Source organism: Xanthomonas sp. LMG 12460 (assembly GCF_009192895.1).
GTDB classification, from domain to species: domain Bacteria; phylum Pseudomonadota; class Gammaproteobacteria; order Xanthomonadales; family Xanthomonadaceae; genus Xanthomonas_A; species Xanthomonas_A sontii.
The window spans coordinates 1-57,671 of record NZ_NKUH01000015.1 but is presented as its reverse complement, the minus strand read 5'-3'; the positions used below and the strand labels follow the sequence as shown (position 1 = coordinate 57,671).

44 protein-coding genes (1 of these 44 running past the window's edge) are annotated in these 57,671 nt (G+C 71.1%); 18 read left to right on the top strand and 26 right to left on the bottom strand.

Translation table 11 applies throughout. The features are described from left to right. On the bottom strand, positions 1-23 hold the start of the coding sequence (locus tag CEK66_RS03240; protein WP_148829676.1) for a TetR/AcrR family transcriptional regulator. It extends 586 nt beyond the left edge of the window; the window shows 23 of its 609 coding nt (coding positions 1-23); the start codon lies at positions 21-23; its stop codon lies beyond the left edge, outside the window. A 132-nt stretch (positions 24-155) separates the two neighbouring features. Between CEK66_RS03240 and CEK66_RS03235 the strand changes: the two genes are divergently transcribed. From CEK66_RS03235 to CEK66_RS03210, 4 genes are all read left to right on the top strand, one after another. Beyond that, positions 156-1,319: an isovaleryl-CoA dehydrogenase gene (locus tag CEK66_RS03235; RefSeq protein WP_010341368.1), complete on the top strand. Its 1,164-nt coding sequence runs from the start codon at positions 156-158 to the stop codon at positions 1,317-1,319. Between the two features lie 129 nt (positions 1,320-1,448). Beyond that, entirely contained in the window at positions 1,449-3,059 is a 1,611-nt protein-coding gene (locus tag CEK66_RS03230) for a carboxyl transferase domain-containing protein (RefSeq protein WP_152235935.1), read from the top strand. A gap of 978 nt (positions 3,060-4,037) precedes the next feature. Further along, a complete protein-coding gene (locus CEK66_RS03215) occupies positions 4,038-6,047 on the top strand; it encodes an acetyl/propionyl/methylcrotonyl-CoA carboxylase subunit alpha (protein WP_152235934.1) in 2,010 nt (669 codons plus the stop codon). Positions 6,048-6,129: 82 nt separating this feature from the next. After that, positions 6,130-6,870: a DUF6065 family protein gene (locus CEK66_RS03210; protein ID WP_152235933.1), complete on the top strand. Its 741-nt coding sequence runs from the start codon at positions 6,130-6,132 to the stop codon at positions 6,868-6,870. A 7-nt stretch (positions 6,871-6,877) separates the two neighbouring features. On the opposite strand, the gene CEK66_RS03205 is transcribed toward CEK66_RS03210, so the two are convergent. Together CEK66_RS03205 and CEK66_RS03200 are read right to left on the bottom strand one after the other, a co-directional pair. Then, positions 6,878-7,258, bottom strand: coding sequence for a hypothetical protein (locus CEK66_RS03205; RefSeq protein ID WP_152235932.1), 381 nt, complete (start codon positions 7,256-7,258; stop codon positions 6,878-6,880). Positions 7,259-7,345: 87 nt separating this feature from the next. Further along, the gene (locus CEK66_RS03200; RefSeq protein WP_152235931.1) at positions 7,346-7,894 is read right to left on the bottom strand and encodes an excalibur calcium-binding domain-containing protein; all 549 of its coding nucleotides are present in this window, start codon (positions 7,892-7,894) and stop codon (positions 7,346-7,348) included. Positions 7,895-8,622: 728 nt separating this feature from the next. Here CEK66_RS03200 and CEK66_RS03195 point away from each other — a divergent pair. Then, positions 8,623-9,966 carry a hypothetical protein gene (locus CEK66_RS03195; protein ID WP_152235930.1) on the top strand — a complete coding sequence of 448 codons (1,344 nt, stop codon included), beginning with the start codon at positions 8,623-8,625 and terminating at the stop codon, positions 9,964-9,966. A gap of 119 nt (positions 9,967-10,085) precedes the next feature. Here the strand turns inward: CEK66_RS03195 and CEK66_RS03190 are convergent, their stop codons facing one another. The 3 genes from CEK66_RS03190 to CEK66_RS03180 form a co-directional block, all read right to left on the bottom strand. Further along, complete coding sequence (locus CEK66_RS03190; RefSeq protein WP_152235929.1) at positions 10,086-10,466, bottom strand: VOC family protein; 381 nt, start codon at positions 10,464-10,466, stop codon at positions 10,086-10,088. Positions 10,467-10,580: 114 nt separating this feature from the next. Beyond that, the gene (locus CEK66_RS03185) at positions 10,581-10,991 is read right to left on the bottom strand and encodes a hypothetical protein (protein ID WP_152235928.1); all 411 of its coding nucleotides are present in this window, start codon (positions 10,989-10,991) and stop codon (positions 10,581-10,583) included. 13 nt (positions 10,992-11,004) lie between these two features. Beyond that, positions 11,005-13,701 (bottom strand): bifunctional acetate--CoA ligase family protein/GNAT family N-acetyltransferase, encoded by a 2,697-nt coding sequence (locus CEK66_RS03180; protein ID WP_152235927.1) that lies wholly within the window; start codon positions 13,699-13,701, stop codon positions 11,005-11,007. Positions 13,702-14,182: 481 nt separating this feature from the next. Between CEK66_RS03180 and CEK66_RS03175 the strand changes: the two genes are divergently transcribed. Further along, positions 14,183-16,018 carry a monovalent cation:proton antiporter-2 (CPA2) family protein gene (locus tag CEK66_RS03175; protein ID WP_043093693.1) on the top strand — a complete coding sequence of 612 codons (1,836 nt, stop codon included), beginning with the start codon at positions 14,183-14,185 and terminating at the stop codon, positions 16,016-16,018. Between the two features lie 467 nt (positions 16,019-16,485). Here the strand turns inward: CEK66_RS03175 and zwf are convergent, their stop codons facing one another. Continuing rightward, positions 16,486-18,270, bottom strand: coding sequence for a glucose-6-phosphate dehydrogenase (gene zwf, locus CEK66_RS03170; protein WP_193312557.1), 1,785 nt, complete (start codon positions 18,268-18,270; stop codon positions 16,486-16,488). Beyond that, positions 18,267-20,057 carry a glycoside hydrolase family 15 protein gene (locus tag CEK66_RS03165; protein WP_193312556.1) on the bottom strand — a complete coding sequence of 597 codons (1,791 nt, stop codon included), beginning with the start codon at positions 20,055-20,057 and terminating at the stop codon, positions 18,267-18,269. Before CEK66_RS03165 ends, zwf begins: the two co-directional genes overlap by 4 nt. Before the next feature lie 121 nt (positions 20,058-20,178). Here CEK66_RS03165 and CEK66_RS03160 point away from each other — a divergent pair, with 121 nt between their 5' ends. Then, on the top strand, positions 20,179-20,889 hold the full coding sequence (locus CEK66_RS03160; protein ID WP_017908633.1) for a response regulator transcription factor: 711 nt from the start codon (positions 20,179-20,181) through the stop codon (positions 20,887-20,889). Positions 20,890-20,938: 49 nt separating this feature from the next. On the opposite strand, the gene CEK66_RS03155 is transcribed toward CEK66_RS03160, so the two are convergent. Further along, positions 20,939-22,297, bottom strand: a complete 1,359-nt coding sequence (locus CEK66_RS03155; protein WP_152235925.1) for a HAMP domain-containing sensor histidine kinase — start codon at positions 22,295-22,297, stop codon at positions 20,939-20,941. 213 nt (positions 22,298-22,510) lie between these two features. Here CEK66_RS03155 and CEK66_RS03150 point away from each other — a divergent pair, with 213 nt between their 5' ends. Together CEK66_RS03150 and CEK66_RS03145 are read left to right on the top strand one after the other, a co-directional pair. Further along, a complete protein-coding gene (locus tag CEK66_RS03150) occupies positions 22,511-24,856 on the top strand; it encodes a YadA-like family protein (RefSeq protein ID WP_152235924.1) in 2,346 nt (781 codons plus the stop codon). Between the two features lie 63 nt (positions 24,857-24,919). Then, on the top strand, positions 24,920-26,806 hold the full coding sequence (locus CEK66_RS03145; protein WP_152235923.1) for a S8 family serine peptidase: 1,887 nt from the start codon (positions 24,920-24,922) through the stop codon (positions 26,804-26,806). Positions 26,807-27,107: 301 nt separating this feature from the next. Here CEK66_RS03145 and CEK66_RS03140 read toward each other — a convergent pair whose 3' ends face one another. Further along, positions 27,108-30,425: an ankyrin repeat domain-containing protein gene (locus CEK66_RS03140; protein ID WP_152235922.1), complete on the bottom strand. Its 3,318-nt coding sequence runs from the start codon at positions 30,423-30,425 to the stop codon at positions 27,108-27,110. Beyond that, positions 30,418-30,678, bottom strand: a complete 261-nt coding sequence (locus CEK66_RS03135; protein WP_017909431.1) for a YcgL domain-containing protein — start codon at positions 30,676-30,678, stop codon at positions 30,418-30,420. The genes CEK66_RS03140 and CEK66_RS03135 overlap by 8 nt, the downstream gene beginning before the upstream one ends. A 217-nt stretch (positions 30,679-30,895) precedes the next feature. Here CEK66_RS03135 and CEK66_RS03130 point away from each other — a divergent pair, with 217 nt between their 5' ends. The 5 genes from CEK66_RS03130 (at position 30,896) to CEK66_RS03110 (ending at position 37,206) form a co-directional block, all read left to right on the top strand. Beyond that, positions 30,896-32,095: a beta-ketoacyl-[acyl-carrier-protein] synthase family protein gene (locus CEK66_RS03130; protein WP_152181495.1), complete on the top strand. Its 1,200-nt coding sequence runs from the start codon at positions 30,896-30,898 to the stop codon at positions 32,093-32,095. 8 nt (positions 32,096-32,103) lie between these two features. After that, on the top strand, positions 32,104-32,880 hold the full coding sequence (locus CEK66_RS03125; protein ID WP_152235940.1) for a beta-ketoacyl synthase chain length factor: 777 nt from the start codon (positions 32,104-32,106) through the stop codon (positions 32,878-32,880). Continuing rightward, the gene (locus tag CEK66_RS03120; RefSeq protein ID WP_148827777.1) at positions 32,877-33,698 is read left to right on the top strand and encodes a glycosyltransferase family 2 protein; all 822 of its coding nucleotides are present in this window, start codon (positions 32,877-32,879) and stop codon (positions 33,696-33,698) included. The genes CEK66_RS03125 and CEK66_RS03120 overlap by 4 nt, the downstream gene beginning before the upstream one ends. Continuing rightward, positions 33,695-35,320 (top strand): tryptophan 7-halogenase, encoded by a 1,626-nt coding sequence (locus CEK66_RS03115; RefSeq protein ID WP_152235921.1) that lies wholly within the window; start codon positions 33,695-33,697, stop codon positions 35,318-35,320. Before CEK66_RS03120 ends, CEK66_RS03115 begins: the two co-directional genes overlap by 4 nt. Positions 35,321-35,529: 209 nt before the next feature. Then, positions 35,530-37,206, top strand: coding sequence for a tannase/feruloyl esterase family alpha/beta hydrolase (locus CEK66_RS03110; RefSeq protein WP_152235920.1), 1,677 nt, complete (start codon positions 35,530-35,532; stop codon positions 37,204-37,206). A gap of 61 nt (positions 37,207-37,267) precedes the next feature. Here the strand turns inward: CEK66_RS03110 and fabG are convergent, their stop codons facing one another. The 9 genes from fabG to xanC all read right to left on the bottom strand — a co-directional run bounded on the left by fabG (position 37,268) and on the right by xanC (position 44,731). Continuing rightward, entirely contained in the window at positions 37,268-38,005 is a 738-nt protein-coding gene (gene fabG, locus CEK66_RS03105; RefSeq protein WP_152235919.1) for a 3-oxoacyl-ACP reductase FabG, read from the bottom strand. A gap of 215 nt (positions 38,006-38,220) precedes the next feature. Continuing rightward, positions 38,221-38,652 (bottom strand): phosphotransferase, encoded by a 432-nt coding sequence (locus CEK66_RS03100; protein WP_017909511.1) that lies wholly within the window; start codon positions 38,650-38,652, stop codon positions 38,221-38,223. Positions 38,653-38,656: 4 nt separating this feature from the next. Then, a complete protein-coding gene (locus tag CEK66_RS03095; protein WP_152235918.1) occupies positions 38,657-41,014 on the bottom strand; it encodes an MMPL family transporter in 2,358 nt (785 codons plus the stop codon). A gap of 97 nt (positions 41,015-41,111) precedes the next feature. Beyond that, positions 41,112-41,759, bottom strand: a complete 648-nt coding sequence (locus CEK66_RS03090) for a LolA-related protein (protein WP_039726358.1) — start codon at positions 41,757-41,759, stop codon at positions 41,112-41,114. Then, positions 41,683-42,657 carry an acyltransferase gene (locus tag CEK66_RS03085; protein WP_043093714.1) on the bottom strand — a complete coding sequence of 325 codons (975 nt, stop codon included), beginning with the start codon at positions 42,655-42,657 and terminating at the stop codon, positions 41,683-41,685. Before CEK66_RS03085 ends, CEK66_RS03090 begins: the two co-directional genes overlap by 77 nt. After that, entirely contained in the window at positions 42,654-42,941 is a 288-nt protein-coding gene (locus tag CEK66_RS03080) for a hypothetical protein (RefSeq protein ID WP_017908317.1), read from the bottom strand. Before CEK66_RS03080 ends, CEK66_RS03085 begins: the two co-directional genes overlap by 4 nt. A gap of 9 nt (positions 42,942-42,950) precedes the next feature. Then, on the bottom strand, positions 42,951-43,700 hold the full coding sequence (locus CEK66_RS03075) for a lysophospholipid acyltransferase family protein (protein WP_152235939.1): 750 nt from the start codon (positions 43,698-43,700) through the stop codon (positions 42,951-42,953). Between the two features lie 55 nt (positions 43,701-43,755). After that, positions 43,756-44,487, bottom strand: coding sequence for a hypothetical protein (locus CEK66_RS03070; RefSeq protein WP_043093715.1), 732 nt, complete (start codon positions 44,485-44,487; stop codon positions 43,756-43,758). Next, positions 44,462-44,731 (bottom strand): xanthomonadin biosynthesis acyl carrier protein XanC, encoded by a 270-nt coding sequence (gene xanC, locus CEK66_RS03065; RefSeq protein WP_003470209.1) that lies wholly within the window; start codon positions 44,729-44,731, stop codon positions 44,462-44,464. The genes CEK66_RS03070 and xanC overlap by 26 nt, the downstream gene beginning before the upstream one ends. Positions 44,732-44,862: 131 nt before the next feature. On the opposite strand from xanC, the gene CEK66_RS03060 reads away from it, so the two are divergent. The 3 genes from CEK66_RS03060 to CEK66_RS03050 are packed head-to-tail and all read left to right on the top strand — an operon-like array spanning position 44,863 to position 47,760. Then, the gene (locus CEK66_RS03060) at positions 44,863-46,221 is read left to right on the top strand and encodes an NAD(P)/FAD-dependent oxidoreductase (RefSeq protein WP_152235917.1); all 1,359 of its coding nucleotides are present in this window, start codon (positions 44,863-44,865) and stop codon (positions 46,219-46,221) included. Then, complete coding sequence (locus tag CEK66_RS03055; RefSeq protein ID WP_043093717.1) at positions 46,218-47,234, top strand: pteridine-dependent deoxygenase; 1,017 nt, start codon at positions 46,218-46,220, stop codon at positions 47,232-47,234. Before CEK66_RS03060 ends, CEK66_RS03055 begins: the two co-directional genes overlap by 4 nt. Continuing rightward, entirely contained in the window at positions 47,227-47,760 is a 534-nt protein-coding gene (locus tag CEK66_RS03050) for an AAA family ATPase (RefSeq protein WP_152235916.1), read from the top strand. The genes CEK66_RS03055 and CEK66_RS03050 overlap by 8 nt, the downstream gene beginning before the upstream one ends. A 235-nt stretch (positions 47,761-47,995) precedes the next feature. Here CEK66_RS03050 and CEK66_RS20525 read toward each other — a convergent pair whose 3' ends face one another. The 6 genes from CEK66_RS20525 to CEK66_RS03020 form a co-directional block, all read right to left on the bottom strand. Continuing rightward, entirely contained in the window at positions 47,996-49,492 is a 1,497-nt protein-coding gene (locus CEK66_RS20525) for an XVIPCD domain-containing protein (RefSeq protein WP_226978478.1), read from the bottom strand. A 15-nt stretch (positions 49,493-49,507) separates the two neighbouring features. Then, positions 49,508-50,077, bottom strand: a complete 570-nt coding sequence (locus tag CEK66_RS03040; protein ID WP_152235915.1) for a hypothetical protein — start codon at positions 50,075-50,077, stop codon at positions 49,508-49,510. A 285-nt stretch (positions 50,078-50,362) separates the two neighbouring features. Continuing rightward, on the bottom strand, positions 50,363-51,727 hold the full coding sequence (locus tag CEK66_RS03035; RefSeq protein ID WP_152235914.1) for an AMP-binding protein: 1,365 nt from the start codon (positions 51,725-51,727) through the stop codon (positions 50,363-50,365). A 103-nt stretch (positions 51,728-51,830) separates the two neighbouring features. Next, positions 51,831-52,847, bottom strand: a complete 1,017-nt coding sequence (gene cydB, locus CEK66_RS03030; RefSeq protein WP_152235913.1) for a cytochrome d ubiquinol oxidase subunit II — start codon at positions 52,845-52,847, stop codon at positions 51,831-51,833. Continuing rightward, entirely contained in the window at positions 52,847-54,250 is a 1,404-nt protein-coding gene (locus CEK66_RS03025) for a cytochrome ubiquinol oxidase subunit I (protein WP_017910339.1), read from the bottom strand. Before CEK66_RS03025 ends, cydB begins: the two co-directional genes overlap by 1 nt. A gap of 177 nt (positions 54,251-54,427) precedes the next feature. Beyond that, complete coding sequence (locus CEK66_RS03020) at positions 54,428-54,787, bottom strand: hypothetical protein (RefSeq protein ID WP_043090522.1); 360 nt, start codon at positions 54,785-54,787, stop codon at positions 54,428-54,430. A 267-nt stretch (positions 54,788-55,054) separates the two neighbouring features. Between CEK66_RS03020 and CEK66_RS03015 the strand changes: the two genes are divergently transcribed. Beyond that, positions 55,055-57,439: a S9 family peptidase gene (locus CEK66_RS03015; protein ID WP_152235912.1), complete on the top strand. Its 2,385-nt coding sequence runs from the start codon at positions 55,055-55,057 to the stop codon at positions 57,437-57,439. Positions 57,440-57,671: the final 232 nt, after the last annotated feature.

The following is a 57,671-nucleotide window of genomic DNA, read 5'->3' as shown; positions in this document are numbered from 1 at the left end:
AGGGCGGAGCGTTTGTAGGCCATGGCGTGATTCTAAGTTCAATTAATGAATTTCTGTTCACTTCTTTGCCGTTCCCGGCTACGCTGGGCGCTCTTGCCCGGCGCGGGTCCGATTCTAGGCGCCGCCAGCCACCCGCCATTCCCGGAGTTGCCGCCATGCTGATGCCGTCGTTGAATTTCGAGTTGGGCGAGGAGGTCGACCTGCTGCGCGACAGCGTCGCCGCCTTCGCCGCGCGCGAGATCGCGCCGCTGGCCGAGCAGGCCGACCGCGACAACGCCTTTCCCGCGCCGCTGTGGCGCAAGCTCGGCGAACAAGGGCTGCTCGGCCTCACCGTGGAGGAGGAGTACGGCGGCAGCGCGATGGGCTATCTGGCGCACGTGGTGGCGATGGAGGAGATCTCGCGCGCCTGCGGCGCGATCGGCCTGTCCTACGGCGCGCATTCGAACCTGTGCGTGAACCAGTTGCGCAAGAACGCCAGCCCGGCGCAGAAGGCGCGCTACCTGCCGAAGCTGTGCAGCGGCGAGCACGTCGGCGCGCTGGCGATGAGCGAACCCGGCGCCGGCTCGGACGTGGTGTCGATGAAGCTGCGCGCCGAGGCGCGCGGCGACCGCTACGTGCTCAACGGCAACAAGATGTGGATCACCAACGGCCCCGACGCCGACGTGCTGGTGGTCTACGCCAAGACCGACCCGAGCGGCGGCGCGCGCGGCATCACCGCATTCGTGGTCGAGAAGGGCATGCCCGGCTTCAGCACCGCGCAGAAGCTGGACAAGCTCGGCATGCGCGGCTCCAACACCTGCGAACTGGTGTTCCAGGATTGCGAGGTGCCGGCGGAGAACGTGCTGGGCGAGGTCGGCGGCGGCGTGCGCGTGCTGATGTCCGGCCTGGACTACGAGCGCGTGGTGCTGTCCGGCGGGCCGCTGGGGCTGATGGCCGCGGCGCTGGACGTGGTGCTGCCCTACGTGCACGAGCGCCGCCAGTTCGGCGAGCCGATCGGCAGCTTCCAGCTGATGCAGGGCAAGCTGGCCGACATGTACGTGGGCCTCAACGCCTGCCGTGCCTACGTGTATGCGGTGGCGCGCGCCTGCGACGCCGGCCGCACCACCCGCCAGGACGCCGCCGGCGCGATCCTCTACGCCGCCGAGAAGGCCACCTGGCTGACCGGCCAGGCGATCCAGGTGCTGGGCGGCAACGGCTACATCAACGACTATCCGACCGGGCGCCTGTGGCGCGACGCCAAGCTCTACGAGATCGGCGCGGGCACCTCGGAGATCCGCCGCATGCTGATCGGCCGCGAGTTGTTCGAGCGGACCAAGTGATGCGCTGCGAAAGAGAAATCGGCCGAAAGGCCGTTTCGACATCAGCGCGTCGGGGCTGATCCCGCAAAAGGGGACAAGAGCCCCTCCCACATCGGCCGCCTGCCCTTTCCTTCTTTCCACGGTTCTGCCATGAGCGCGATCCAGACCCAGTTGCAACCCGGCAGCGACGCCTTCGCCGCCAATGCCGCCGCGCTGCGCGCGGTGGTCGACGACCTGCACGCCACCCAGGCGCGCATCGCCCTGGGCGGCAGCGAAGCCGCCCGCGCCAAGCACCAGGCCCGCGGCAAGCTGCTGGTGCGCGAGCGCATCGACGCCCTGCTCGACCCGGGCAGCGCGTTCCTGGAGATCGCGCCGCTGGCCGCACTAGGCCTGTACGACGACGAGGTGCCGTGCGCCGGCGTGGTTGCCGGCATCGGCCGCGTCTCCGGCGTGGAATGCGTGATCGTCGCCAACGACGCCACGGTCAAGGGCGGCACCTACTACCCGATCACGGTGAAGAAACACCTGCGCGCGCAGGAGATCGCCCAGCAGAACCGGTTGCCGTGCATCTACCTGGTCGATTCCGGCGGCGCGTTCCTGCCGCTGCAGGACGAGGTGTTTCCCGACCGCGACCACTTCGGCCGGATCTTCTACAACCAGGCCAACCTGTCGGCGCAGGGCATCGCCCAGATCGCCTGCGTGATGGGCTCGTGCACCGCCGGCGGCGCCTACGTGCCGGCGATGAGCGACGAGACGGTGATCGTGCGCGAACAGGGCACCATCTTCCTCGGCGGCCCGCCGCTGGTGAAGGCCGCCACCGGCGAGGACGTCAGCGCCGAGGACCTCGGCGGTGCCGACGTGCACACGCGCATCTCCGGCGTGGCCGACCACTTCGCCGACAACGACCTGCAGGCGCTGGCGCGGGTGCGCGCGATCGTCGCCCAGCTCAACTGGCGCAAGCCGCCCCCAGCGTTGGCGCTGCGCACGCCGGAGCCGCCGCTGTATCCGGCCGAGGAGCTGTACGGGGTGATCCCGGCCGACCCACGCAAGCCGTTCGACGTGCGCGAGGTGATCGCGCGGGTGGTGGACGGCTCGCGCCTGGACGAATTCAAGGCGCGCTACGGCACCACGTTGGTCACCGGCTTCGCGCACATCCACGGCTATCCGGTGGGCATCGTCGCCAACAACGGCATCCTGTTCTCCGAGTCGGCGCTGAAGGGCGCGCACTTCATCGAACTGTGCGCGCAGCGCGGCATCCCGCTGGTGTTCCTGCAGAACATCACCGGCTTCATGGTCGGCCGCAAGTACGAGCACGGCGGCATCGCCAAGGACGGCGCCAAGCTGGTGATGGCGGTGGCCTGCGCCAAGGTGCCCAAGTTCACGGTGGTGATCGGCGGTTCGTTCGGCGCCGGCAACTACGGCATGTGCGGCCGCGCGTACTCGCCGAACTTCCTGTGGATGTGGCCGAACGCGCGCATCGGGGTGATGGGCGGCGAGCAGGCGGCGAGCGTGCTGGCGACGGTGCGCCGCGACGGCATCGCGGCCAAGGGCGGGCAGTGGTCGGACGCCGAGGAGACGGCGTTCAAGGCGCCGATCCGCGAGCAGTTCGAGCGCCAGGGCCATCCGTACTACGCCAGTGCGCGGTTGTGGGACGACGGGGTGATCGATCCGGCGCAGACGCGGCGGGTATTGGGGCTGGGCTTGTCGGCGGCGTTGAATGCGCCGGCGGAGCCGAGCCGGTTCGGGGTGTTCCGGATGTGAGCGGGCGCATGCGCTCGGGGTGGAAGGCGCGTTCGCGCGGGGATCGGCGGTGGTCACGCAGGTGGTCGCTGGCGATGCCGGCAGCAGTGTGTCCGGCGGTGGACGCCACGACCGGCTCCGCGGACGCGCTCGCTGCGACGGCCTCCGCTTTTGCTGCTGCTCTTGCTCCTGCATTTGCTCTTGCTCTGCCTTTGACTTACCGGGTCCCCTCGGCGCGGCAGCCGCGGCGGGGAAAAACCCGAAGGGCGGCGCACATGGATGTGCGCCGTTCGCGGCAGGGGCAGGATGCCCCTTCCGCGAATCCCCGTCGTGGCTGCGAACCCGGAGCGCGCAGCGCGGAGGGCGCGCTGCGGGGTGTGCTTTCTTTTGGTTACTTTTCTTTGCACAAGCAAAGAAAAGTGACTCGCCGCCAGGCGAAAGCTTTGCTCTCGCACTTGCTGCCAGGGTGGCGGCCGCTGAATCGTAGGAGCGGCTTCAGCCGCGACAGACAGAACAGACTCTCGCTGTCGCGGCTGAAGCCGCTCCTACAGATCTTCTCGTCCGACGAAGAAGCTTCAATCAACAGCAGTAGCGACAGCAAAAGCTTTAAAGGCTTTCGCCCTTGCGGGCGAGTTACTTTTCTTTGCTCGCGCAAAGAAAAGGTAACCAAAAGAAAGCGCGCCCTGCCTTCGCGCCCTCCGCGCTGCGCGCTCCGGGTCCGCGTCCATCACGGGGATCCGCGGAAGGGGCATCCTGCCCCTGCCGCGGACGGCGTACATCCATGTCCGCCGCCCTTCGGGTTTTTCCCCGCGATGGCCGCCGCTTCGGAAGGGAACCCGGTAAATCAAAAGCCAAAGCGACAGCCAAGGCCAGAGCCAAGCAACGGCAACGGCAACGGCAACGGCAACGGCCGGAGCATCCCGCACAACTGCGTGCGTTTCGCGCAACTGCTCGCTCAGCGACCGCAGCACCCCTGACCTCATTTCCAGGCACACGACCATGGCCACCCCCGACCTGCCGACCTTCGACAAGATCCTCATCGCCAATCGCGGCGAGATCGCCTGCCGGGTGATCGCCACCTGCCGCAAGCTCGGCATCGCCACCGTGGCCGTGTATTCCGATGCCGACCGCGACGCCCGCCACGTGCGCCTGGCCGACGAGGCCGTGTACATCGGCGCCGCGCCGGCGCGCGAGAGCTACCTGCGCGGCGAGCGCATCCTCGAGGCCGCGCAACGCAGCGGCGCGCAGGCCATCCATCCCGGGTACGGCTTCCTGTCCGAGAACGCCGAGTTCGCCGAAGCCTGCGCCCCGCGCGGGCTGGTGTTCATCGGACCGCCGCCGGCGGCGATCCGCGCGATGGGCGACAAGAGCGCGGCCAAGGCGCTGATGCAGGCCGCCGGGGTGCCGCTGACGCCCGGCTATCACGGCGAGCAGCAAGAGCCGGACTTCCTGCGCGCCCAGGCCGCGGCCATCGGCTACCCGGTGCTGATCAAGGCCAGCGCCGGTGGCGGCGGCAAGGGCATGCGTCGGGTCGATCGCGATGAGGACTTTGCCGCCGCGCTCGCTGCCTGCCAGCGCGAGGCGCAGGCCGCATTCGGCAATGCGCACGTGCTGGTGGAGAAGTACGTGCTACGGCCGCGGCACATCGAGATCCAGGTGTTCGGCGACACGCACGGCGAACTGGTCTACCTGTTCGAACGCGACTGCTCGGTGCAACGCCGCCACCAGAAGGTGCTGGAGGAAGCCCCCGCGCCAGGCATGGACGCGACGCGACGTGCCGCGATGGGCCAGGCCGCGGTGGAGGCGGCGCGTGCGGTGGGCTACGTCGGCGCCGGCACCGTGGAGTTCATCGTCGCGCCCGATGGCGCGTTCTACTTCATGGAAATGAACACCCGCCTGCAGGTGGAGCATCCGGTCACCGAGTGCATCACCGGCACCGACCTGGTGGAGTGGCAGTTGCGCGTGGCCGCCGGGCAGCCGCTGCCGCAGCGCCAGCACGAACTGGCGATCCACGGCCATGCGCTGGAAGCGCGGCTGTACGCCGAAGACCCGGCGCGCGGGTTCCTGCCCTCGATCGGCACGCTGCAGCATCTGCGCCTGCCCGCCGCCGACACGCATACGCGGGTCGATGCCGGCGTCGAGCAGGGCGATGTGATCGGCCCGCACTACGATCCGATGATCGCCAAGCTGATCGTCTGGGACGTGACCCGCGAGCGCGCACTGCGGCGCATGCAGGCGGCGCTGGCCGCCTGCCAGGTGGTCGGCGTGTCGACCAATGCCGCGTTCCTGCAGCGCCTGATCGGCACCAGCGCGTTCGCGCAGGCGGACCTGGACACCGCGCTGATCGAGCGCGAGCACGCGGCGCTGTTCGACACCCCCGTCCCAGCCACCGACGCGCTGTGGAGCCTGGCGGCGCTGGCCTGGCAACTGCACGAGCACGCGCCGGCGGCGCAGACTGCCGATCCGCACTCGCCGTGGGATCTGCGCGACGGCTGGCGGCTGGGCGCGCCAGCGCCGCGTGCGCTGACCCTGCAGCACGGCGAAACGCAACGCACGCTGCAGCTGACCGCGCATGCCGGCGGCTGGCGGATCCACGCCGCGCCGGCGCAGGAGCCGCTCGAGGCGAGCGGCCAGTTGCGCGACGGGCGCCTGTCTGCGTTTCTCGGCACACAGCGGGTGCAGGCCGATGCGGTGTTCGCCGGCACGCAGCTGCACCTGTTCGTCGACGGCCACGGCTACCTGTTCGAACGCCACGACCCGGTCGCCGAGGCCGACCAGCCGGCGGTGGAAGGCGGCGGCCTGACCGCGCCGATGCCGGGGCGCATCGTCGCCCTGCTGGTCGCGCCCGGCACCCAGGTGCGCCGCGGCACGCCGCTGCTGGTGCTGGAGGCGATGAAGATGGAGCACACCCTGCAGGCACCGGCCGACGGCACCGTGCAGAGCTTTCGCGTACGCGAGGGCGAGCTGGTCGGCGACGGCGTGGCGCTGCTGGACTTCGAAGCGGCCTGAGCGTCGCCGACCGCCAAGCCGCGGTCGCCAAGGCCGCGGCTTGGCGTCACACTCGGCGCTGGTCCATCGTCCTGCACGCGCCATGAAACTCACCGCCCACGTTCTCGACGGCCACACCCTCGACGTGCGCCCTGCGCCGCGCGAGCGGCCGTGGATGGACCAGACCGCCGAGCGCTACGCCTACCGCTGCTTGCCACTGGACATCGCCAACGCGCATGGCTGGGAACTGCTGTGCCAGACCGCGTTCGAGGCCGAGTGGAACGGCGGCAACGCGCTCGACGACCTGCGCGTGCAGCCGGCACCTGGGACGCACGCGCCGGCGGTCAGCCACTTCGGCTACGGCGTGCTCACCTTCCACGTGCCGTGCCTGTTCCGCACCGAGGCCGGCGTGGACCTGTACGTCACCGCGCCGGTAAATCGGCCCAAGGACGGCATCGCCGGGCTCACCGGGCTGATCGAGACCGACTGGAGTCCGTACACCTTCACCATGAACTGGCAGTTCACCCGGCCCGGCCGGGTCCGGTTCGAGGCCGGCGAGCCGTTCTGCCACTTCTTCCCGGTGCAGCGACGGGTGCTGGCCGAGACCCAGCCGCGCTGGCAGCCGTTGTCGCAGACGCCGGAGCTGGAGCGCGAGCACCAGGCGTGGATGCGCAGCCGTGGCCAGTTCCTGCACGACCTGGAGCAGCCCGATTCCAACGCCAGCCGCGAGGGCTGGCAGCGCAGCTATTTCCGTGGACCGGCGCCGGGGCAGTGCCCGGCCGGCGTGGAGCACCGGGTGAAACTGCGGCTGGCGCCGTTCGCCCGCAGCGACGACGCGGAGTGAGGACCGCTCAGCGCACGTGGCGCTGGCGCACCCGAGTGGACAGGCGGAACACGCCGTAGGCCAGCAGCATGCCCAGGATCCCGGCCACGGCATGCGCCCAGTCGAACACGCGCGGACCGATCCCACCGACCTGGTCGCCCCACAGGTTGAACAGCACCAGGACGATCACGGTCAGCCCCAGCCCGGCGAGGAACGCGGCGCGGTTGGCGCCCAGCGCGTAGAACAGGAACGGCAGGCCCAGCCCGACCAGGAAATGCACCGGGAAGAAGTACACCGAACCGTACGGGCGCAGCAGCGACCAGACGATGGCGGCGAAGACCGCGACGAAGGCAAACAGACCCAGCGACAGGGCGCGGGTCTTGGCGGAGGAAAGACGTGGCTCGGTCATGCGTCACCTGCAGGCAATCGGCGACCGTAACGGAGTGCGGATCACGGCCCGGTCAAGACCCCGCGTTGCCCACGCGGCTGCAGACGCTCAACGCGAAGATCGGCACCACTGCCGTTCGCACGGCACGCCGTCGTGGTTGCCGTCCATCTCCACACCCGGGCAGTGCTGCAGGAAGTACACCGCTTCGTCGCACGAGGTCATCTGCGCGCAGTGCGTGCGGCCGTCGCAGTGGAAGGCAGGCGCCGCCGTGGGCGCGGTGGGCGCTGACGACAACGGCGCCGAGGGTGCCGCAGGGCTTGCCTGCGGTGCCGCCACGAAGCGCAGCGCCGCGTAGGCCGCGATCGCGAGCACCGCCAGCAGCATCAGCACGCCGAGCCAGAGACCGCGACGCGGACGCGGTGCCGCACGCGCGGGCGATGCAGGCGCCCGACCGGGACGCATCACCCGCATGGCCCGCGGCCGTCCCTGCGCGTCGTGCTCCAGGTCGAAGGAGATCAGTTCGCCCACCCGCGGGGGAACGCCGTCGGCAGGAAACGCCGCGCGTTGCACCTCGGCTTCGGTCTCACGATGGGCAAGGCGCACCCGGCCGCAGCCGCGCTCCTCGTTCCACTGAATCAAGGTCCCGTGCGTGCGCATGGCGTCACCGCAAGAAAGTGCATCGCCGCGGTGGACGCCGCCGTGCCCGGCGCGTCCACCGTCCCCACCGCGCCTGCTCCCGCCAGGCGCGGCCCCGCGTGCAGCATGCCATGGCTGTGGCCTGCGTGCCGACCGGCCACCTGCTGCAGGCGCGGTCGCGCGACGGCCGGTCAGCCACGCGCCGCGGCGACGCCGGCGGTCGCAACTGTCTACCACCGGCGGCGCGGCGCTCGCTAGAGTCCGAAGCGTCGAGCAACGCCGACGCCCGCTCCCACGCGCGGTTGGCGATCGACGCGCAACCCGGCATCGCGGCCGCCGCAGGGCGCCGCCCCCGCAGCATTCGTCCCCCGATGCTGCCCTGCCGGGCCCGCGCGTTTCCCCCACGCTCGACGCGACAACCGTCTTCAACGCAGTTGCCTTCCACACGGGGTCAGGAGAGCGACATGGACATGTCTTCGGTCCGCTAGGCCGTTTCACGCATCCACAGCAGCGCCGCCGCGTCTCCACGGTGGCGGTGGATGCTGCACTTCCCATCGCGTCTCTCGCTTCGTCTGCGCGCGCAGGCGGATGCGTACGCCCGTGCCTGCGCGCGGCCCTGGCGCGACGGGAACCCTTTCACCGCGGCCGCGCAGCAGCGCGGGCGTGCGGCCGGTCCGGGGCCAGGGGATGTCCGGACACAGGACGCGGCATCGCCCGCACGCACCGACGCACACGACCGGAGGTCCATCATGCAACTGCCTCATCCGCGCATTCTCGCCATCGCCACCGTGCTGACCCTTGCCAGCGGCGCCGCCTCCGCCGGGCGCTTTCCGGATTTCGGCTACGCGCCGCCCTCTACGTACAAGGGGCCGCTGTTCCAGCTCAGCCAGGACTATCCGCAGCAACCGCCCAGCGGCCCGTTGCCGGCGTTCTTCCAGAAGCTGCCCAAGCCGCTGAGCAACAACTTCGAAGCCTGGCGCGGCTACGCCGATGCCGTGAAGGCCTACTGCCTGGAAGGCAACGTCGAAAGCGACTGGTACGTGCAGAACAACAAGGTGAGGCGCTGGTACCACGCGCCCTGGCAGCACTACGGCCCGCTCGGACGCGAAGGCGTGCATGGGCTGACCAAGGAAGCGCAGATCCAGGTCAAGCAACTGGCGCCGACCCAGCTCACCACCGGCCAGACCTTCGCGGTCGGCATCTACAACGATGTCGGCGCCTACACATTCGGCCAGGTGTGGAAGGATCCGCAGAACCCGGATCCGAGCTTCACCACCAAGCCCAACACCTTCCGCGACGGCACCGTGGTGTGCAAGGCGCTGTTCGCCGACGTGGACCTGAGCCAGGTGCCGTTCCTGCAGAACCCGGTGCTGTGGAACGCCTGGGTCACCAACAGCTTCAAGTCCGCCGACCGCGCGTTCAAGCAGGTGGCGCTGATCCAGATGGATTTCGCCGTGCGCGACAGCCGCGTGCCCGGCACCGGCTGGATCTTCGGCACCTTCCAGTACAACGGCGCGGTCAGCGGCAAGCCCGGCTGGCAGAACCTGGTGCCGGTGGGCGTGATGTTCGGCAACGATCCGCAGAACACCGGCGACGACTACACCAACAAGCAGCCGACCCAGACCCGGATCAATCCGCGCATCCTGCAGTCGGCGATCAACACCAGGCCGGAACTGCCGCCGACCCACCTGGGCTGGAACGGCCGCCTCAACGGTCCGGTGGACAATCCGATCAGCTCCTGCATGAGCTGCCACATGACCGCCGAATCGCCACAACTCTCGCCGATGAACCCGACCTTCCAGGCGCCGGACAAGGTGCCGCCGGTCGGTTCCAAGGAATGGATGCGCTGGTTCCAGAACATCCCGGCCGGACAGCCGTTCGACGCCGCGGCCAAGAGCACCGACTACAGCCTGCAGTTGGCCGGCGGCATCGCCAACTTCTACGACTGGAAGTGCACCCAGGACGGCGTGTTCGTCAGCGGCGGCAACCTGTGCGAGCAGAGCAAGACCTCGCTGAAGCTGATGCGCTCCACAACGCCGCCGCCGACCGTGTACCCGGTCGAGCGCGGGGTGAGCAACCAGGAGCTGGAGTAAGCACCGCAACGCCGTGCCTGCCGCGTGCCGTCCTATGGCGCCTGCAGGCACGGCCTGTGCCGAGTGCGGCGCAAGGCGCAGCAATGAGCGGCGTCAGACGTGCTGCCGCCTGCGCTCGCTCAGCCGATCTGCTGGCCGACCCACCAGGTCGTGCCGCCGGCGTCGCGAAAGCCGCCACGCCGGTCCGGATCGTCCTTCTGCACCGGCGCCTGCACCGCCGTGGCACCGGCAGCCAGTCCACGCTGGTAGGTCGCATCCACATCGCGCACGTAGACATGCACATGCGCCGGCACCGCCGGCCAGCCCTCGACCGCATCGCAGAACATCACCACGGTGTCGTCGATGCGCACCTCGCCGTGGGCGAGCAGGCCACCCTCGCCGGGAATCTGCCGCAAGGGTTCGGCGTCGAACACCGCGACCAGGAACGCGATGGTCCGCTGCGCGCCATCGACAATGAGATACGGCGAGACCGAGGTGTAGCGCTCTGGCTTGAACGACATGAAGAACTCCCGAGGGTCGAGTGTCGCAGGCAGGTCGACGTGTGCGGTGGTGAAGCGCCTCATGCAACGTGCGGCGATGCCAAAAGGCCACTGCGCCGCGGCGTGCAGCCGCGCTCACAGCGCGCACGTGCTGAGCCGCGCGGCCAGGGTAAAGGGGACCGTGCCCAGGTCGTCCAGGCCTTCGACATCGAACGCATACACGCCCTTGGCCACGAGCGTCAGTTGCCCGTCGCGCGAGAGGTTGAAGGTCAGCGTGTCGACATCGACCGGGTGGTGCGCGCCGGCCAGGTAAAGTGCGCCGTCGATGTAGCCGTCCTGCGGGTTGCGTGGAAAGTCGAAGCGCTGGCCGGCCAGCTCGCCGAGCCTGAGCGACGGCAGCGCGATGCCGTCCAGGCGGATCGCGGTGTCCACGATCTCGCCGGCGTGCAGGAACGGGCGCAGCAGGATCTCCAGCGAGGCGGCGCCCGGGAGGCCGGACAGGATCGCGTGGCGCGGCTTCAGTTCGCTGGGCGAGAACGTCGACATCGCGGCGCCGTCCTCAGTGCTGCGCCACCGGCAACACCACGTCCATCAGCGTGGCGTCGTCGGGATCCGGCGTGGCCTTGAAGCCGAGCTGCCGGCACATCGCCAGCATGGTGCGGTTCTCGCGCAACACCTGGCCTTCGACCACCTTGAGGCCAAGCCAGCCGGCGTACTCGATCATGATCCGCATCAACTGCCAGCCGATGCCGTGGCCCTTGAGGTCGGAGCGGATCAGGATGCCGTATTCGCCGCGGTCGTAATCGGCGTCGGCATGCAGGCGCACCGCGCCGAGCATGTCGCCGCTGCGCGGCTCGATCGCCACCAGCGCGATCGAGCGCGCGTAGTCGAGCTGGGTCAGGCGCGCGATGAATTCGTGACTGAAATGCTTCACCGCCTGGAAGAAGCGCAGGCGCAGGTCTTCGTCGGTGACGCGGGCGAAGAAGCTGCGGAACAGCGCGTCGTCCTCCGGCCGCACCGGGCGCACGAACGCGGCGCTGCCGTCGTTGAGCACGATGCGCCGTTCCCACTCCTTGGGATACGGGAAGATCGCGAAGCGCGGATGGCCGCGGCCCTTGTGCAGGCGCCGCGACGGCGCCACCGCCACCCGCGCGTCGACCGCGATCACCCCGTCGCGGTCGGCCAGCAGCGGATTGATGTCCAGTTCGCGGATCTCCGGCAGATCGGCGGCCAGTTGCGCCAGCTTGACCAGCACCATCGCCACCGCACGCTCGTCGGCCGCCGGCACGTCGCGGTAGGCCTTGAGGATGCGGCTGACGCGCGTGCGGCCGATCAGTTCGTGGGCCAGGCGCAGGTCCAGCGGCGGCAGCGCCAGCGCCTTATCGTCGATCACTTCCACCGCGGTGCCGCCGCGGCCGAACACGATCACCGGGCCGAAGGTGGGATCGTCGGCGATGCCGGCGATCAGTTCGCGCGCCTTCGGCCGCAGCAGCGAGGGCTGCACCAGCACGCCGTCGATGCGCGCGTCCGGCCGCGCCGCGCGCGCGCGGGCGAGGATGCCCTCGGCCGCATCGCGCACCGCCTCCACGCTGACCAGGTTGAGGCGCACCCCGTCCACGTCGGACTTGTGCGGGATGTCGGCCGAATGGATCTTCACCGCCACCGCCGAGCCCTGCGCCAGCATCGGCGCGGCCACCTGCGCCGCGGCCTCGGCATCGGCGGCGTGCGCCACCGGCGCGGTGGGGATGCCGTAGGCGGCCAGCAATCGCGTGGTCGCCAGCGGGTCCAGCCAGGTCTGCCCGGCGGCCAGCGCCGCGTCGACGATGCCGCGCGCGGCGGCGGCGTCGAAGGCGAAATCGTCGGGCAGGCTCGGCGGCGTTTCCATCAGTGCCGCCTGCGCCTCGCGGTAGCGCACCAGGTGCATGAAGCCGCGCACCGCGTCCGCCTCGGTGGCGTAGGTGGGGATGCGCGCGGCGTTGAGCGTGGCGGTGGCGCTCTCGTCGTTGCCCAGCCACACCGCGAACACCGGCTTGTCGCGGTGATGGCGCGGGCGCTGGCCGAGGATGCGGGTCAGCGCCTGCGCCGCCTCGGCGGAGGAGGTGAACGCGGTCGGCACGTTGACCACCAGCACCGCGTCGTTCTCCGGGTCCTCCAGCAGCGCACCGGCGGCGGCGGCGTAGCGTTCGCCGTCGGCGTCCACCACGATGTCCACTGGATTGCGATGCGACCATTCCTGCGGCAGCGCCGCGTCCAGTTGCTGCTGGGTGGGTGCCGAGAGCGCCGCCAGGGTGCCGCCGAGATCGGCCAGCGTATCCACCGCCAGGCGGCCGACGCCACCGCCGTTGCTGAGGATGGCCAGGCGCCGGCCGGGGAAGGTGCTGAGCCGGCCCAGCGTCTCCGCCGCGGCGAACAGTTCGTCCAGCGCGCGCACCCGCAGCAGGCCGGCGCGGGCGAATGCGGCACCGTACACCGCATCGGAACTGGCCAGCGCCTGCACGTGGGTGTCGGCATTCGGGTCGATGCGCAGCTGCCGGCCCGACTTGACCACCACCACCGGTTTGGCGCGGGCGGCGGCGCGCGCGGCGGACATGAACTTGCGCGCGTCGCGGATGTGTTCGACGTAGAGCAGGATCGCGCGGGTGCGGTAGTCGGTGGCGAAGTAGTCGAGCAGGTCGGCGAAGTCCACGTCCAGCGCGTCGCCCAGCGAGACCACCGCCGAGAAGCCGACCGCACGCGCCACGCCCCATTCCACCAGCGCCGCGGCGATGGCGCTGGATTCGGAGATCAGCGCCAGGTCGCCCGGCTGCGGGCAGTGCGCGGCGATGCTGGCGTTGAGCCGCGCATGCGGCGCGATCACGCCCAGGCAATGTGGGCCGAGGATGCGCAGGCCCTTCGCCCGTGCGGCGCTTTCCACGCGCGCCGCGGCCGACCCAGGCCCGCTGCCGAGCCCGGCGGTGAGGATGATCGCCGCGGCGACGCCACGCCGCGCGGCGATCGACACGATGCGCGGCACCATCCGCGCCGGCGCGGTGATCACCACCAGGTCCGGCACCCAGGGCAGGTCGGTGAGGCGGCGCACCGTGGGCACGCCATCGATCTCGCGGTAGCGCGGGCTGACCCAGCCGATCTGCCCGGGAAACCCGGCCGCGCGCAGGCTGCGCACCACCGCCCGCCCGGCCGAACGCTCGCGCGGGCTGCCGCCGACGATGGCGACCGAAGCGGGGCGGAACACGGACTGCAGGTGATAGGTGCTCATGGCGGCGGCGGAGGCGAGCGAATGCGCTAACGGTACACGGCTGGCCGCGGCGCGGGGATGATCCGGGTCGCGCGCTGCGGCGTTGACGGCGATGCCGCGCATCCGGCGACAGCTGCGCTGGCGAGATTCCGGCATCCGCGCGTCGGGGCTGAAGCCCTTCCCACAGGGAGCTTGGGTCGGCGGCCCGTTACGCACGCACGCGCGCTTGAGCGGAATCCGGAACGACGCGGACCATCGCTGGACTTCCCGGTGTGGGAGGGGTTTCAGCCCCGACCCGACCAGGCCACAGAGACCAGGCGGCGGCGCACACCCGGTGCGCAGGGCAGGCAGCACCGCCTCCCCCCCGCAGAAAGACCGCGCCAGACGGCTGCCCACCGCCGATCCTTCGCGGATCCGCCATGTCCATCGGAGCCCGCAGGCACAGCTCGGGTCAGCACCCGGTCGCATTGGCGGCCGCATAATGCGGCGATGGAGACGACTCGTGCATAGCGGCGGCCTGGAACTGGCGCTCGTGCTGCTGCTGGCCGCGGTGATCGCGGTGCCGGTGTTCAAGCGCCTGGGCCTGGGCGCGGTGCTGGCCTACCTGGCTGCGGGTGTGGTGCTGGGGCCGGACGGGCTGGGCTTCGTGCAGGACACCGAGCGCATCCTCAACGCCGCCGAGATCGGCGTGGTGATGCTGCTGTTCCTGATCGGCCTGGAACTGTCGCCGGCGCGCTTGAAGGTGATGCGACATGCGGTGTTCGGTGCCGGCAGCGCCCAGGTCGCGCTGACCGCGCTGCCGTTGGGCGCGCTGGCGCTGTGCATGGGCCTGAACTGGAAGAGCGCGCTGGTGATCGGCCTGGCGCTGGCGCTGTCCTCCACCGCGGTGGGCCTGCAACTGCTGGCCGAGCGCAAGGCGCTCAACAGCGACTACGGCCGGCTCGGCTTCGCCATCCTGCTGTTCCAGGACCTGATCGCGATCCCGCTGCTGGCCGCGGTGCCGCTGCTCGGCGGCGCCAAGAACGACACCCTGACCTGGACGGAAGTGGGCCAGGCGCTGGGCGCGCTGGCGCTGGTGGTGCTGTGCGGGCGCTTCGTGCTGCGCCACCTGTTCCGCACCGTGGCGCGCACGCGCATGCCCGAGGTGTTCACCGCCAGCGCGCTGCTGGTGGTGCTGGGCAACGCCTGGTTCCTGCAGAAGGCCGGGCTCAGCCCCAGCCTGGGAGCGTTCCTGGCCGGCGTGCTGCTGGCCGATTCGGAGTTCCGCCACGAACTGGAGGCACAGATCGAGCCGTTCCAGGGCCTGCTGCTGGGCGTGTTCTTCATCGCCGTGGGCATGGGCATCGACCTGGACCGCATCGTCGCCGAGCCGTGGCTGATCGCCGGCGCCGTGGCCACGCTGTTGCTGGTCAAGTTCGCGCTGCTGGCCGGCATCGGCCGCGTGCTGCGCCTGCCCTGGCGCAGTGCGCTGCTGCTGGGCAGCCTGCTGTGGCTGGGCGGCGAGTTCGCCTTCGTGGTGTTCACCGAGGCGCAGCGCGTGCGCCTGCTCGACGACGCCACCCACGACCGCCTGGTCGCGGTGGTCGGCGTGTCGATGGCGCTGACGCCGCTGCTGCTGATCGGCATGCAGCGCCTGCTCGGCGGCAGCGAGGCCGGCAAGGGCAAACAGCCACCGCCGGCGGCGCAGTACGACACGGTGGATGCGCAGCGCGCGCAGGTGCTGATCGCCGGCATGGGCCGCTTCGGCCAGATCGTGGCGCGCCTGCTGACTGCGCAGCGCATCCCGTTCGTGGCGCTGGAACACAATCCGGACACGGTGGAGGACCTGCGCCGCTTCGGCAACCAGCTCTACTACGGCGACCCCAGCCGCCCGGACCTGCTGCGCGCGGCCGGCAGCGACGGCATCCGCATCTTCGTGGTGGCGATGGACGACCCGGAAACCAACATCAAGACCACGCGGCTGATCCGCCGGCTCTACCCCACCGCCAAGGTGCTGGCGCGCGCACGCAACCGCCAGCACGCCTGGCGACTGATGGACCTGGGTGCGGAGCCGTTCCGCGAAGTGTTCGCCTCCAGCCTGGAACTGAGCGAGCAGGTGCTGCTCGGCCTGGGCCTGGATGCGGCGACCGCGCGCGACCGCATCGCCCGTTTCCGCGAGCACGACACGCAACTGCTGCGCGCCCAGCACCTGGTCTACGACGACGATGCGGCGGTGGTGCAGACCGCGCGTGCGGCGCGCGCCGACCTGACCAAGCTGTTCGAGGCCGACGTCAACGATCCGACGGCGGGGCCGGCGGATGCGACGGGCGCAACAGGCGCGGGACAGCATCGCAGTTGATGCGGGTGGCTTGGCCGCGCGGCCAACCGTGTCCCAGGCATGCGCTGCGTATGTGCGCTCGTCGCTGCCGACAACCGCGGTCACGGTGGGTACGCCGTTGTCACGCGCGACAGATAGCGATGGGGACGCCGACGATTGGCCGAGGCACGTGCCCACTGCGTGGTGCGCGTGTAGTCGAGCGTGGTCGCGTCGGGGCTGAAGCCCCTCCCACACTGACGGTCGACAGCGTCCGTGGCGGTGACGCCTTTGCTGGCTGCGACGACAGGGGCGGTGGGCTCCCACGGCATGCCGGCTCGCCAACGCCAATGCTCGGCAAGCGCGCTGTGTCCGCACGCCGCCAGTCCTTCCATTGTGGGAGGGGCTTCAGCCCCGACTGCAGGATCCAGCCGCCGTCGCTGCGCCGCTCCTGCTGGCATGGAGGCATCTCCCCGAGCACCGGCGCTCACGCCGGCGCCCGGGGCATGGCTTCAGTCCTTGCGTGACGAACGCTTCGCTGCGGTGCCGCTGGTCGCGCGCTTGACGGTTTTCTTCGCGACTTTCTTCGCGACCTTCTTGGCCGCCTGCGTCTTCACCGCCGCCGGGGCAGGCTTGCGCTTGGTCGACTTGCCTGGCTTCGCCGAAGCCGAGGCATTGCCCGCCTTGGCCCCACCACGCTTCGGCGCCGGCGTCACCGGCCGGGTTTCGCTGGTGGTGGTGGACTCCGGCGGACGACGCGGCGGCGGGCGACGCCCGGCGGTCAGGGTGCGCCAGGTGTGGCCGCCGTTGAGCGCCAGCAGCGCATCGGCCGCGGCCGGGCCGGCGCTGCCGGCCGGGTACTGCGGGGTCTCGTCGGCCGAGGTTTGCCACGCGTCGAGGATCGGCTGCACGATGCGCCAGGCCGCCTCGACCATGGTCGCGTCCTGGAACAGCCCGGCCTCGCCGTGCATGCAGTCCTGCAGCAGGCGCTCGTAGCCCACCGTGTATTCCTTGGGGAACCAGTCGCGGTAGCGGAAGTCCATGCGCACCGGCGCCAGGCTGACACGCGCGCCCGGGCGCTTGACGTCGAACTGCAGCGAGATGCCTTCGTCTGGCTGGATGTGCAGCACCAGCCAGTCCGGGCCGTAGCCGCCGATCTCGGCGCTGCGCAGCGGCGCCAGCGGCGCCGGCTTGAAGCGGATCGCGATCTCGGTGGTGCGCTCGCGCAGGCGCTTGCCGGTGCGCAGGTAGAACGGCACGCCGGCCCAGCGCCAGGTGTCGACCTGCAGCTTCATCGCCACATAGGTCTCGGTGTTGGAATCCGGCGGCACCGTGTCTTCCTCGCGGTAGCCCGGCACGGCGTTGCGACCGATCGCGCCGGCCGCGTACTGGCCGCGGACCACGTCGGCCGGACTCAGCGGCCGCACCGCCTCGATCACCTCGGCACGCCGGCGCAGCATCGCCGCCGGGGTGAAGGCCGCCGGCGGTTCCATCGCGATCATCGCCAGCAACTGGAACAGGTGGTTGGGCACCATGTCGCGCAGGCAGCCGGTGGGGTCGTAGAAGCCGCCGCGGCCCTCCACGCCGATGGTCTCGGCCGCGGTGATCTGCACGTGGTCGATACGGTCGCGGTTCCACACCGGCTCGAACAGGCCGTTGGCGAAGCGGAAGGCGAGGATGTTCTGCACCGTTTCCTTGCCGAGGAAATGGTCGATGCGGAACACCTGGTCCTCGTCCAGCACGCGGCCGACGATGGCGTTGAGCTCGCGCGCGCTCTGCAGGTCGTGGCCGAACGGCTTCTCCACGATCACCCGGCGCCAGCCGCTGCTGGCGCCCTGCTTGACCAGCCCGGCCGACCCCAGCTGTTCGATCACCGGCGCGAAGAAGCGCGCCGCGGTGGCCAGGTAGAACAGCACGTTGCCGCCGGTGCGGTACTGCGCGCCGATCTTCTCCAGCAGCGTGCCCAGGCTGCGATAGGTGCCGGCATCGTTGAAGTCGCCGCGCAGGTAGTGCAGGCGCGAACGCAGCCAGCCCCACACCTCCTCGTCCAGGCCATCGGCCTTGAACTCTGCGTCGCGGTCGGCCATCAGCCCGCGCATCGCATCGCCGAGCATGCGCCGCCACGCCACTTCGCTGACCGCGCCGTGGTCCACGCCGATCACCGCGAATTCCTCGGGCAGCGCACCGCTGTGGCGCAGGTTGTACAGCGCCGGCAGCACCAGGCGCCGGGTCAGGTCGCCGCGGGCGCCGAACACCACGATCAGGCAGGGAGGAGTGGTCTGGGAGGCATCGCTCATGGATGGGTGTCCTGTTCGCCGATCAAGCCATGCAGGCGCAGCGCCGCGTGGACCAGGGCCACGTGCGAATAGCCCTGCGGGAAATTGCCGAGCATGCGGCCGCTGCGCGGGTCGTACTCCTCGGCCAGCAGGCCGACGTCGTTGCACAGCGCGAGCAGGCGCTCGAACAGCGCGCGCGCCTGCTCGCCGCGGCCGAGCAGCGTGTAGTTCTCCACCAGCCAGAAACTGCAGGCGATGAAGGTGCCCTCGCCGGCCGGCAGGCCGTCGCCGCTGGCGTCGTCGGCGCGGTAGCGCTCGACCAGGCCGTCGATGCTCAGGTGTTCGGCGATGGCGTCGGCGGTGGCGGCCACGCGCGGGTCGTCCGGCGGCAGGAAGCCGACCAGCGGGATCAGCAGGGTCGCCGCGTCCAGCCGTTCGCTGCCGTAGCTCTGCACGAAGTAGCCATCGCGGTGCACGCCCTGCGCCAGCACCTGCGCATGGATCTCGTCGGCCAGCGCGCGCCAGTGCGCGCGTTGCGCCGCGTCGGCATCGGTGACGCCGTCGCGCGCGCCGCAGTCGAACGCCAGCCACGCCATCACCTTGGAATGCACGAAGTGCTGGCGCTTGTCACGGATCTCCCAGATGCCCTCGTCCGGCTCGCGCCAGCGCTGCTCCAGCACCTCCAGCAACTGCCGCGCCAGCGAGCGGCCATGCACCGCCGAGGCCATGCCCTCGTGGTGGCCGCGATGGAACGCGGCGATCACCTCGCCATAGACGTCGAGCTGGAACTGGCCGACCGCGGCATTGCCCACGCGCACCGGCGAGGCGCCCTCGTAGCCGGGCAGCCAGTCCACCGTCCATTCGGACATGCGCCGCTCGCCGCCGATGCCGTACAGCGCCTGCAACTGGTCCGGCGAGCCGGCCACGGTGCGCTGCAGCCAGCCATGGAACGCGGCAGCCTCGGCGAAATAGCCGGCCGCGCGCAATGCGGTCAGGGTGAACACCGCATCGCGCAGCCAGCAGAAGCGGTAGTCCCAGTTGCGCTCGCCGCCCAGACGTTCGGGCAGCGAGGTGGTCGGTGCGGCGACGATGGCGCCGGTGGGCAGGTAACTCAGGCCCTTCAGCACCACCAGCGAGCGCCGCACCGCCTCGGTCCACGGGCCGACATGCAGGCAGCGGTGCGACCAGCCGTGCCAGAACGCCTCGGTCTGCGCCAGCGCCTGCTCCGGCGCTAGCAACGGCGGCAGCTCCAGGTGCGAGGCGCCGTGGCTGAGCACGAACCAGGTGCTTTCGCCGGCCTCCAGCACGAACTCGGCTTCGGTGGCGAAGCCGTGGCCGTGCATGGCCTGCGGGCTGCGCAGCGCGATCTGGTCCGGCCCGGCCACCGCCTGCAGGCCGCCCTCGATCTGCGACACCCAGGGAATGGTACGGCCGTAGTTGAAGCGCAGCTGCAGCTGCATGCGCAGCGGCACCCGGCCGTGCAGGCCGCGCACGATCCGCACCACGTGGTTGTGCATCACCTCGTCGTGGCTGGCGACCATGAAATCGAGCAGCGCCACCGCGCCGGTGTCGGTCTCGAACCGCGTCTCCAGCACCAGGCTACCGTCGCGGTAGGCACGGGTGCTGGTGAAGTCGCCCTGCGGCGCGATCGCCCAGCGGCCGTGGTCGGGTTCGCCGAGCAGGGCGGCGAACAAGGCATCGGAATCGAAGCGCGGCAGACACAGCCAGTCGATCGAGCCGCGACGGTCCACCAGAGCCGCGCTGCGGCAGTTGCCGAGCATGGCGTAGTCTTCGATTCGCGAGGCCATCGTGGGCGCCGGTGCGGAGGAGCGGCGAGTCTGCCAGCGCCGGTGTTTGCGTCGCGTAATCGCCGCGCGGCGCCGTTCAGGCGCGCGCAAGCGGCCGGCTGCGGCTACACTGCGGCTGCGCATGACTTCCGATCCCGCTGCCGCCGCCCTGCGCACTCTGGTCCTGGAGGACGATCCGATACTGCGCGATCGCATCCTGGTGCCGGGCCTGCGCCGTTTCGGCTTCGCCGCCGACGGCTGCGGCACCGGCGCGGAACTGCAGCAGCGGGTGCAGCGCGAGGGCGCCGAGATCGTGGTGCTGGATGTCGGCCTGCCCGATACCGACGGCTTCACCCTGGCCGGCGCGCTGCGCCTGCAATACCCGGACCTGGGCATCGTCATGCTGACCAGCCTGGGCCAGACCGAGGACCGCATCCGCGGCCTGACCGGCGGCGCCGACGCCTATCTGTCCAAGCCGGTGGAAATCGACCTGCTGGCCGCGACCCTGCACAGCCTGGCGCGGCGCGTGAGCGGGCGCCCGCCTGCGGCGCCGGCGCGCGGGCGCTGGCAGGTGAGCGAAGACGGCTGGTGCCTGCTGTCGCCGTCCGGCGCCGCCGCCGCGCTGACCGGCAGCGAACGCCGGCTGTGCCTGCGTCTGCTCGAGCAACCGGGCCTGCTGGTGGCGCGCGAGGCCTTGATCGCCGCGCTCACCGACCGCGTGTACGACTTCGACGCGCACCGCCTGGATTCGATGGTGCACCGCCTGCGCAGCAAGGTGCAGCGCCGCTGCGGCGAGCCGCTGCCGCTGGCCGCGGTGCACGGCAAGGGCTACATCTTCGATCCCGCCGGCTGACGCGCACCGCGCGCGCGGCGCCGCGGCGCACAGGCCTTCCGGGCAGGCGCTACATCGCCACCGCATCGGCGTGCGGCAGCACGATGCGGAAGCGCGTGCCCACGCCCACCGTGCTGTGCACCTGGATCCGGCCGCCGGCGCGCACCACCAGGTCGCGCACCACCGCCAGGCCCAGGCCGGTGCCGCTGTCGGCGGGCTTGGTGCTGTAGAACGGCTCGAACACCTGCGCGGCCACCTCCGCCGGCATGCCGTGGCCGTCGTCGGCGACCTCGATGACGGTGCCCTCGTCCTCGCTGGACACGGCGATGTCGAAATGGCCGCGGTCGGCGATCGCGTCGCGGCTGTTGGAGGCCAGGTTCAGCAGCATCAGGTCGAACTGGCTGCGCTCGAAACGGATCGGCGCCGGCGCCGCCGGCAGCGCGCAGCGCAGCACGATCCGCGCTTCCAGCAACTGCCGCAGCATCGGCTGCAAGGCCTCCACCGCGGCCGCGGCGTCGAAGCGTTCGACATGCTCGGCGTCGCGGCGGCTGAAGCGCAGCAGCCGGCGCACGATGGTCATGCCGCGCTCGGCCGATGCCTCCACCGCCGCCAGGCTGTCCTCCAGCTGCGCGATGCGCTGCGCGTCGCTGGTCAGGTCGTCGTCGTGGCGCGCGGCGGCGAAGCCGGACATCACCGCCAGGATGTTGTTGAAGTCGTGGGCCAGGCCGCTGGCCATGCGCTCGGTGATCTCGCGTTTCTGCGCGTGGATCAGCTGGGTCTGTGCGCGTTCGCGTTCCTGCATCTCCTGCTGCAGGCGCTGGCCGCGCGCGTTGGATTCGCGCAGGCTCTCGCGCAGCGCCTCGGTGGTGCGGTCCAGCAGCAGCGTCACCAGCAGGTAACTGAACAGCACCGGCAGCACGTTGAACAGCGCCTGCGCCGGCGCGCCGGCCAGTTCGGCCAAGGCATCGCGCCCCACGCCGACGCCGAGCATCAGCAGCAAGGCGACGAAGGTGACCCACAGCGCACGGCGCCCCAGCACCAACCCGGCCAGGATCAGCACCAGCATCTGCGCCAGTTGATCCGGCAACTGCCGCTGAAAGCCGTGGATGGCGGCGTTGACCAGCAACGAGCCGAGCATCGCCCCGAGCAGCAGCCGCACGCCGCCGCGCAGGGCGCCATGGCGCACGCGCACGAAGCCGATCGCCGCGCACACCCCGATCAGCAGACTCATGGTCAACGAAATCAGCATGCCCGGCGGCAGCGGCTGCCCGCGCAGCTCCGGCCAGGCCAGCACCACCGCCACCACGATCGTGGCGGGAATGGTCACCGCCAGGAACAGCAGCAGCAACTGGATCACCAGCGCATTGCGCCGATCCACCTCGTCCACCAGCGGCGCGCGGCCCAGCCAGTTCCAGAACGCCTTCGCCATGCCGCCGTGCTCCATTCCCGTTCAGTGAGAATCCGATGATGATCATGCGAGAACTTGCAGGTGACAAGCCGGTGACGGCGGGCCTAAGTTCGCATGACGGAACACGCCCGGGGACGACGGCGCTGCTTCCAGACCACTCCAGACCGATGCGGAGGCGCACACGCGCCGCCGACGTCACCTTCTGCCCTGCCGTTTTTTCAGCCCGAGATCGCCATGAACGCATGCTCTTCCCTGCGCGGCACCGCCGCCCGTCATCCGATTCCCCGCGCGTACAGCACCCTGGCCCTGGCCTGCGCGCTGTGCCTGACTTCGACGGCGATGGCGCAGACGCCCACCCCCAGCACCGCGACGACCGCCAGCACCCAACCCGCCACCGGCACCGACGCTACGGCCAGCGACGCCAGCGCCACGCCGGCCGCGACCACCTACGACCCCAGCGTCTACTTCAAGGCCACCGGCAGCGCCGACAGCAACGCCGGCGCCGACGCCGACGGCGACGAAGCGCTGGCCGCCGGCGAGGCCGCCTCGGCGGTCGGCACCGGCACCATCGCGCTCGGCGGCGGTGCGGTCGGCTACGCCAACCACGCGGTGGCGGTGGGCCACAACAGCCTGGCCACCGAGGTCTCCACCACCGCCGTCGGCGGCATGCTCGACCTGGATTTCTCCTACCAGCCCAACGGCGTGGTGATCCTGCAGCAGACGTCGGCCACCGGCGTGGCCGCCACCGCGCTGGGCGCCGGCGCCCAGGCCAGCGGCAAGTACAACGTGGCGGCCGGCGCCGGCGCGATCGCCAGCGACCGCTCCAGCGTCGCCGTCGGCGGCATCGTCGACGTGGGCGAGGAGATGAGTCCGGGCTTCGGCGCCGAAGGCACCCAAATGCAGGCCACGCAGGCCACCGGCCCGCTGTCCACCGCGCTGGGCGGCGGCGCGCTGGCCACGGCCTACAGTTCCACCGCGGTCGGCGCCCTGGCCGAAGCCAGCGCCAACCGCACCGTCGCCGTCGGCACCACCGCGGTGGCCAACCAGTACGCCGCCGTGGCGGTGGGCGCGCAGAGCCAGGCCACCGCCGAGTGGGCCACCGCCTTCGGCAACGGCGCACGCGCCTGGGGCACCCACAGCGTGGCCATGGGCCCCAGCGCGTTCGTCCAGAACGACGACGGCACCGCGGTCGGCCCGGCCGCGTTCGCCGGCGGCGTCGGCTCCACCGCGCTCGGCAACCGCTCCTGGGCCGGCGGCACCCGCAGTCTGGCCCTGGGCGGGGGCATGGTGTGGAACGGCAACTTCTTCCTCGATACGCCGGTGCTGTTCTACGACAGCATCGCCATCGGCACCAAGTCCGATGTGTTCGGCGACCAGTCGATCGCGATCGGCCCCGGCGCGCGGGTCGGCAACTCGCAGTTCGTCAACGACAAGCAGACCATCACCAACAACAGCGTGGCGCTGGGCGCCGGTTCGGTCGCCGAACGCGACAACACCGTGTCCATCGGCGCAGCGGGCGCCGAGCGCCAGCTCACCAACCTGGCCGCCGGCACCATGGACACCGACGCGGTCAACCTGGCGCAGCTGCGCAACGTCGCCGCCGCGTTCGGCGCCGGCAGCGTGGTCGACGCCAACGGCAACCTGATCGGCGGCAATTACCTGGTGCAGGGCACGCACTACACCGACCTGGGCTCGGCGATGGGCGCGCTCGACACCGCCCTGACCGGCTTCGGCAACCGCCTGAACACGATCGGCGGTTCCGGCGGCATCAGCGTGGGAGGCGGCGACGGTGCGGCGAGCGCGCCGAGCACCGGCGCCGGCACCAATGCCGTGGCCGTGGGTTCCGGGGCCACCGCCAACGGCAACAACGGCCTGGCGATGGGCGCGCAGGCGCTGGCCTATGGCCCCAACGACACCGCCATCGGCGGCAACGCCACGGTCAATGCCGACGGCAGCACCGCGGTCGGCGCCAACGCCCGTGTCGCCGCGGTGGCGACCAACGCGGTCGCGCTCGGCGAGAGCGCCAATGCCTCGGCCGCCTCGGCCACCGCGCTCGGCCAGGGCGCCTCGGCCAGCGCCGCCAATTCGGTGGCGCTGGGCCAGGGCTCGGTCGCCAACCGCGCCAACACGGTCTCGGTGGGCAGCGCCGGCAACGAACGCCAGGTCGCCAACGTCGCCGCCGGCAGCGCCGACACCGACGCGGTCAATGTGGCGCAGATGCGTGCCGGCAACAGCGCCACCCTGAGCAGCGCCAACGCCTACACCAACACCCGCATCACCGCGCTGGACGACAGCTTCAACCAGTTGCGCACCGACACCGAGCATCGCCTCGACGGCATGGACCGGCGCATGGACCGGCTCGGCGCGATGAGCGCGGCGATGCTCAACATGGCGGTCAACGCCGCCGGTACGCAGAGCCCGCGCGGGCGCGTGTCGGTCGGCGCCGGCTTCCAGGGCGGGCAGCAGGCACTGTCGGTCGGCTATGCCCGCAAGATCGGCGCGCGCGCCTCGTTCAGCCTGGGCGGCGCCTTCAGCAGCGGCGAGTCCTCGGCCGGCATCGGCGTGGGCATCGATCTGTGACGTCACGCGGCGCCGCGCGCGCCGCCGTTTTCTTCTTCTCACCTCTCTTTCCAGGATCCGCAGATGATGTCTTCCAATACGCTCGCCGCTGCCCTCGCCGCCGTCCTGTTCGCCGGTGGCGCGCAGGCGGCCTCCCCCACCATCGGCCTGGGCGGTGTGCAAGGTCCGGTGCCGCAATCGGCCAGCGCCAACGACCTGGGCCAGCGCTTCATCGTCAAGACCCGTGACGGCGGCAGCCAGGCGCGCAGCCTGCTGGCCACCACCCTCAGCAGCGCAGTGGCGCGCAGCGGCATGCAGCGCGCGCAGATCGGCAGCAACGGCCTGAAGCTGCGCAGCGCCGTCAGCGCCAAGGTGCTGCGCGACATGGCGGTGCCGGGCTGGCATGTGGTGCAGACCTCGCGCCACCTCAGCGACAGCGAGCGCACCGCCTTCATCAACGAGCTGAAGGCCGATCCGTCGGTGGTGTCGGTGCAGGTCGATCGGCTGTACCGGCGCCTGGACGAGGCCAGCGTGCGCCTGCCGGCCGCCATCGCGGCCGCCGCCTCCACCACCCCCAACGATCCGGCCTACGCCAAGCTGCAGTGGAACTTCCACGACCCGGTCGGCGGGGTCAACGCCGAGCAGGGCTGGACCCGCTCCACCGGCAAGGGCGTGGTGGTGGCGGTGGTCGATACCGGCGTGGTCAAGGACAACCCGGATCTGGCCGCCAACGTGCTGCCCGGCTACGACATGATCACCGACCACCGCGTCTCGCGCCGCGACACGGACGGTCGCGTGGCCGGCGGCTACGACCTGGGCGACTGGGTGGAAGCCGACTACTGCACCGCGCTGGGCGCGTCCGGCAATGCGCCGGCGCCGAGTTCGTGGCACGGCAGCCATGTCTCCGGCACCATCGCCCAGGTCACCAACAACAACCTGGCCACGGCCGGGCTGGCCTACGATGCCAAGATCGTACCGGTGCGCGTGCTCGGCTCCTGCGGCGGCTTCGGCAGCGACATCGCCGACGGCATGCTGTGGGCCGCGGGCCTGCCGGTGGCCGGCCTGCCGACCAACCCGAACCCGGCCGAGGTGATCAACATGAGCCTGGGCAGCGGCGCGCCGGACACCTGCCCGCAGATCTACCAGGACGCGATCGACCAGATCAACGCCAAGGGCACGATCATCGTGGTCGCCGCCGGCAACTCCAACGCCAATGCCTCCACCTACACCATGTCCTCCTGCAACGGCGTGATCAGCGTCGGCGCTTCGCGGGTGAACGGCGGCCGCGCCAGCTACTCCAACTACGGCACGCGCGTGGACATCGCCGCGCCGGGCGGCGGCGGCGACGTCGACGGCAACCCGAACGGCTACATCTTCCAGGTGATCAACGGCGGCACCCAGAGCCCGACCGGCGACTGGCAGATCGGCGGCATGGCCGGCACCTCGATGGCCTCCCCGCACGTGGCCGCGGCGGTGGCGATGGTGCAGAGCGTGGCCAAGACGCCCTTCAGCTGGACCGGCATGCGCGACCTGCTGCGCGCCAGCGCGCGGCCGTTCCCGGTGGCGATCCCCACCAGCACGCCGATCGGCGCCGGCATCCTGGACGTGGACATGCTGCTGCAGATGGCCACCACCCCGCCGTGCGATCCGTCCGACAGCAGCTGCGTGCCGCCGACCAAGACCCTGGTCAACAAGGTGGAGATGCGCGGCATCGGCAGCCAGGGCGGCGACGCGCTGTACAGCTTCCAGGCCGCGGCCGGCACGGTGGTCAGCTTCATGACCTTCGGCGGCACCGGCAACGTGGCGATGTACGTGTCTGCGGGCAAGACGCCGACCAGCAGCAGCTACGACGCGCGTTCCACCCGTGCCGGCACCACCCAGGCGGTGCGCCTCACCCCGTCCAGCGCCACGACCTACTACGTGCGCCTGAGCGGCAGCTACAGCGGCCTGACCCTGGTCGGGCGGCAGTAACGCCCGATCGCGCGGTGGCGCCGTTCGCCGCCGCGCAACGTGCGCGGGAGGAAGACCTCCCGCAGCGGTTCCGAAAGCAGCGACGTGCCTACCATGACGCAGTTCGCCCGCCTTCCGGCGGGCATTTTTTTGCTGGATGGTGCACGGCGGTGCGGCGCGAGACCGCAAGCCCCTCTCCCACCGGGAGAGGGGTTGGGGTGAGGGTGCGGCACGAGGCGCGGTGCAATGGGCCAGGCGAGGCGGCGCCCGACCCTCATCCGGCCCTCCGGGCCACCTTCTCCCGGTGGGAGAAGGAAGAGCGCTAGCGGCTTTCGCGCAGGAACCGCGCCATCGACGACACTCCCGGCAGCGCCGGCTGGAACTGCCCGGCGACGTCGACGAAGCCGCGCATCACCGCGATCTCGCGCGGGGTGCGGTTCAAGGTATCGCGCAGTTCCGGATCGGCACCGGCGCGCAGCAGGCGCTGCACCAGCAGCGGCAGGCCGTGCAGCGCGGCCAGGTGCAGCGGACCGAAGCCGCGCGGATCCTGCACCTCCAGGCTGACCTCCTCGTCGAGCAGGCGCTCGACGCCGGCCAGCACCACCGGCTCCTCGCAGGCCGTGCCCGGTTCGGCGCGCGCGCCCAGCAGCAACAGTAGCGGCGTGACCCCGCCGGCGGAACCGCGGTCGGCCTCGGCGCCGGCCAGCAGCAGCGTGTCCAGCAGGGCCAGCAGGCGCGACTTGTCGCGCGCGGTGAAGCCGTACAGCGCGGCGCAGTGCAGCGGGGCCAGTTGCTGGGCGTCGCCGGCATGCACGTCGGCACCGGCGGCCAGCAGCCGCGCGGCGATGTCCGGCAGACCCAGCGCGCAGGCCAGCATCAGCACGGTGACCCCGCCCGGCAGGCGGTGTTCGATCTGCGCGCCGGCCTGCAGCAATGCCGCGACGATCTCGGTCTGGCGCATGCTCACCGCCGCCGACAGCGGCGTGGCGCCGCTGGCCGCGGCGTGCTGCAGATCGGCGCCGCGCGACAGCAACAGTTTCACCGCCTCGGCATGGCCGCCGCCGGCGGCGCGCAGCAACGCGGTGCAGCCCTGCGCGTCCACCGCATCCACCGGCAGGCCGAGGTCGATCAGGCGGCGGATCGCCTCGGCGTCGCCGACCATCGCCGCGGCCGGCACGTCGGCCTCGCGCAGCGGACGCCGCGGCAGCGGCCAGGTGCGCCAGTCCAGCCAGTCGGCCAGGTCGCGGCGGCCGCTGGCCAGGGCCACGCCGAGCGGGGTCTGGCCGTCGGCGGCGCGCGCGTCCGGCGAGGCGCCCTGCTGGATCAGCAGTTTCAGCGAGGCCTCGCGGCCCAGCGCGGCGGCCAGGTGCAGCGCGGTCATGCCGTGGCTGTCGCGCGCCTCGCGGTCGGCGCCGCGCTCGAGCAACTGCAGCTGCAGCCGCAGCCAGCCCAGCCGCACCGCCAGCGACAGCGGCGGATCGCCGGCCGGCGACGGCGCGAACGGATCGGCGCCGCGCTCCAGCAGTTCCAGGGCGAACTGTTCCAGCGCGCGCGACGCGTGATCGTGCTGCGCGCAGGCGGCGAGCAGGCGGGTCAGGCCGCCGCGGCCGGCCGGCGACACGCCGTGGCGCAGCATCGCCTGCAGGCTGGGCACCGCCTCCACGCCGCGCGAGAGCAGCGCGAACATCGGGGTGTCGCCGCAGGCATCGAGCACCTCCGGCTCGGCGCCATGCGCCAGCAGCCAGTCCACCGCCTGCGCGTTCAACGCCAGCGGCGGCTCGTGCAGCAGCGCGCCCAGTTCCTCCGCCGCGCACAGCCGCGCCAGCGCGGCCAGGCCGTCGCGCGGCTGGCCCAGTTGCAGGCCTTCGCGCAGCAGTTCCAGCGGCGGCCGGTCGGGCAATCCGGCCGGGCCGGTCTCGCCCTGACCGTCGCTGACCGCGGCCGGCAGCGGATAGTCCGGGTCCAGCGCGGACACGATCGCCCAGCGCCCGGCCTCGGCGGCCAGGTCGACGGCACGGCGGCCGCTCTGGTCCGGCTGCGCCGGCGCCACGCCCAGCTCCAGCAGGCGCCGGATCAGCCCAGGGGCGACGTGGTCGGCAGTGCAGGCCAGCAGGATCGCGTTGCGGCCATCGCCATCGACCGCAACCAGGTCCGGCTTGTGCGGCAGCAGCCGTTCCAGCACCGCCACGCGGCCGTGGCGGGCGGCTTCCAGCCACGGCGTGCGGCCCAGCGCATCGCGCGCTTCCAGGTTGGCGCCGGCGCCGAGCAGGGCCTGCACGATCTCCACGTGGCCGGCCTGCGCCGCCTCGTGCAGCGCGCTGCGGCGCTGGCGATCGCGCGCGTCGACCCGCGCCTTGTGCTTGAGCAGCAACTGCACGCCGGCCGGATCGTCTTCCTCGGTGCCGGCCGCGGCCAGCAGCACCGGGCTGGCCTCGGCCGGCTCCGGCTTGGCGCCGCGTTCGAGCAGGAACTTGGCCATGCGCCAGTTGCCGACCTGGCAGGCCACCGCCAGCGGGGTCAGGCCGTCGCGGTTGGCCGCGTCCAGTTCGGCGGCGGCGTCGCGCAGCAGCGCGGCCACGCCCGGGTCGGAGCTGCGTGCGGCGTGATGCAGCGGGGTGTTGCCGTCGCCGTCGCTGGCGCGCGGGTCGGCGCCGTTGGCGAGCAGGGTCATCACCGCCTCCGGGCGGCCATGCCAGCTGTCGCGGGTGGCGGCCAGCAGCGGGGTCATGCCCAGGTGCGGACGATTGACGTCGACCCCGCGCACGATCAGTTCGCGCAACAGTCGCAGGTCCGGCAGCACCGCGGCCAGCACCGGCAGGCTGCGCTGGTCGCGCCACTCGGCGGCGGGCAGCGCATGCGGATCGGCGCCGGCCTGCAGCAGTTGCAAGGCGCGATCGACGCGACCACCGCGGGCGGCGTCGTACAGCGCCGCATGCAGTTCGTCCTGCGCCGGCGGCGGCTCGTCCGCGCGCGGCGCGGCGGTGGCGCTGAGTTCGGCGAACAGGTCGGCCGAGGACACCGGCGGGGTCAGCGTCTGCGGCGGCGCCACCCGTTGCAGGCCGGCATGCAGCAGCGGCGACAGCAGTGCATAGGCCAGCGCCAGCGGCCAGCGTGCGGCCTCGGCGAGCAGTCCCGGCCAGGCCAGCACCACGCCGAGCCCGGCCAGCACCAATACCAGCGCGGCCACCGCCAGCCCGCGCCAGGCCTGCACGTCCTGCTGCGCCAGCGCATGCCAGCGCGCGCCCAGCGGGCCGCCCTCGGCATCGCTGCCGTGCCACAGCGGCCAGGTCCGCCACAGCCCGAGCAGCGCGGCACTGGCGGCCACGCTCAGCGCCAGCGCCGCAGCCAGGCTGCCGCTGTCGTGCAGCGCCGCCAGCGGCCAGGCCACCAGCACCGCGACCAGCGCCATGCCGCCGGCCCACAGCACCAGCAGCGACGCCGCCGCGCCGACCAGATCGCGCGCCGCGCGTGGGCGCGGCCGGCTGCCACGGTGCCAGGACAACGCCAGTGCGAACGCCGGTTGCGCCAGCCATGCGCCCAGGGCGGCGGCCAGCGGGCCGATTCCGGCGGCCAGCGCCAGCACCGCGCCCAGGGCGGCGGCGAGCATCGGCGCACGCGCGCGGAGGAAAGAGTCAGTCATCGTGTCGATCGGTGGTGCCGGGCAGGGACGGCGGCAATTGCAGATGGAAGCCGCAGCCGGCGAGGTTGGCGCGCACCGCGGCCGGATCGGCGCGAGCCAGCGTGCGTTCGGCGGTCAACGCCACCTCGAGCACGAACGCCAGCGGCTGCAGCGACGCCAGCAGCGCCGGCGGCAGACGGCCGAAGTCGTCGCGGGCGGCGAGATACAGATAGGTGTCCGGCTTGCGTTGGCTTTTGTAGACGTAGGCTTGCATGCCCGTGGCGTGCGCCTGGCGTGGAAAGGCAAGCGATTGTGGAGGAAATGCGCCAGCGGCGAAAGCGCACGCCGGCCCTCCGCTGAACGGATCCGGGCGCGGGCGCTATTCACGTTCGCGTCGTGGGTGTTTCACGGCATGACCGAATGCGTCGATATACTGCGGCGATTGTCCTTGTATGGAATACCGCGTGACCGAAGCGTCCTCGTCGCCCCGCATGGCCCCGGTGGCCATTCGCGCCTACACCGCGACCAACGCGCTCGGCAGCGGACTGCAGGCCCAGGCCGCGGCGCTGCGCGAGGGCCGCAGCGGCCTGCGCCGCAACGACTTCGGTCCGCAACCGCTGGAATGCTGGATCGGCCGGGTGGACGCGCTGGAAACCGCCGCGCTGCCGGAGGCCCTGGCCGCGTGGGAATGCCGCAATAACCGCCTGGCCTGGCTCGCCCTGCAACAGGACGGCATGGCCGCGGCCGTGGCCGCCGCGGCGCAACGCCACGGCGCCGAACGGGTGGCGGTGGTGATGGGCACCTCCACCTCCAGCATCGGCGCCAGCGAGGAGGCCTACACCCGGCTCGAGCACGATGCGGAGGGTCCGCGCATGCCCGCCGACCTGGACCGGCCGATCGTGCACACCCCGCATTCGCTCGGCGATTTCGTGCGCGCCGCCACCGGCCTGCGCGGCCCGTGCATCACCGTCGCCACCGCCTGCTCGTCCAGCGCCAAGGTGTTCGCCCAGGCCGCGCGGCTGATCGCCGCCGGCGTGGTCGATGCGGCGCTGGTCGGCGGCGTGGACACGCTGTGCGGCAGCGTGCTGTTCGGCTTCAACTCGCTGCAGGTGGTGTCGCCGGAACCATGCCGGCCGTTCGACGTGCGCCGGGTCGGGCTGTCGCTGGGCGAGGCCGGCGGCTACGCGCTGCTGGAGCGCGCCGATGCCGCCGACGCGCCGCCGGCGCAGGCGCTGCTGTGCGGCTACGGCGAATCCAGCGACGCCCACCACATGTCCGCGCCGCATCCGCAGGGCCTGGGCGCCGGCCTGGCGATGCGCGGTGCGCTGCAGCGCGCCGGCGTGGACGCGGCCGAGGTGGGGTACCTGAACCTGCACGGCACCGCGACCCCGGCCAACGACAGCGTCGAGGCCGCCGCGGTGGCGGCGCTGTTCCCGCCGACCCTGCACGCCAGTTCGACCAAGGCCTGGACCGGGCACACGCTCGGCGCCGCCGGCATCGTCGAGTCGGTGTTCGCGCTGCTGGCGCTGCGCGACGGCCTGTTGCCCGGCACCCTCAACAGCGAACTGCCCGACCCCGCCTGCGGCCCGCAGATCCGCTTCGCCACCGCCCATGCACAGGTCCGCTACGCGATGAACAACTCCTTCGGCTTCGGCGGCAACAACTGCTCGCTGCTGTTCGGCCGCGCATGAGCACGCCCATGCTGAGCGCGACGATCGAAGGCATCGGGTTCTGGGCGCCCGGCCTGCCCGGATGGACAGTGGCACAGGCGTTCGCGCGCGGCGACGGCGCGCTGCTGGAGACGCCGGCGCGGCCCTCGCCGCAACTGCTGGCGCCCAACGAGCGCCGCCGCGCGCCGGACACGGTGGCGGTGTCGCTGGACGCGGCGCTGGCCGCCTGCCAGGACGCCGGCCGCGACCCGGCCACGCTGCCGTCGGTGTTCACCTCCACCCACGGCGACCTGGCGATCACCGACTACATGTGCACCACCCTGGCCAGCGAACCGCTGTCGGTGTCGCCGACCAAGTTCCACAACTCGGTGCACAACGCCGCCGCCGGCTACTGGACCATCGGCGCCGGCGCCACCGCCGCGGCGACCGCGATCAGCGCGCACAGCGGCAGTTTCGCGCAGGGACTGCTGGAAGCGCTGTCGCAACTGGCCGCGGGCGAAGACGCGGTGCTGCTGGTCGGCTACGACAGCCGCTCGGTGGGGGCGCTGGGCCGGATCGCGCGCAGCGAGGGCCTGCTCGGCGGCGCGCTGGTGCTGAGCGCGGGCGCACGCGACGGCAAGCCGCAATTGCAGGTACAACTGCGCGACGGCACCGCGCCGGTTGGCGATGGCCCGCTGGCGCGGCATGTCGCGGGCAACGCGATGGCGCCGATGCTGCCGCTGTTCGACGCGCTGGCGCTGGGCAGCAGCGGTTGCGTGCTCGATGCCGGCGGCGGCCGCTGCCTGCAGGTGGAGCTGCGCGCATGAGCCGCACGCCGCTGAGCGCCGCCGACGCGGCGATCCTGATTCCGGCCCTCAACGAACGGCTGCGCATCCGCGAGGTGGTCAGCGACGCGCTGGCCTACTGCCCGCGGGTGATCGTGGTCGACGACGGCTCCGACGACGGCACCAGCGACTGCATCGCCGACCTGCCGGTGACCCTGCTGCGCCATCCGCAGCGCCGCGGCAAGGGCGCGGCGCTGCGCAGCGGCTTCGCCGAAGCGCAGCGCCAGGGCGCGCGCGCGGTGATGACCATGGACGGCGACGGCCAGCACAGCGCCGCCGACTTCCCGCGGTTGCTGGCCGCGGCCAACCGCCATCCCGGCTGCGTGATCGTGGGCGCGCGCCTGCGCAAGCGCGCCAGCCAACCGCCGATCCGCCGCATCGGCAACGATTTCGGCGACTGGGGCATCGCCTGGGGCTGCGGCTTCCGCCTGGTCGACAGCCAGAGCGGCCAGCGCCTGTACCCGCAGTCGGTCTACACCCTGCCCGACGTGCCCGGCGAGGGCTTCGTGTTCGAGGCGCAACTGCTGATCTCCGCGGCGCGCCAGGCCGGCGCGCGGGTGGTGGCGGTGCCGATCGAGACCCGCTACGCCAACCAGACCCCGGGCACGTTCCGCAAGAGCCACTTCCGGCTGGTGCGCGATCTGTGGAAGATCACCTCGCACGTGATCGTGCAGGTGTGGACCTATGGGCACGTGGTGCGCGAGTACCGGCGCACCCGCGCCAATCCGGTGCTGATCGACGACATCGACGGCACCCTCGACACGGCCCCCCTGGCCGTCGCCAAGGAAAAGACGACATGAAGGCAGCGCAGGCGGATGTGGCGATTCTGGGCGGCGGACTGGCCGGACTGACCCTGGCGCTGCAATTGCGCCAGCGCGACCCGCAGCTGCGCATCCGCGTGCTGGAACGGCGCGCGCACCCGGTACGCGAGGCCGCGTTCAAGGTCGGCGAGTCCTCGGTGGAGATCGGCGCGCACTACTTCGCCGAGGTGCTGGGCCTGCGCGAGCACCTGGATGCCGAACAGATCCGCAAGTTCGGCTTCCGCTTCTTCTTCTCCGACGGGCGCACCGACATCGACCAGTGCACCGAGCTCGGGGTGAGCCAGTTGCTGCCCACCCCCTCGTGGCAGATCGATCGCGGCCGCTTCGAGAACTTTCTCGGGCAGCGCGCGCGCGAGATGGGCGTGGAATTCCTCGACGGCAGCACGGTGCGCGGCGTCGACCTGGCCGAGGACGACGGCGACCACTGCGTGCGCTACAGCCGCGACGGCGCCGAGGCCAGCCTGCAGGCGCGCTGGGTGATCGACGCCAGCGGCCGCGCCGGCCTGCTCAAGCGCAAGCTCGGCCTGGCCCAGGACAACGCGCACCAGGCCAACGCGGTGTGGTGGCGGGTGGACGGGCTGGTCGACCCCAACGGCTGGTCGCAGGACAGCGCCTGGCTGCAGCGCTGCACGCCGCCGGACCGCTGGCGCTCGACCAACCACATGTGCGGCCCCGGCTACTGGTTCTGGCTGATCCCGCTGTCCTCCGGCGCGCATTCGCTGGGCATCGTCTGCGATGCCACCCTGCATCCGCTGGAGACCATGAACACCCACGCCAAGGCGATGGACTGGCTGCGCACGCACCAGCCGCAGGTGGCCAGCACGCTGGAGCGCAGCGAGCACACGGTGCAGGATTTCCTGTTCCTGCGCGACTTCTCCTACGGCTGCAAGCAGGTGTTCTCGGCACAGCGCTGGGCGCTGACCGGCGAGGCCGGCGTGTTCCTGGACCCGTTCTATTCCCCGGGCAGCGACTTCATCGCCATCAGCAACACCTACATCTGCGAACTGATCGGACGCGAGCGCGCCGGGCGCGACATCGCCCCCTACGCCGAGCTGTACCAGCAGCTGTATTTCTCGTTCTACGAGAACACCCTGACCCTCTACCAGGACCAGTACCCGCTGTTCGGCGACGCCCAGGTGATGCCGGTCAAGGTGATCTGGGACTACACCTACTACTGGTCGCTGCTGGCGCCGCTGTACTGCGCCGACCGCATCGCCGACCTGGCGGTGCTGGGCCGGCTGCGCCCGGCGCTGCAGCAGGCCAGCGCGCTCAACCTGGGCATGCAGGCGCTGCTGCGCGACTGGGGCGCGGCCAACCGCGCGCAGGCGGCGGCGGTGGCCGACGGTCGCCTGCTGGATCAGTACCTGATCGGCTGGTTCCACGAACTCAACCGCGCCCTGAGCGACCGGCTGGACGATGCCGCCTTCGTCGCCCGCCTGCACGGCAACGTCGCGCGCATGGCGGAACTGGCCGGGGAGATCCTGGCACGCGCCCGCCAGCAGCATCCCACGCTGGCCGACCACGGCCTGCTGGAGGCCTGCCGCGACGCGGCGACGCCGCTGCCGGTCCTGTCGCCGGCCTGGTACGCCGACGCCGCCTGATCCACGCGCAGGGCCGTGCCGCCCTGCAACAACGTGCGCTTCGCTTCCCCGCCGCGAAGCGCCAGGCGAGCGCGCAATTGCGCGGCACGCGTCACATGGGGCGAATATCGCCCGCGCATTCGGGTTTTCGCACGCACGGCGGTTGACGCCCTGGCGCCACCGGCGCGACACAGGCCCGCCGCGCCCGGCGCGTCCTCCAGGAGAACTCCATGCGCTCCACGCTGCTCGCCTTGGCCCTGCCGCTGGCCGCTCTCGCCGCCTCCTCCACCGCACACGCGCAGACGACCGCGCGCGCACCGGCCTCGCCGGCACCACTGCAGCAGTCGTGCGACGCGCTGGCGAGCCGGCTCGCCTATCCCGGCACCCGCTTCACCGCGGTACGCAGCGTGGCGGCCGGCGCCCTGCAGGTGGCCGGCCAGCCGATCGGCGCGCACTGCCAGGTCACCGGGCTGATGCACGAACGCGTCGGCAGCGACGGCCAGTCCTATGCGATCGGCTTCGAGATGCGCTTGCCGGCGGCATGGAACGGGCGCTTCTTCTACCAGGCCAACGGCGGCCTGGACGGCAACGTGGTCCCGGCGCTTGGCGACATCGGCGGCGGCGGCCAGCGCGACAACCCGCTGCGCATGGGCTTTGCGGTCATCAGTTCCGATGCCGGGCACAGCAATGCGCAGAACCCGCTGTTCGGCCGCGATCCGCAGGCGCGCCTGGACTACGGCTACCAGGCGGTGCAGGCGCTGACGCCGATGGCCAAGCGCGTGGTGCAGATCGCCTACGGCAAGGCGCCGGACTACAGCTACTTCGGCGGCTGCTCCAACGGCGGCCGCCATGGCATGGTCGCCGCCGCGCGCGACGCGCAGGACTACGACGGCATCCTGGTCGGCGACCCCGGGTTCCATCTGCCCAAGGCGGCGATCGCGGATCTGGCCGCGGCCCAGCAACTGGCGGCGCTGGCCGGCGGCAGCGACACGCGCAGCGGCCTGAGCGCCGCCGAGCGCAGCCTGGTGGCCGAGCGCATCGTCGCCACCTGCGATGCGCTGGACGGCGTGCGCGACGGCATGGTGCAGGACGTGCTCGCCTGCCAGCGCCGCTTCGACCTGAACCGCGACGTCGCCACCTGCGGCAGCGCCGGGCGCACCGGCCAATGCCTGACCCCGGCGCAGAAGCGCGCGCTCGGCGCCATCCACGCCGGCGCGCGCAACAGCGCCGGTACGCCGCTGTACGCGCCCTTCCCCTACGACCCGGGTATCGCCAGCGGCGACTGGGCCGGCTGGCGGCAGGACGCCTCGCTGACCCTGGTGCCCGGTTCGGTGGCCTTCGGCTTCGTCACCCCGCCGGAGGATCCGGCGGTGCTGCAGGACTTGAAGCGCTATGCGCTGCAGTTCGACATGGACCGCGACGCGCCGAAGATCTTCGCCACGGCCGGCGCCTTTGGCGAATCCGCGTGGTCGTACATGACCCCGCCGAACGAGACCCGGCTGACCACGCTGAAGAAGCGCGGCGGCAAGCTGCTGATCTACCACGGCACCGGCGACGGCATCTTCTCCTTCGCCGATACCGCGGCCTGGTACGACCGCCTGCGCACGGCCGACGCCGACGCCGCCAGCTACGCACGCCTGTTCGCGGTGCCGGCCATGGCGCATTGCGCCGGCGGACCGGCCACCGACCAGTTCGATGCGCTGACCCCGCTGGTGGCCTGGGTCGAGCAGGGCCATGCACCGGATGCGATCGTCGCCAGCGCACGCGGCAGCGGCAACGCCGCGCCCAACAACGAGGTGCCGGCCAGCTGGAGCAGCCAGCGCAGCCGGCCGCTGTGCCCGTATCCGCAGGTGGCGCGCTACGTCGGCGGCGACGTGGAGGCGGCGTCCAGCTTCGTCTGCCGCTGAGCGCCGGCCGCCGTTGCGCCGCCAGCATGGCGGTGCAACGGCCGCGTCGTTTTCGAGGCGGTCAGCCCATGCCGCCGTTGATGCCGATGATCTGGCCGTTGATGTAGGCGGCCGCGTCCGAACACAGGAAGGCGACCAGTGCGGCCACTTCCTCCGGCTTGCCCTGGCGCCCGGCCGGGACCATCTGCTTGATCGCCTCCGGCGGGAAGGCACTGTCGGCCATCGCGCCCTGGATCACGCCTGGCGCGACCACGTTGACGCTGATGCCACGGCTGGCCATTTCCCGCGCCAGCGACATGCTGGCGCCGTGCAGCGCCGCCTTGGCCGCGGCGTAGTTGGTCTGCCCGCGGTTGCCCAGCACCGCCGACACCGAGGACACGCTGACGATGCGGCCCCAGCGCGTGCGCGCCATCGGCAGCAGCAGCGGCTGGGTGACGTGGAAGAAGCCGTGCAGCGAAACGTCGATGACCTTGTGCCATTGCGCCGCGCTCATGCCCGCCATCGGCGCGTCGTCGTGGATGCCGGCGTTGTTGACCAGCACCTGGATCGGGCCGGCCTCCAGCAAGGCCGCCAGCGCCTGCGCGCTGGCCTCGGCATCGGCCACGTCGAACGCCACCGCCTCGGCGCTGCCACCAGCGGCGACGATCGCCTCCACCACCGCCGCGGCGCGCGCGACATTGGCATTGGCGTGCACGATCACGTGCAAACCCTGCGCGGCCAGGGCGTGGCAGATCGCGCCACCGAGATCGCCGCTGCCGCCGGTGACCAGGGCGCGGCGCGGGGAAGCAGGCTGGGACATCGTGGTTCCTTGGGCAAAGGGACAGGGTCGCCATCCTAACGACTCGTCGCGCACCGCGGGCACACCGTCCGACGCCGCGAAACGGCACCTGCAGGAATGTGCCCGTACATTGCCTGGGTGCACTGTGGGAGGGACTTCAGTCCCGACGCCTTCCACGCCGGGCTCTTCGGCAAGCGGCGCTCGCCGCGCCTGCAGGGCCGTCGACGCCTACGCAGTCACGCCGCGCCCAGCATCACCGTGGCGCGACCCTCGGCCAGCAACTGCCCGGCATGGCTGATGCGGAAGGCGTACTGCTGGCTGTCCTCGGCCTGCAGCAGCACCTCGGCCTCGCCTTCGATCGGACCCGGCAGATCCTGCAGTTCGGCGACGTGCAACTGCACCCCGCGCAGCGCCACCAGCATGCCCGGCCGCACCGGCGTGCCCGCGGCGCGACCGAGCAGGCCACCGTGCACCGCCATCGCCTGCGCACCGTACTCGCACAGGTGCAGCGCGCGCAGCCGATCGCCGCTGCGCAGCGGATGCGCGGCCTGGCGATGGGCAACGCTGCGCAACACCACGCGCTGCGCGTCCCAGGCCACCACCTGTTCCCACAGGCACATCAGGCCCTGGTGCGGGACCAGCGCGGCGATGGCGTCGCGCCCGTGCAAGGGTTCAGTGTGCATGGCGGCTCTCCCGGGTGTCGCTGGCAGTCTCGCGCGAAATCAGCAGCGCCAGCACGAAATTGAACAGCACGCCCAGCGCCACGGTGCTGCCGATCGCGCGCAGCACCGGGATGCTGGAGGCGGCCAGCAGCGCGAACACCAGCAGCGTCATCAGGCTGCACACGATCAACGCATGCAGGGTGCGCAACTGGTCGGCGCGGTCGTCGCCGGCGTGGTCGAAGAACAGCGCGTAGTCCAGGCCCAGGCCGGCGGCCAGGATCAGCGCGATCAGGTGGAACAGGTTCAGCTCGACCCCGCAGCCGCGCAGGATCGCCAGGATCAGCAGCGTGGTCAGCGCCATCGGCAGCAGCACGCGTGCGATCCGTCGCGGCGTGCGCAAGGCGATCGCCACGGTCAGCGCCAGCAGCACCGCGGCCACGCCCAGCGCGGCGAGCACGCGGCCGCGGTAGGCGGCGACCAGCGACTCGGAGGCGTCCTTCAGGTCCAGCAGTTGCGCGCCGCTGCCCTGCACCGCGCGCGCCAGCTGCGCCGGATCGCGCAGCCCGGTCAGCGACACCAGTGCGGTGGTGCGGTCCGGACGCTCCAGCAGCAGGCCGCCGACGGGGGTCGCCAGCGGCGTGCCATGCAGATCGCGCGCGGTCAGCAGCGGCGCACTGCGCGCGGCCTGCAGGTCGGCCAGGAACGGCGCAAAGGCATCGGCGCGGAACGGCGTGGCGGCGACCGCGGCGGCGGTGATCGCCTGCGCCTGCGCCGGATCGGGCAAGGCGGCCTGGCGCCGGCGCTGGGTGGCGGCGCTGGGCAGGTAGCGCGCGGCCATGTCGTAGCCGGCCAGCTCGCCCTGCGCCACCAGCGCGTCCAGGCGCGGGCGCAGGCGTTCGGACGCGACCAGCGCGGCCTCGGCGGAGGCCGCCGGCAGCGCCAGCACGTAGCGCACGTCCGGCGCGCCCAGTTCCTGGCGCAGGTGCGCGTCGCGGGCCAGGCCGTCGGCCGGCACCGGGGTGAGCTTGGACAGGTCGTTCTGCCAGAACGGGCCCGGCGCGAACACGATGACCGCGGCCGCCAGCAGGGCCAGCGGCAGCAGCGACCAGCGCGGCCGCGGCAGCCGCGCGATGCCGCGCCACAGCCGCTCCAGCATCGGCGAATCGGCATGGTCGCGCGGCGAGGGGTCGATCAGCGCCGGCAGCAGCAGGCGCGTGGTCAGCGCCGCCACCAGCAGGCCGGCGATGGTGAACACCGCCAACTGGCGCAGGCCGTCCACGCCGGAGAACAGGAAGGTGACGTAGGCGATGCAGGTGGAGACCACGCCGGTGGCCAGCGTCGGCCACAGATGGCGCGCGTTCTCGCGTGGATCCAGGCCCGGGCGCTGATGGCTGAACAGATGGATCGGGTAGTCCTGGACCACGCCGATCAGGGTGAAGCCGAACGCCACGGTGATGCCGTGCACGCCATCGAACAGCAGCGCCACCGCGCCCAGCCCGGCCAGTCCGGCGCTGGCCAGCGGCAGCACGCCCAGCACCGGGATCTTCCAGCTGCGGTAGGCGACCAGCAGCAGCACGATCAGCCCCACCGTATCCAGGGTGCCGATCCACTGCGCCTCGTTCTGGGTGCGCCCGCCGATCTCCACCGAGAACGCGCCGGGGCCGGTCAGGGTCAGCGTGCTGCCGGTGCCGGCGTTGACCTTGGCGAAGGCGGCATGGATCGCATCCACCGCGCGCTGCTGGCCGGTGGGGTCGAAGCCGGCGGCACGGGTCTGCGCGACCAGCAGCGCGTCCTTGCCGGCGCGGTCGAACCATACCCCGTCGCGCTGCTGCGGGCCGCCGGCCGGCTGCAGGCTCTCGGCCAGGTGCAGCACTTCCAGGGTGGGATCGCGCGGCAGCAACGGCTCCACCATCGCCGCCGCCGGCGAGCCCAGGTCCTGCAACCGTGCCTGCAGCGCATCGCGCAGGGTCGGCGCATCCAGCGGCCTGGCATCGAAGCTGTCGCTGAGCAGATAGCGGTACGGCAGCAGGCGTGGCGGGATCGCGTCCAGGCCGGCGTCGGCGCCGTTGGCGACCAGTTCGAACACGTCGTGCTGCGCGGCCAGTTCGGCATGCAGCGCCTGCGATTGCTTGGCCAGCGTGGCCGGATCGGCCCCGGACAGCGACATCAGCAGCAGCCGCGAGCCAGGGCCTTCGCCGAGTTCGTCGAGCAGGAGTTTTTGCGCCGGGGTGCGGGCTTCCGGCATGAACTTGCGCAGATCACCGGACACCTGCAGCGCATTGCCCAGCCAGATCCCGGCCACAGTGAGCAGCGCCAGCCACAGCAGCGCCAGCGAGATGCGCATCTTCGAACTGAGGGCACGCTTCATCGCTGCATCCCCACGCCGCCCTGCGCCGTGCGATCAGCCACCTCACGCGCAGCCGTCGGGCCGGCAGCACGCTGCCGGCGGGCGCCTCGTGCGGGGATCACGCCGCGTCGCCGTGGCACAGCGCGGTCAGCGCGGCGCTGTCGGCAACGGCGCCGGCGGCCTGCGCGGCACCGGCCAGCAGGGTGCGCTGCACGTCGCCCTTGGCCGGGGTGGTCTCGATGCAGCGCAGTTCGGCGCCACGGCCGTACAGGCGCAGGCTGCGCACGTGCGCGGCCATGGCCGGATCCTTCGGCTGCAACTGCAGCTGCCAGCGCTCGCGGGTGCCGCTGCTGCTGATGTTGAACTGCTGCTGCAGCAGCGCGCGGTCGCCGGACAGCAACGCGCCGAAACCGCTCTGCAGGCCGGCCAGTTCCGGCACGCGCGTCAGCGAGAAGCGCCGCGGCGGCTTGCCGTCGCGCTCCAGCGTGGCTTCACTGCCGCGCAGGGTGGTGGTCTCGTGGTACGGCGCGGTGACCTCGCGCACCAGCGTCTGCGCGTCCGGGCGGCGGTACTCGCCCTGCACCCGCAGCGGCGCCTTCAGCAGCGCCGAGCCGCGCAGTTCGACGAAGGCGGTGCTGACCGGCGCCGGCCGCGCCAGCTTCTGCAGGATCCAGTCGGCGTCCGGCGCCTCAGGCGATGCGGCGCTCAGCGGTGCGGCGCTGCACAGCAGTATCAGCATCCACGGCAAGGTGCGGCGCATCGGCATGGCGGTTGTTCCAGAAGTCGTAGAAGTTGAACCAGTTGTAGGGCGCGGAGCGGGTGTAATGCTCCAGCCTGGCGGCGTAATCGCGGATGAGCGCGGCCAGCACCGGCGCGCGCTGCCGGCGCGGCAGGTCCAGGCCTTCGCTGAAGGTCTCGAACACCAGTTCGTAGCGGTTGCCGCCGCGGTACAGCCCGAACGCCAGCACCACCGGCACCTTGAGCGCGGCGGCGATCAGCCACGGCGAGGTCGGGAACATGGCGCCCTGGCCGATGAACGCGGCCGGCAGCGCCGGATCCTCCGGGCGCGGCCGGTCCACCAGCAGCGCGACCAGCGCGCCCTCGTCGGTGGCCTGTTTGATCGCCATGACGATCGAGGTGCTGTCCATGCCGGCGTCGATGATGTTGGCGGCCAGCTGCGGGTTCAGCGCGCCGAGCAGTTCGGTCATCGCCGGGTTGTGCGCCTTGTCCAGCACCACCTTGACCTGCACGTCCGGGCGCTCGGTAGCCAATACCCGCAGCGCGTCGAAGCTGCCCAGGTGCGAGCCGAAGATCAGCACACCGCGGCCGCGGTCCATCTGCGTGTGCAACTGGTCCAGGCCGCGGATCTGCACCCGGAACCGGTGCATCTGCCCGCACAGCATGAACACCCGGTCGAGGATGGTCGAGGCGAAGGTGTGGATGTGCCGGGCCACCTCCAGCAGCGTGGCCGGGCGGTCGAACACGCGGCTGAGGTAGTGCCGCGAATCGCGCCGCTCCGGGCCGCGCACCAGCAGGAAATACAGGGTGATCGGATACAGCAGCAGGCGCCCGACGGCACGGCCGCCATAACGGGCGATGCTGCGGATCAGCCACAGGGCGAAGCGGCCGCCGCCTTCCGGGCGGTGCTTCCAGCCGGCGCTCACGGCGCCGCCTCGGCGTTGAGTTCGCCGCTGACCAGCAGGTCCTCGCCACGCAGCACGCGGAAGCGCCAGCGCGGCGCGGTACCGTCCAGTTCCACCCGCGCCGGCTGGCCGGGAAACAGCGGTTGCACGAACTTCACCTGCGGCAGGCGCAGCGGCGCGCGCGCGCCGTGCGCCGCCTCCACGGCCTGCAGCACGTGGTCCAGCACCACGACGCCGGGCACCACCGGGCGGCCCGGGAAGTGGCCGGGCAGGCTGGGATGATCATGCGGTACGACGAATTGCATACGGGCGACTCATATCCTGGGTTCGAGCATGGCACGGACGGCCTGGTGCGCGCGCTGGGTCACTTGCTGGCGGTTCAGCGGGCCGTCCTCGCCGTTCACCCGGATCGGCGTGCCGATCCGCACCCGGATGACGCCGGGCCGCACCCGGAACAGGCTGGTCGGCGGCAGTACCTTGCCCGCCCCGTCCAGCGCCACCGGCACCACGTCCACCCCGGCGTCGATCGCGGCCTGCAGCAGCCCGGCCTTGAACTCGGCCAGCGCGCCGCTGCGGCTGCGGGTGCCTTCCGGGAACAGGCACAGGTCCTGGCCACGGCGCAGCAGCGCCGCCGCCTCGCGCCGCATCATCGCCCCGGCGCGGCGGCTGTCGCGGTCCAGGAACAGCATGCCGGTCGCGCGCGCATACCAGTTCACGAACGGCACCTTCAGCATCTCGTCCTTGAGCAGGAAGCGCAGCGGCACCGGCAGCGCCATGAACAGCGCGCAGATGTCGATGATCGACTGGTGGTTGCTGACGAACAGGTGGTTGCGCGACCAGTCCACCCGCTCGCGGCCCTCCACCTGCAGCCGCGCCCCGGCGCCGAACAGCAGCACCGGCGCCCAGAACCGCGCGCCCATGCGCAGCGGCAGGCGCGGCCCGGTCAGCCGCAGCAGCACCAGTGCGACGACGATGCCCAGCGCGGTGTGCGCCAGGGTGAATGCCAGTTGCAGGGCGTTCCACACGGCCCAGGCCATGCGCGAAGGCATCCCAGCACGCGACAACTTGCTGTTTTCCTTGATGATCTGCACGACCCTTGCGTCCCCTGCACTTCGCGCGTCAGCGCAACAGATCGCGCCAAAAAACCGGCCCCAGCCGCGCCAGCCGGTGCAGGAAGTCGGGCAGATTACGGTAGGGACGCTGCGGAAACCAGCGCCCGCGCAGCAGGTACTCGCCGACGAAGAAGCCGCCGATGACCCCGTAGCCCAGCAGATTGGCGAACAGCGAGGCGCGCGCATCGCTGATCGGCAGCGGCGAGGCCAGGCCCAGCTGCGCCAGCACCCCGCTGGGCTGGGCGCACAGCGCCAGCACCAGGTTGAGCAGGGTCAGCCCGACCAGCAGCAGGGTCCAGGCCAGGGTCAGGCGGCGGGTGTAGCGCAGTTGGTCCGGGGTGATCGGCATGCCGGCCTGCCGGTACAGGGCCTCGACGATGCGGGTGATCAGCGGCGTGCGCCCGCGCTGCAGGCTGCGCCCGAAGAACCAGGCCACCCAGGCGGTGAACAGCACCGGCGGCGCGGCCAGCAGCAGCAGGGCGTGCGGCGAGCGCCACAGCGGCACCAGCGCCGCGGTCGCGGCGAGCGCCAGCGCCCAGGCCCAGGGCCGCCAGCGCGCCATCGGTTCCACCAGCACCATCAGCACCAGCGCCGCGCCGGCCAGCACCGCCAGGTCCGGGCGGTGCGCGGCATTGGCCCAGTGCGCCAGTGGCGAGTAGGCCAGCGCCAGCAGCACGCCCAGGGCCAGCGCCCAGGGCGCGGCGTCGGCCGGCTCAGCTGGTCTTGTTGGCTTCGACATGCGCCGACAGCGCGCGCAGCGAGGCGAAGATGCGGCGGTTCTCGTCGTTGTCCGAGCGCAGCTGGAAGCCGTAGCGCTTGCTGATCGCCAGCGCCAGTTCCAGGGCGTCGATCGAGTCCAGCCCCAGGCCGGTATTGAACAGCGGCGCCTCCGGATCGATGTCGCCGGGCTGGACGTCTTCCAGGTTCAGGCTCTCGACCAGCAGCTCGGCCAGTTCACGTTCGGCGGCGGTTTGCGAAGACATCCAGGGGCTTCCAGGCGAAAGGACGGGTGCGACAAGATGGTGCATCGGGCGCTGCGGCGCAACCATCGGCCCGCGAACGGCACGCTATCATGCCGTTTCGCCCCGCCGTTGCGCCCGCAGGTTCCCTCAGGATGACGTTCGCCGCTGTTGCTTCCCCTCCCCCCACCGCACGCGACGCCGCGGCAGACACGCCCGACGTGCTGGTGATCGGCGGGGGGCCGGCCGGCTGCGCGGCGGCGATCGTGCTGGCGCAACGCGGCTGGCGGGTGACGGTGCTGGAAAAGGACCACCACCCGCGCTTCCACATCGGCGAATCGCTGCTGCCGATGAACATGCCGATCCTGCAGCGGCTGGGCGTGCTCGACCAGGTGCGGGCGATCGGCGTGCTCAAACTCGGCGCCGATTTCCCCAACGATGCCGGCGGCTACAACACCTTCCGTTTCGCGCATGCGCTGGGCGCGCAGTCCGACTTCGCGCTGCAGGTGCCGCGCGCCGACTTCGACCGGGTGCTGTTCGCACACGCGCGTGCGGTCGGCGCCGACGTGCACGAGGGCGTCCGCGTCGAGGCGGTGCAGCTGGACGGCGAGACGCCGACGGTGCAGGCACGCGGCGCCGACGGCGTGCGCCACTACCGGCCGCGCTACCTGATCGACGCCAGCGGCCGCGACACCTTTCTCGGCAACACGCTCAAGCTCAAGCGCGCCAATCCGCGGCACCAGTCGGCTGCGCTGTTCAGCCATTTCCGCGGCGTGGCGCGGCGCCCCGGCGAGGACGCCGGCAACATCAGCATCTATCGCCACGCGCACGGCTGGATGTGGCTGATCCCGCTGCCCGACGACGTGATGAGCGTGGGCGCGGTGTGCGACCCGGAGTACATGAAGACCCGCAAGGGCTGCGACAGCGAGACGTTCCTGCTGCGCACGCTGGCGCTGAATCCGGACGTGGTGGCGCGCATGGCCGGCGCGCAGCGCGTGGCGCCGGTGCACGCCACCGGCAACTACGCCTACGAATGCACGCGCATGAGCGGGCCGCGCTGGCTGATGCTCGGCGACGCCTACGCCTTCGTCGACCCGATGTTCTCCTCCGGCGTGTACCTGGCCATGCACAGCGCCGAGCGCGGCGCGTCCGTGGTCGACGCGGCGCTGCGCGACCCGGCCAGCGAGGCGCGGCTGCAGCGGCGCCTGGAGCGGCACCTGCGCGGCGGCCTGGACGAGTTCAAGTGGTTCATCTATCGCTTCACCTCGCCGACCATGCGCGAGCTGTTCGCGCAGCCGCGCAACGTGCTGCAGGTGGAACAGGCGGTGGTGGCGATGCTCGCCGGCGACGTCTTCGACAACCGTGCGGTGCTGCGCCGCCTGCGGGTGTTCCGCGCCATCTATGCGCTGTCCGCAGTGGCGATGCTGCCGCGGGCGTGGCGCGCCTGGCGCCACCGCCGCCGCCAGGCCCGCGAACAGTTCCACGGCGACACCTTGCACGGAGATACACCATGAGCCGCCCGCACCTGCAGTTTCCGCACCACACGCAGGGCCATCCGCAGTTGCAGGTGGACTACGTCGCCGAAACCGACCCCAGCCAGTGGCTGGCCGAGGATCGCGTCCTGGCGGTATTCGGCTTCGGCGAGACCGCGCCCTACCACGACGACCCGCGCTACCTGCGCGTGCCGCTGCAGCCGCACGGCCCGCGCATGCTCGAGGTGTGGCGCACCGACGCCCCGGTGCACAGCGGCCGCGACGGCGCCATCGCCTGGGCCAGCGACGGCCGCCTGCAGTTCGGCGTCATCGAGATCGACGAGCGCCAGGTCGACCTGGACATCGAGGAAGCCGCCGCGCTCGCCTACACGCAGATCAGCGCCTTCGTCGCCGGCAGCGCCACCCCGCGCCTGCTGCGCATCTGGAACTACCTCGACGCGATCACCCTGGGCAGCGGCGACCGCGAGCGCTACCGGCGCTTCTGCGTCGGCCGCGCGCGCGGGCTGGGCGATTTCGACGCCACCCAGCTGCCCGCGGCGACCGCAGTGGGCCGCTGCGACGATGCGCGGGTGATGCAGATCTACTGGCTGGCCGCCGCGCAGGCCGGCACCCCGCTTGAGAACCCGCGCCAGGTCAGCGCCTACCGCTACCCGCGCCAGTACGGCCCGCAGCCGCCCAGCTTCGCCCGCGCCATGCTGCCGCCGGCCGGCAGCGACATGCCGCTGCTGCTGTCGGGCACCGCGAGCGTGGTCGGCCACGCCTCCATGCATCAGGGCCAGTTGCTGGCGCAGCTGGAGGAAACCTTCGCCAACTTCGACGCCCTGCTGGCGGCCGCGCGCGAACACGCCCCGGACCTGCCGTCGCAGTTCGGCGACGGCACCCGCCTCAAGGTCTACGTGCGCGAGCCCGGCGACCTTCCGCTGGTCGCCGCCGCCCTCGATACCCGCTTCGGCGACCGCGTCCCGCGCCTGCTGCTGCACGCGGTGATCTGCCGCGACGAACTGGCGGTGGAGATCGACGGCGTGCATGGTTGAACGGCAACGCAAGATCGTCCTGGTGTCCGGCGCCCCCGGCGCCGGCAAGACCACGCTGGCGGTCCCGCTGGCGGCGCACCTGGGCTTTCCGCTGTTCTGCAAGGATTTCATCAAGGAGACGCTGACCGACGCCCTGGGCGATGGCGGCGACGATCTCGCCGCGTCGCGCCGTCTCGGCGGCGCCGCGATGGAAGTCCTCTGGTCGCTGGCACAGCGCAGTCCGCACGCGGTGCTGGAAGCCAACTTCCGACCGCGCAGCGACTACGAGCGCGGCAGGATCGCCGCACTGGAGGCGAGGCTGGTGGAAGCCCATTGCCACTGCGGCCATGACGAGACCCTGCGCCGCTTCCGCGCGCGCGCCGCGACGGGCACGCAGCACGCGGCACACCCCCTGCGGGAACTGCCACCCGACCTGCTTGCCGACTATCCCGGTCCGATCGGCCTGGGGACGGTGATCGACGTGGACACCCGCATGCCGGTGGATCTGCCGCACCTGTTCGCGCAGGTCGCCGCCGCGCTTTCCTGAGCGGGTACCGGCACCGCCGCTGCCGCGCCGGTTCCGCCCTCGCGACGCGCTGTCCCTGGACATGCGCCCAAGTGCGGTCTGTGCGGGACGGATGCCGTGTCGCTGCTTGCCCGGCGCAAATCACGTAGGACGCCGGACGTGGCAGAGCGCACCGCAGCAAGCGCGTATGCGTCGATGTTTCGCGCCGCTGCCTTCCGACCATCCCACCTCGCCGGCCACGCAGTGGCGACATCTACTAAAGCGTCGGCGCGGCCAGGTGACGGTCCAATTCCGGCTGTGTGGTGCGCTGTTGCTCCTGCCCCAGCGCCTGATTGGCCAGCGCCAGTTTCTGGTCCGACTGTTCCACCGGCGTGGCCAACGCCTGCTCCACCGGAACGACCGCGCGCTTCATCGCCGGGTCGTCCAGTGCGCCCTGCACGGCGATCAGGTTCCCGGTCTTCCCCAACACCACGTGGTCGACCCGCTCCAGCGCATTGCCCGACAACGAATAGCCGGCCGTGCCCGGATACATGTCGCGATTGTCCTTGCAGGCCGCCAGCAGGCTGCGGCTGAGCCGCTCGCTGTCGTGGTCGTAGGCCTTGCCCAGGTCTGCGTCGACCCTGCGCATGCCTGCTCGGATCTGTTCCAGCAACGCGTGATCCGGATGCCCCGGCAGCGACGGATCATCGCTCCGGTGCGCCTCGGCGCCTTGCGCGGGAAGCGTCGAAGGTTCGGGCAACCCGTTGGCCAGGGGCGACACGTGCCGATGGGTGTCGGCGGTGTGCTGCAGCAGTCCCGCGACCGGCGGCTGGGTGCTGGTGTCGAAGTACGGCAGAGGACGCCGGTCCCTGCCCAGATCCAGCCCGTTCTCTTCCAGCAGCGACTCGCGCAGATGCAGCCGCGACAGGTTCAGCGCGATCTGCGGGGTGTCGTTGCCGGGTTGTGGCGGATGGCTTGCTCGCTCCGCCTGTGCGATGAACGAGAGCGCATTGGCTGCGTAGTAGTTGGGATAGTCGGAGTTTCCGAGCGCGCCCAGGCCACCCGGGCTTCTAGGCAGCTTATCGAAGTAGTTCTGCCCCATTGCCTCCAGATTGCCCGGGGTCGAACTCAGCGTCAGATCGCTATTGATGCTCAAGTTCTGCTTCAGCTCATAGGACAAACCACGCGGCCCACTCTTGACCTCAATAAAGTCAGCCATTCGACCTGGCTGCTCGCGATAGATGTCTTGAAGCGATGGATGGGGATTGACTGCTTTCACCTTGCTTACGACAGCGTTCCATCCCGCAATTTCTGCTCCAGCCTCATCGCGCCGATGCTGAGCCAACAAGGTATTGAGAGGCTCGGTATAGTCGCGAGGCTCTGACTGGTGCCGCGCAATGTGCTTCACCGCGTCATGGAAAGCTTCGCGCGCTCGCGCAGTGTCAGCTGCATTGAAACCGTGTTGCAGCTCGTGGCCCAACACGAATGTCAGCTCACCGGCAGCGGGCAACCTGCCTCCAGGCAGCGCAGTGAGTCGCGCCAAGGGGATCCGCATGGACTGCGTCTGAGGCTCGTACTCACCGCCAGCATTCGGATTGGTCAATGGCACGATCTGCTTGAGGTACTGTCGCTCAACTGCCGTGTTGAACTGATCTACCAATGCAGGAGAAGCGTTGACGATCGCCCGCAAATTATCCGCTTGCTCTCGAGTGACGCCAGGTTGGGTAGAAAATGCCGAAATGACAGTTTCAGCTTGTGGACTGAGCCCCGCCATGATGCTCTCCTGCGATCAAGTGACAACGATCGTCCTGACGCAGGAACGACCGCTGCCTGTGTCCGATGTCCACACATGCTCACCTTCGGGATAGACCTCCACATGCATTCCCGGACGATCAAAAGAGTCGTACAGAAGCCGACCATTCAGCAGGTTCGGCTGTCCTGGTGCCGGCTGCGGAGGCGAATCGAAATTACGCTGCCGGGCAAATCCCATTTCTTCCAACTGACGAGTGAATTGATCGAAGTCGAGTTGGCAGATATCCCCCATTTGCGGCGAAGCGCCTGAGACAACCGGATTGAATCCGAAGTCCAAACGGGGAGGAACGGCACGCATATCGACCTCAAAGCCATGAGCCCACTCCGGGCTTACCTGCTCGCCAAATCCATAACGTTCCACGTCGTTCTCCCCACGCTCCACCGCCACCCCCATCACCTCGCGCAAGCGCTCCGGCGTGAAGTCGGCCACGCTCCTGCTGGTCCGGAGCAAGGTCAGCAATCGGCTGAGCATCTGCTCGGCGCTCAGCTTGGGCGACACGGGCGCGGCGGCCTGATCGGCGGCGCCGGACGAGGGGGACGAGGTCATGGCGGGAGATTCCTTGGCAGGAGGCGCAACGGCAGGCGTCCGCGCGGGCGCATGGGTGCAGGCCCCGCACAGCAGCGAGGCGATCAGGACGAGAGAAGCCCGATGGGGCATGCGGCACATCCTTGCGGCGCGAAGCGATGGGCGCAGTATACGAACACCGGCAGGCCCCACAGCAAGCCGCCCGCTGAACCGTCTGCAGCGATGCAGGCCGGGCGTGTCACACCCGTTGGGGTCGATTGGCCGCTTGCCAATCCAGCTCGATACCGGCGCGGCTCGACCGCCCCGTCAGTCCTCGCGCCCCGCCGCCAGCAACGCCAGCAGGCGATCGCGCGGCAGCTTGCCGGTCTCGTTGCGCGGCAGCGCGTCGAGCAGGCGCAAGCGGCGCGGCAGGAACACCGGGTCCAGTTCGCGGCGCAGTGCGGCCAGGATCGCGGCCTCGTCCAGGGTCGGCGCCACCACCACCGCGGCGATGCGGCCCACCGCCTGGCCCGGTTCCGGATCCAGCTGCAGCATCGCGCCATCGACCACGCCCGGCAGCGCCAGCAGGCGCCGGGTGAGATCGGCCAGCGATGCGCGCTTGCCCGCGATTTCCAGCAAATCGGCCTGACGCCCGCGCACCTGGAAGCGGCCGTCGGCGTCCACTTCCATCAGGTCGGCCAGCAGCACCGGCTGCGGCAGATGCGGCGCGTGCACCAGGGTGCCGTCCGGCTGCGGCGCCACGCGCACGCCCGGCAGCGGCGTCCATGGCGCTTCGCAGGCGGTTCGGCGGCTGGCGAACACGCAGGTCTCGGTGGAGCCGAACATCTCGCGTACCTCACCGCCGAAGCGCGCCTCGGCGGCAGCGGCCAGTTCCTGCGCCAGCGGCGCGGTGGCCGAGACGATGCCGGCCAGCGGCGGCAGGGCGACGCCGGATTCGACCAGCGCACGCAGATGCACCGGCGTGGTCACCAGCAGCCGGGGCGCCGGCAGCTGCGCCAACGCGCGGGCCACGTCCTCGGGAAAGAACGGGCGTCCGGCGTGCACCGCCAGCGGCGTCACCAGCGGCAGCAGGATCGACAGCTCCATGCCGTACATGTGCTGCGGCGGCACCGTCGCCACCACCTGCGGCACCGCCGTGTCCGGCCACAGCCCGACCAGCGCCAGCAGGTCCTGGCGGGTGCTGGTGAGGAAGCTGCCCCAGGTCTTGGGATTGGGCTTGGGCGCGCCGGTGCTGCCGGAGGTGAAGCCGATCGCCACCAGCGCGTCGTCGGCCAGCTGCGGCATCGGCCCGTCCAGCGACGGCAGCGCGTCCGGCAACTGCCAGTAGCGCGGCGGCGGCTCGGCCAGCGCCAGATCGCCCAGGCAGTAGCAGTCGGCATGGGTGCGCTGCACCTCGGCCACCACCGCCGGCGCGCGCGAGGACGGCAGCAGCGAGGTCTGCCCGCGCAGCGCCACCGCGCAGAACGCGACCATGAAGCGGTAGCGGTCCTCGCACAGGTTCAGCGCGTGCCGGCCGGCCGGCAGCACCGCGGCCAGGCCGCGCACGTGGCCAAGGAAGGTGGCCAGGTCGATGTGTTCGCCGTTGGCGAAGGCCAGCGGTCGCCACGCGTCGCCGACGGCGAGCGGATGCAACAGGGGCGCGGCGGGAATCTCGGAGGAAACGGCGGACATGCGGGGCGGCGGCTCGGGCGGGCGATGACCCGCACGGCGCGGGAGCCGGTAGCTTGGCCGCCACCGCCGCCGCTGGCAAGCCGGCCTGCCGCGGCGGCCGCCGTCAGTGGTGGTAGCCGGTGTCGGCGGTGATCTTGCCGCGGAACACCCGGTACGACCACGCGGTGTAGCCCAGGATCACCGGCAGCAGCACCGCCAGCCCGGCCAGCACGAAACCCTGCGAGGACGGCGGCGAGGCCGCTTCCCAGATGGTCAGCCCGGGCGGCACGATGTTCGGCCAGATACCCAGCACCAGGCCGAAGAAGCCGAGCACGAAGAAGCACAGGGTCAGCACGAACGGACGCGCATCGCGGCCCTGCGCCATCGCCGCCCACCACAGCGCCAGCGCGTTGACCAGCACCAGCAGCGGCACCGGCGACAGCCACCAGAAATTCCCGTCGTGGAACCAGCGCGCCATGATCCGCGAGTCCAGGAACGGCAGCCAGGCGCTGACCAGGCCCATGAACACCACCACCACCAGTACCAGCGGCCGGGTCAGGGTGCGGGCGATGCGCTGCATCGCGCCCTCGGTCTTGAGGATCAGCCAGCTGCCGCCGAGCAACGCATAGCCGAACACCACCGCCGCGCCGGTGAGCATCGAGAACGGGCTGAACCAGCCCAGCACCCCGCCCAGATACTTGCCGTCCTGCAGCGGCATGCCTTCCACCAGCGCGCCCAGGATCACCCCCTGCCAGAACGCCGCGCACAGCGAGCCCAGCGCGAACGCCCAGCCCCACAGGTACTTGGAACTGCGCGCTTTGAAGCGGAACTCGAAGGCCACGCCGCGGAACACCAGCGCGATCAGCATCAGCAGCACCGGCAGGTACAGTGCCGACAGCACGATCGCGTAGGCCTTGGGGAAGGCCGCCAGCAGACCGGCGCCGCCGAGCACCAGCCAGGTCTCGTTGCCGTCCCAGATCGGCGCGGCGGTATTCATCATCAGGTCGAGCTGGTCCTCGTCCTCGGCGAACGGCGCCAGGATGCCGAGGCCGAGCACGAAGCCGTCCAGCAGCACGTACATCAGCACGCCGAAGCCGATCACGCCGAACCAGATCACCGGCAATACGGTCGCCATGTCCATCAGCGGGTCTCCTCGATGTCGTCGTCGGCCGCCGACAGCGGCCGCGCCGGGGTCTTGTCGCCTTCCTGCATGCGCGGCGCCGGCTCGTGCGGCAGCGGCCCGTGGCGCAGCATGCGCAGGATGTACCAACTGCCGAAGCCGAACACCAGCGCGTAGGCGAGCACGTACACGCTCAGCGAGATCCACACCATCGCCGGGCTGAGCGTAGGGCTGACCGCATCGCGGGTGTGCAGCAGGCCATAGATCACGTAGGGCTGGCGCCCGATCTCGGTGACGAACCAGCCGGCGACCAGGGCCACGAACCCGGCCGGCAGCATCGCGTTCCACGCCAGGTGCAGCGCGCGTCGGCGCAGCAACGTGCCGCGCCACCAGAAGAACAGCGAGACCAGCGCCAGCAGCAGCATCGCCATGCCCAGCCCGACCATCACCCGGAACGCGTAGAACACCGGCTTCACCGGCGGCCGCTCGTCCCGCGGCACCGCGGTCAGCGGGGTGATCTCGCCATCCAGCGTGTGGGTGAGGATCACGCTGCCCAGGCGCGGGATGGTCACTTCGTAATCGTTGCGCTCGGCGGCCTCGTTGGGGACCGCGAACACCACCAGCGGTACGCCCTGCCCCTTCGCCTCGCCATGCCAGTGCCCCTCCATCGCCGCCACCTTGATCGGCTGGTGCTCGAGCGTGTTCAAGCCATGCGCATCGCCGGCGGCGATCTGCAACGGCAGCGCGATCGCGGCGAACGCCACCGCCAGCTTGAGCATGCGCCCGGCTGCATCCAGGTGCTCGCCGCGGCGCAGGTACCAGCCGCTGACCCCGCCGATCACGAAACAGGTGGTGATGAATGCGGCCAGCACCATGTGCGTGAGCCGGTACGGGAAGGAGGGATTGAAGATCACCTCGCGCCAGTTGGCCGGATGGAACACGCCTTCGACCACCGCATAGCCGGCCGGCGTCTGCAGCCAGCTATTGGCCGACAGGATCCAGAACGTGGAGATCAGCGTGCCGATGGCGACCAGGCAGGTGGCCAGGAAGTGCAGCTTCTCCGGCACCTTGTGCCAGCCGAACAGCATCACCCCCAGGAACGAGGCTTCCAGGAAAAACGCGGTCAGCACCTCGTAGCTGAGCAGCGGACCGAGGATGTTGCCGGCACGTTCGCTGAGCACCGCCCAGTTGGTGCCGAACTGGAAGCTCATCACGATGCCGCTGACCACACCCATCCCGAAGGACACGGCGAAGATCTTCAGCCAGAAAAAGTACAGATCGCGCCATACCGTGTCGCGGGTGCGCAGCCAGCGCCACTCCAGGAACGCCAGCCAGCTCGACAGGCCGATGGTGAAGGCCGGGAACAGCACGTGGAAACTGATGACGAATCCAAACTGGATGCGCGACAGCAGCAGGGCGTCCATGGGTAGCGCCTGAGGCAGCGGAAACGATGCCTATTGTTGGTGCGGCGCGGCGAAATGGGATGTGACGGTTTGTCGCAGCGCCGCCATTGCCGCAGGGTTGGCGCAACCGCGATAGCGGAAAGAGGGCTCTGTTCGAGGCTCGGTTCATCGGGCCCCGTCTCAAGCCCGGCGCCTCCATCAATGAGACAACGCCAACTCTACCTTGACTTCCTTTTTGCATCGCATGCTCACCTCGGGAAACTTCCACTGTCCGACAGCATCAAGCACCGCTTCAGCGTATCCTGAATCGGGGAATCTCCTTCTCTCCAACTGCTTGATATCGACCCTCGATATTTCGGCAACCGATACGTCGCCGTTCCTTTCGATCACGATCGCGACGTAGATCGAGCCGATGAACTGGCTTCCCGTGCGCCCTGGCAGCGCTGGCTGAATGGTTTCGAGCGGGCGCAAGCTGGAGGCGCAGTCGGTCTTCGGCAAGTCGTGCGTTTGCGGTCCGCCAACTGTTGCAAGCGCCGCCCACACAAGCACACTTTTCATGGTTCCCCCAGCGTTTGCATGCTTGCTCAGTGGCGTGTCGACCCTGGCCTGCGTCATTCCAGGCCGTCGTGACCTGAAGCGACGCGCGGTGTGACAAGCAATCATGGCGCAGCCACCGCGTGCGCCGACTTACCCGATGCGGGTCCGCCAACACCCTCGCCAAGATTACAAGGCCTCCGCTCCCGGTGGCGCCCATGACCAACGGCGCAATCGCCACCGCCCTGGCGACTGCTACGCTTGCGGTTTGCCGTTCGCCCGGAATTCCAGATGCGTCGTCTCGCCCTGAGCGCTGTTGTGTTGCTGTCCCTGTCCTGCCTGCCGCCGCTGGCCGCGGCCCAGGATGCCGCCGCCCCGCTGACCATCGAGCAGGCCATGGCCGATCCGGACTGGATCGGGCCGCCGGTCGAGGACGCTTGGTGGGCCTGGGACGGGCACCAGGTGCAGTACCAGCTCAAGCGCACCGGCAGCCCGGTGCGCGACACCTACCGCCAGGGCGTCGACGGCGCCGCCGCGCAGCGGGTCGAGGACGCCCAGCGCAGCACCCTGGACGCGGCCAACCCGGTCTACGACGCACGCCGCCAGCGCATGCTGTTCGTGCGCAACGGCGACGTATTCCTGCGCGACCTGCGCAGCGGCGCGCTGACCCAGCTGACCCGCAGCAACCAGGCTGCCGCGCGGCCGCAGTTCACCACCGATGGCGGCGCGCTGTGGCGGGTCGGCAACGACTGGTACCGCTGGAGCCCGGGTGGCGGCGTGCAGCAGGCCGCGGTGCTCAAGGCCGAGCGCGATCCCGATGCCGCGCCCAAGCCCGACGTGCTGCGCGAGCAGCAGCTGCGCACCCTGGAAACCCTGGCCCGCGACCGCGCGCAGCGCGAGCTGCTGCGCCAGCAGGAGCAGGCCTGGCGCCGCGCCGACAGCAGCCGCGCGCCGGCACCGGTGTACCTGGGCGACGACGTGGTGGTCGACGACAGTGCGCTGTCGCCGGACGGCCGCCACCTGCTGGTCGTCACCCACGCCAAGGGCGCCGAGGAAGGCCGCGACAGCAAGATGCCCAAGTACGTGACCGAATCCGGCTACGCCGAGTTCCAGGAGGCGCGCACCCTGGTCGGACGCAATTCGCCGGTGGCGCAGACCCTGTGGCTGGTCGACGCGGTGGCCGGCAGTGCGCGCAAGCTCGACCTGTCGGTGCTGCCCGGCATCGGCACCGATCCGCTGGCGGCGCTGCGCAAGGCCGCCAAGCAGGAGCCGCTGCAGGGCCCGCGCGCGGTGCGCGTGGAAACCGACGGCGACGGCAGCGGCGCCTCGATGCACTGGAGCGAGGACGGCCGCAATGTCGCCGTGCTGCTGCGCGCGGTGGACAACAAGGACCGCTGGATCGCCAGCGTCGACCTGGACAAGGCGGTGCTGCAGCCGCGCCACCGCCTGACCGATCCGGCCTGGATCAACTGGAGCTTCAACGACTTCGGCTGGATGCCGGACAACCAGACGCTGTGGCTGCTGTCCGAGCAGTCCGGCTATTCGCACCTGTACACCCAGCGCGGCACCGAGAAGCCGCGCCAGCGCACATCCGGCAAGTGGGAAGTGTCCGCGCCGGTGGTCAGCGCCGACGGCCAGGGCTTCCTGTTCCTGTGCAACCGCAAGTGGCCGGGCGACTACGAGGTGTGCAAGCTCGACCTGCGCAACGACAGCGTCGCCGAACTGACCTCGCTGGACGGCGTGGAGGACTTCGCGCTTTCGCCGGACGGCCAGCAACTGCTGGTGCACTACTCCGGCCCCTACCTGCCGCCGCAACTGGCGGTGCTGCCGGCCGCCGGCGGCAACGCGCGCGTGCTCACCGACACCCGCAGTGCCGCGTTCAAGGCGCGCCAATGGGTACAGCCGCAGTTCGTGCAGGTGCCGTCCAAGCACGGCGCCGGCACCGTCTGGGGCAAGTACTACGGTCCGGCGCAGCCGGAGCCGGGCAAGCGCTATCCGGTGGTGATGTTCGTGCACGGCGCCGGCTACCTGCAGAACGTGTCGGCGCGCTACACCCCGTACTTCCGCGAGCAGATGTTCCACAACCTGCTGGTGCAGAAGGGCTACATCGTGCTGGACCTGGACTACCGCGCCAGCGCCGGCTACGGCCGCGACTGGCGCACCGCGATCTACCGCGACATGGGCCATCCGGAGCTGGAGGACTACCTGGACGGCCTGGACTGGCTGGTCGACAGCAAGCAGGGCGACCGCAGCCGCGCCGGCATCTACGGCGGTTCCTACGGCGGCTTCATGACCTACATGGCGCTGTTCCGCAGCCCCGGCACGTTCAAGGCCGGCGCCGCGCTGCGCCCGGTGGCCGACTGGAGCCAGTACAACCACGAATACACCTCCAACATCCTCAACACCCCGGACCTGGACCCGGAGGCCTACCGCACCTCCTCGCCGATCGAATACGCCAGCGGCCTGCGCGACCACCTGCTGATCGCCCACGGCATGGTCGACGACAACGTGTTCTTCAAGGACTCGGTCGACATGACCCAGAAGCTGATCGAGCTGCACAAGGACAACTGGGAGATCGCGCCGTACCCGCTGGAGAAGCACGGCTTCACCCGCGCCGATTCCTGGCTGGACGAGTACAAGCGCATCCTCAAGCTGTTCGAACGCGAGCTGCGCTGAGCCGGCCGCATACCGAGGCGCCTGCCGTCGACGTGCGGCAGGCGCAGCGCCCGCGGGGCGCCTTCGGGACAGCGCCAACCACCGGTGTCCGTCACGCATCGCGCCGTTCCGCAGGAGTCAACGGTCATGCATCCGCGACGCGCGAGGTGGTGAGCCTTCCGATGGCGCAATGCGTCGGGACTGAAGTCCCTCCCACAGTGCACCCGGCGGGGTCGCCGCAAGCCCCTGTGGG

Bases quoted from the DNA above. Each gene is read 5' to 3' on its own strand.
- CEK66_RS03135 (WP_017909431.1), bottom strand. From the start codon at position 30,678: ATGCAAGCCTACGTCTACAAAAGCCAACGCAAGCCGGACACCTATCTG.
- CEK66_RS03150 (WP_152235924.1), top strand. From the start codon at position 22,511: ATGAACGCATGCTCTTCCCTGCGCGGCACCGCCGCCCGTCATCCGATT.
- CEK66_RS03015 (WP_152235912.1), top strand. From the start codon at position 55,055: ATGCGTCGTCTCGCCCTGAGCGCTGTTGTGTTGCTGTCCCTGTCCTGC.
- CEK66_RS03235 (WP_010341368.1), top strand. From the start codon at position 156: ATGCTGATGCCGTCGTTGAATTTCGAGTTGGGCGAGGAGGTCGACCTG.
- xanC (WP_003470209.1), bottom strand. From the start codon at position 44,731: ATGTCTTCGCAAACCGCCGCCGAACGTGAACTGGCCGAGCTGCTGGTC.
- CEK66_RS03215 (WP_152235934.1), top strand. From the start codon at position 4,038: ATGGCCACCCCCGACCTGCCGACCTTCGACAAGATCCTCATCGCCAAT.
- CEK66_RS03130 (WP_152181495.1), top strand. From the start codon at position 30,896: ATGGCCCCGGTGGCCATTCGCGCCTACACCGCGACCAACGCGCTCGGC.
- CEK66_RS03210 (WP_152235933.1), top strand. From the start codon at position 6,130: ATGAAACTCACCGCCCACGTTCTCGACGGCCACACCCTCGACGTGCGC.
- cydB (WP_152235913.1), bottom strand. From the start codon at position 52,847: ATGGACATGGCGACCGTATTGCCGGTGATCTGGTTCGGCGTGATCGGC.
- CEK66_RS03040 (WP_152235915.1), bottom strand. From the start codon at position 50,077: ATGACCTCGTCCCCCTCGTCCGGCGCCGCCGATCAGGCCGCCGCGCCC.
- CEK66_RS03080 (WP_017908317.1), bottom strand. From the start codon at position 42,941: ATGCAATTCGTCGTACCGCATGATCATCCCAGCCTGCCCGGCCACTTC.
- CEK66_RS03110 (WP_152235920.1), top strand. From the start codon at position 35,530: ATGCGCTCCACGCTGCTCGCCTTGGCCCTGCCGCTGGCCGCTCTCGCC.
- CEK66_RS20525 (WP_226978478.1), bottom strand. From the start codon at position 49,492: ATGGCGGGGCTCAGTCCACAAGCTGAAACTGTCATTTCGGCATTTTCT.
- CEK66_RS03185 (WP_152235928.1), bottom strand. From the start codon at position 10,991: ATGTCGACGTTCTCGCCCAGCGAACTGAAGCCGCGCCACGCGATCCTG.
- CEK66_RS03145 (WP_152235923.1), top strand. From the start codon at position 24,920: ATGATGTCTTCCAATACGCTCGCCGCTGCCCTCGCCGCCGTCCTGTTC.
- fabG (WP_152235919.1), bottom strand. From the start codon at position 38,005: ATGTCCCAGCCTGCTTCCCCGCGCCGCGCCCTGGTCACCGGCGGCAGC.
- CEK66_RS03160 (WP_017908633.1), top strand. From the start codon at position 20,179: ATGACTTCCGATCCCGCTGCCGCCGCCCTGCGCACTCTGGTCCTGGAG.
- CEK66_RS03025 (WP_017910339.1), bottom strand. From the start codon at position 54,250: ATGGACGCCCTGCTGCTGTCGCGCATCCAGTTTGGATTCGTCATCAGT.
- CEK66_RS03095 (WP_152235918.1), bottom strand. From the start codon at position 41,014: ATGAAGCGTGCCCTCAGTTCGAAGATGCGCATCTCGCTGGCGCTGCTG.
- CEK66_RS03090 (WP_039726358.1), bottom strand. From the start codon at position 41,759: ATGCCGATGCGCCGCACCTTGCCGTGGATGCTGATACTGCTGTGCAGC.
- CEK66_RS03165 (WP_193312556.1), bottom strand. From the start codon at position 20,057: ATGGCCTCGCGAATCGAAGACTACGCCATGCTCGGCAACTGCCGCAGC.
- zwf (WP_193312557.1), bottom strand. From the start codon at position 18,270: ATGAGCGATGCCTCCCAGACCACTCCTCCCTGCCTGATCGTGGTGTTC.
- CEK66_RS03020 (WP_043090522.1), bottom strand. From the start codon at position 54,787: ATGAAAAGTGTGCTTGTGTGGGCGGCGCTTGCAACAGTTGGCGGACCG.
- CEK66_RS03180 (WP_152235927.1), bottom strand. From the start codon at position 13,701: ATGAGCACCTATCACCTGCAGTCCGTGTTCCGCCCCGCTTCGGTCGCC.
- CEK66_RS03070 (WP_043093715.1), bottom strand. From the start codon at position 44,487: ATGTCGAAGCCAACAAGACCAGCTGAGCCGGCCGACGCCGCGCCCTGG.
- CEK66_RS03120 (WP_148827777.1), top strand. From the start codon at position 32,877: ATGAGCCGCACGCCGCTGAGCGCCGCCGACGCGGCGATCCTGATTCCG.
- CEK66_RS03140 (WP_152235922.1), bottom strand. From the start codon at position 30,425: ATGACTGACTCTTTCCTCCGCGCGCGTGCGCCGATGCTCGCCGCCGCC.
- CEK66_RS03035 (WP_152235914.1), bottom strand. From the start codon at position 51,727: ATGTCCGCCGTTTCCTCCGAGATTCCCGCCGCGCCCCTGTTGCATCCG.
- CEK66_RS03190 (WP_152235929.1), bottom strand. From the start codon at position 10,466: ATGTCGTTCAAGCCAGAGCGCTACACCTCGGTCTCGCCGTATCTCATT.
- CEK66_RS03230 (WP_152235935.1), top strand. From the start codon at position 1,449: ATGAGCGCGATCCAGACCCAGTTGCAACCCGGCAGCGACGCCTTCGCC.
- CEK66_RS03125 (WP_152235940.1), top strand. From the start codon at position 32,104: ATGCTGAGCGCGACGATCGAAGGCATCGGGTTCTGGGCGCCCGGCCTG.
- CEK66_RS03200 (WP_152235931.1), bottom strand. From the start codon at position 7,894: ATGCGCACGCACGGGACCTTGATTCAGTGGAACGAGGAGCGCGGCTGC.
- CEK66_RS03195 (WP_152235930.1), top strand. From the start codon at position 8,623: ATGCAACTGCCTCATCCGCGCATTCTCGCCATCGCCACCGTGCTGACC.
- CEK66_RS03115 (WP_152235921.1), top strand. From the start codon at position 33,695: ATGAAGGCAGCGCAGGCGGATGTGGCGATTCTGGGCGGCGGACTGGCC.
- CEK66_RS03055 (WP_043093717.1), top strand. From the start codon at position 46,218: ATGAGCCGCCCGCACCTGCAGTTTCCGCACCACACGCAGGGCCATCCG.
- CEK66_RS03205 (WP_152235932.1), bottom strand. From the start codon at position 7,258: ATGACCGAGCCACGTCTTTCCTCCGCCAAGACCCGCGCCCTGTCGCTG.
- CEK66_RS03060 (WP_152235917.1), top strand. From the start codon at position 44,863: ATGACGTTCGCCGCTGTTGCTTCCCCTCCCCCCACCGCACGCGACGCC.
- CEK66_RS03050 (WP_152235916.1), top strand. From the start codon at position 47,227: ATGGTTGAACGGCAACGCAAGATCGTCCTGGTGTCCGGCGCCCCCGGC.
- CEK66_RS03155 (WP_152235925.1), bottom strand. From the start codon at position 22,297: ATGGCGAAGGCGTTCTGGAACTGGCTGGGCCGCGCGCCGCTGGTGGAC.